Source organism: Rhodococcus sp. NPDC003382 (genome assembly GCF_053589135.1).
In genome coordinates, this window is the sequence record NZ_JBSFRH010000016.1 from 1 (window position 1) to 57,671 (window position 57,671).

At 68.2% G+C, this 57,671-nt stretch carries 51 protein-coding genes (1 of these 51 running past the window's edge); 44 read left to right on the forward strand and 7 right to left on the reverse strand.

What is annotated here, in order from left to right:
- From ACWDUD_RS13025 to ACWDUD_RS13120, 20 genes are all read left to right on the forward strand, one after another.
- Positions 1-759: ATP-binding cassette domain-containing protein (locus tag ACWDUD_RS13025; protein WP_450109604.1), on the forward strand; the 759-nt coding region annotated here is incomplete at its 5' end.
- A gap of 8 nt (positions 760-767) precedes the next feature.
- A complete protein-coding gene (locus ACWDUD_RS13030) occupies positions 768-1,562 on the forward strand; it encodes an MlaE family ABC transporter permease (protein WP_197250540.1) in 795 nt (264 codons plus the stop codon).
- 4 nt (positions 1,563-1,566) lie between these two features.
- Complete coding sequence (locus ACWDUD_RS13035; protein ID WP_450109605.1) at positions 1,567-2,427, forward strand: MlaE family ABC transporter permease; 861 nt, start codon at positions 1,567-1,569, stop codon at positions 2,425-2,427.
- Positions 2,424-3,779: an MCE family protein gene (locus tag ACWDUD_RS13040; RefSeq protein WP_450109606.1), complete on the forward strand. Its 1,356-nt coding sequence runs from the start codon at positions 2,424-2,426 to the stop codon at positions 3,777-3,779. The genes ACWDUD_RS13035 and ACWDUD_RS13040 overlap by 4 nt, the downstream gene beginning before the upstream one ends.
- Positions 3,776-4,855: an MCE family protein gene (locus ACWDUD_RS13045; RefSeq protein ID WP_450109607.1), complete on the forward strand. Its 1,080-nt coding sequence runs from the start codon at positions 3,776-3,778 to the stop codon at positions 4,853-4,855. Before ACWDUD_RS13040 ends, ACWDUD_RS13045 begins: the two co-directional genes overlap by 4 nt.
- Positions 4,852-5,850: an MCE family protein gene (locus ACWDUD_RS13050; RefSeq protein WP_450109608.1), complete on the forward strand. Its 999-nt coding sequence runs from the start codon at positions 4,852-4,854 to the stop codon at positions 5,848-5,850. The genes ACWDUD_RS13045 and ACWDUD_RS13050 overlap by 4 nt, the downstream gene beginning before the upstream one ends.
- Positions 5,850-7,112 carry an MCE family protein gene (locus tag ACWDUD_RS13055; RefSeq protein WP_197250535.1) on the forward strand — a complete coding sequence of 421 codons (1,263 nt, stop codon included), beginning with the start codon at positions 5,850-5,852 and terminating at the stop codon, positions 7,110-7,112. The genes ACWDUD_RS13050 and ACWDUD_RS13055 overlap by 1 nt, the downstream gene beginning before the upstream one ends.
- A 26-nt stretch (positions 7,113-7,138) precedes the next feature.
- The gene (locus ACWDUD_RS13060; protein ID WP_450109609.1) at positions 7,139-8,404 is read left to right on the forward strand and encodes an MCE family protein; all 1,266 of its coding nucleotides are present in this window, start codon (positions 7,139-7,141) and stop codon (positions 8,402-8,404) included.
- The gene (locus ACWDUD_RS13065; protein WP_450109610.1) at positions 8,401-9,648 is read left to right on the forward strand and encodes an MCE family protein; all 1,248 of its coding nucleotides are present in this window, start codon (positions 8,401-8,403) and stop codon (positions 9,646-9,648) included. The genes ACWDUD_RS13060 and ACWDUD_RS13065 overlap by 4 nt, the downstream gene beginning before the upstream one ends.
- A 66-nt stretch (positions 9,649-9,714) precedes the next feature.
- Positions 9,715-10,338 (forward strand): hypothetical protein, encoded by a 624-nt coding sequence (locus tag ACWDUD_RS13070; RefSeq protein WP_248676097.1) that lies wholly within the window; start codon positions 9,715-9,717, stop codon positions 10,336-10,338.
- A gap of 39 nt (positions 10,339-10,377) precedes the next feature.
- The gene (locus ACWDUD_RS13075) at positions 10,378-11,310 is read left to right on the forward strand and encodes a hypothetical protein (RefSeq protein ID WP_248676085.1); all 933 of its coding nucleotides are present in this window, start codon (positions 10,378-10,380) and stop codon (positions 11,308-11,310) included.
- A 363-nt stretch (positions 11,311-11,673) separates the two neighbouring features.
- Positions 11,674-15,180 carry a DNA-directed RNA polymerase subunit beta gene (rpoB, locus tag ACWDUD_RS13080; protein ID WP_197250531.1) on the forward strand — a complete coding sequence of 1,169 codons (3,507 nt, stop codon included), beginning with the start codon at positions 11,674-11,676 and terminating at the stop codon, positions 15,178-15,180.
- 129 nt (positions 15,181-15,309) lie between these two features.
- The gene (locus ACWDUD_RS13085) at positions 15,310-19,281 is read left to right on the forward strand and encodes a DNA-directed RNA polymerase subunit beta' (protein WP_197250530.1); all 3,972 of its coding nucleotides are present in this window, start codon (positions 15,310-15,312) and stop codon (positions 19,279-19,281) included.
- 755 nt (positions 19,282-20,036) lie between these two features.
- Positions 20,037-21,125 carry an NAD(P)/FAD-dependent oxidoreductase gene (locus ACWDUD_RS13090; RefSeq protein ID WP_248676086.1) on the forward strand — a complete coding sequence of 363 codons (1,089 nt, stop codon included), beginning with the start codon at positions 20,037-20,039 and terminating at the stop codon, positions 21,123-21,125.
- Entirely contained in the window at positions 21,122-21,409 is a 288-nt protein-coding gene (locus ACWDUD_RS13095) for an acyl carrier protein (protein ID WP_450109611.1), read from the forward strand. The genes ACWDUD_RS13090 and ACWDUD_RS13095 overlap by 4 nt, the downstream gene beginning before the upstream one ends.
- On the forward strand, positions 21,410-23,098 hold the full coding sequence (locus tag ACWDUD_RS13100; protein ID WP_450109612.1) for an AMP-binding protein: 1,689 nt from the start codon (positions 21,410-21,412) through the stop codon (positions 23,096-23,098). It abuts the gene before it with no gap.
- An 80-nt stretch (positions 23,099-23,178) separates the two neighbouring features.
- On the forward strand, positions 23,179-24,783 hold the full coding sequence (locus tag ACWDUD_RS13105; protein ID WP_248676089.1) for an AMP-binding protein: 1,605 nt from the start codon (positions 23,179-23,181) through the stop codon (positions 24,781-24,783).
- A complete protein-coding gene (locus ACWDUD_RS13110) occupies positions 24,774-25,694 on the forward strand; it encodes a hypothetical protein (RefSeq protein WP_248676090.1) in 921 nt (306 codons plus the stop codon). Before ACWDUD_RS13105 ends, ACWDUD_RS13110 begins: the two co-directional genes overlap by 10 nt.
- Positions 25,695-25,696: 2 nt before the next feature.
- Positions 25,697-26,194: a hypothetical protein gene (locus tag ACWDUD_RS13115; RefSeq protein WP_248676091.1), complete on the forward strand. Its 498-nt coding sequence runs from the start codon at positions 25,697-25,699 to the stop codon at positions 26,192-26,194.
- A gap of 66 nt (positions 26,195-26,260) precedes the next feature.
- Positions 26,261-28,510: an MMPL family transporter gene (locus tag ACWDUD_RS13120; protein ID WP_248676092.1), complete on the forward strand. Its 2,250-nt coding sequence runs from the start codon at positions 26,261-26,263 to the stop codon at positions 28,508-28,510.
- A 22-nt stretch (positions 28,511-28,532) separates the two neighbouring features.
- Here the strand turns inward: ACWDUD_RS13120 and ACWDUD_RS13125 are convergent, their stop codons facing one another.
- Both ACWDUD_RS13125 and ACWDUD_RS13130 read right to left on the reverse strand, forming a co-directional pair.
- Complete coding sequence (locus ACWDUD_RS13125) at positions 28,533-29,024, reverse strand: SixA phosphatase family protein (RefSeq protein ID WP_248676093.1); 492 nt, start codon at positions 29,022-29,024, stop codon at positions 28,533-28,535.
- Positions 29,021-29,887: an acyl-[acyl-carrier-protein] thioesterase gene (locus ACWDUD_RS13130; protein WP_450109613.1), complete on the reverse strand. Its 867-nt coding sequence runs from the start codon at positions 29,885-29,887 to the stop codon at positions 29,021-29,023. Before ACWDUD_RS13130 ends, ACWDUD_RS13125 begins: the two co-directional genes overlap by 4 nt.
- A gap of 167 nt (positions 29,888-30,054) precedes the next feature.
- Here ACWDUD_RS13130 and ACWDUD_RS13135 point away from each other — a divergent pair, with 167 nt between their 5' ends.
- The 6 genes from ACWDUD_RS13135 to ACWDUD_RS13160 all read left to right on the forward strand — a co-directional run bounded on the left by ACWDUD_RS13135 (position 30,055) and on the right by ACWDUD_RS13160 (position 35,346).
- A complete protein-coding gene (locus ACWDUD_RS13135; RefSeq protein ID WP_248676095.1) occupies positions 30,055-31,737 on the forward strand; it encodes an FAD-dependent oxidoreductase in 1,683 nt (560 codons plus the stop codon).
- Positions 31,738-31,950: 213 nt separating this feature from the next.
- Positions 31,951-33,474: a DHA2 family efflux MFS transporter permease subunit gene (locus ACWDUD_RS13140; protein ID WP_248676096.1), complete on the forward strand. Its 1,524-nt coding sequence runs from the start codon at positions 31,951-31,953 to the stop codon at positions 33,472-33,474.
- Between the two features lie 113 nt (positions 33,475-33,587).
- Positions 33,588-34,094, forward strand: a complete 507-nt coding sequence (locus ACWDUD_RS13145; RefSeq protein ID WP_450109614.1) for a QcrA and Rieske domain-containing protein — start codon at positions 33,588-33,590, stop codon at positions 34,092-34,094.
- A 58-nt stretch (positions 34,095-34,152) separates the two neighbouring features.
- The gene (locus tag ACWDUD_RS13150; protein WP_248676199.1) at positions 34,153-34,605 is read left to right on the forward strand and encodes a QcrA and Rieske domain-containing protein; all 453 of its coding nucleotides are present in this window, start codon (positions 34,153-34,155) and stop codon (positions 34,603-34,605) included.
- Between the two features lie 46 nt (positions 34,606-34,651).
- Positions 34,652-35,020: a YidH family protein gene (locus tag ACWDUD_RS13155; protein ID WP_197251443.1), complete on the forward strand. Its 369-nt coding sequence runs from the start codon at positions 34,652-34,654 to the stop codon at positions 35,018-35,020.
- Positions 35,017-35,346 carry a DUF202 domain-containing protein gene (locus tag ACWDUD_RS13160; RefSeq protein WP_197251444.1) on the forward strand — a complete coding sequence of 110 codons (330 nt, stop codon included), beginning with the start codon at positions 35,017-35,019 and terminating at the stop codon, positions 35,344-35,346. Before ACWDUD_RS13155 ends, ACWDUD_RS13160 begins: the two co-directional genes overlap by 4 nt.
- A gap of 8 nt (positions 35,347-35,354) precedes the next feature.
- On the opposite strand, the gene ACWDUD_RS13165 is transcribed toward ACWDUD_RS13160, so the two are convergent.
- A complete protein-coding gene (locus tag ACWDUD_RS13165) occupies positions 35,355-35,807 on the reverse strand; it encodes a PaaI family thioesterase (RefSeq protein WP_248676202.1) in 453 nt (150 codons plus the stop codon).
- Between the two features lie 24 nt (positions 35,808-35,831).
- On the reverse strand, positions 35,832-36,878 hold the full coding sequence (locus ACWDUD_RS13170) for a YeiH family protein (RefSeq protein ID WP_450109615.1): 1,047 nt from the start codon (positions 36,876-36,878) through the stop codon (positions 35,832-35,834).
- Positions 36,879-36,980: 102 nt separating this feature from the next.
- Here ACWDUD_RS13170 and ACWDUD_RS13175 point away from each other — a divergent pair, with 102 nt between their 5' ends.
- Positions 36,981-37,880 carry a LysR family transcriptional regulator gene (locus tag ACWDUD_RS13175; RefSeq protein WP_450109616.1) on the forward strand — a complete coding sequence of 300 codons (900 nt, stop codon included), beginning with the start codon at positions 36,981-36,983 and terminating at the stop codon, positions 37,878-37,880.
- 70 nt (positions 37,881-37,950) lie between these two features.
- On the opposite strand, the gene ACWDUD_RS13180 is transcribed toward ACWDUD_RS13175, so the two are convergent.
- Positions 37,951-38,844 (reverse strand): EamA family transporter, encoded by an 894-nt coding sequence (locus ACWDUD_RS13180; RefSeq protein ID WP_197251447.1) that lies wholly within the window; start codon positions 38,842-38,844, stop codon positions 37,951-37,953.
- Between the two features lie 116 nt (positions 38,845-38,960).
- Between ACWDUD_RS13180 and ACWDUD_RS13185 the strand changes: the two genes are divergently transcribed.
- Genes ACWDUD_RS13185 through ACWDUD_RS13220 form a run of 8 tightly spaced genes read left to right on the forward strand, consistent with a single transcriptional unit; the run spans position 38,961 to position 48,915 of the window.
- Positions 38,961-39,752 (forward strand): TIGR03084 family metal-binding protein, encoded by a 792-nt coding sequence (locus ACWDUD_RS13185; protein WP_248676205.1) that lies wholly within the window; start codon positions 38,961-38,963, stop codon positions 39,750-39,752.
- Positions 39,749-41,464: an acyclic terpene utilization AtuA family protein gene (locus ACWDUD_RS13190; RefSeq protein ID WP_248676206.1), complete on the forward strand. Its 1,716-nt coding sequence runs from the start codon at positions 39,749-39,751 to the stop codon at positions 41,462-41,464. Before ACWDUD_RS13185 ends, ACWDUD_RS13190 begins: the two co-directional genes overlap by 4 nt.
- The gene (locus tag ACWDUD_RS13195) at positions 41,461-42,609 is read left to right on the forward strand and encodes an acyl-CoA dehydrogenase family protein (protein WP_248676207.1); all 1,149 of its coding nucleotides are present in this window, start codon (positions 41,461-41,463) and stop codon (positions 42,607-42,609) included. The genes ACWDUD_RS13190 and ACWDUD_RS13195 overlap by 4 nt, the downstream gene beginning before the upstream one ends.
- On the forward strand, positions 42,606-44,204 hold the full coding sequence (locus ACWDUD_RS13200; protein ID WP_197251451.1) for an acyl-CoA carboxylase subunit beta: 1,599 nt from the start codon (positions 42,606-42,608) through the stop codon (positions 44,202-44,204). Before ACWDUD_RS13195 ends, ACWDUD_RS13200 begins: the two co-directional genes overlap by 4 nt.
- A 7-nt stretch (positions 44,205-44,211) precedes the next feature.
- Positions 44,212-46,236, forward strand: coding sequence for an ATP-binding protein (locus ACWDUD_RS13205; protein WP_450109617.1), 2,025 nt, complete (start codon positions 44,212-44,214; stop codon positions 46,234-46,236).
- Positions 46,233-47,393 carry an acyl-CoA dehydrogenase family protein gene (locus tag ACWDUD_RS13210; protein WP_450109618.1) on the forward strand — a complete coding sequence of 387 codons (1,161 nt, stop codon included), beginning with the start codon at positions 46,233-46,235 and terminating at the stop codon, positions 47,391-47,393. The genes ACWDUD_RS13205 and ACWDUD_RS13210 overlap by 4 nt, the downstream gene beginning before the upstream one ends.
- Before the next feature lie 54 nt (positions 47,394-47,447).
- Positions 47,448-48,233 carry an enoyl-CoA hydratase family protein gene (locus ACWDUD_RS13215; protein WP_450109619.1) on the forward strand — a complete coding sequence of 262 codons (786 nt, stop codon included), beginning with the start codon at positions 47,448-47,450 and terminating at the stop codon, positions 48,231-48,233.
- A gap of 55 nt (positions 48,234-48,288) precedes the next feature.
- Entirely contained in the window at positions 48,289-48,915 is a 627-nt protein-coding gene (locus ACWDUD_RS13220) for a TetR/AcrR family transcriptional regulator (RefSeq protein ID WP_450109620.1), read from the forward strand.
- Between the two features lie 34 nt (positions 48,916-48,949).
- On the opposite strand, the gene ACWDUD_RS13225 is transcribed toward ACWDUD_RS13220, so the two are convergent.
- The gene (locus tag ACWDUD_RS13225) at positions 48,950-49,501 is read right to left on the reverse strand and encodes a TetR/AcrR family transcriptional regulator (RefSeq protein ID WP_450109621.1); all 552 of its coding nucleotides are present in this window, start codon (positions 49,499-49,501) and stop codon (positions 48,950-48,952) included.
- 158 nt (positions 49,502-49,659) lie between these two features.
- On the opposite strand from ACWDUD_RS13225, the gene ACWDUD_RS13230 reads away from it, so the two are divergent.
- The 9 genes from ACWDUD_RS13230 to ACWDUD_RS13270 all read left to right on the forward strand — a co-directional run bounded on the left by ACWDUD_RS13230 (position 49,660) and on the right by ACWDUD_RS13270 (position 57,628).
- Positions 49,660-50,289: a TetR/AcrR family transcriptional regulator gene (locus tag ACWDUD_RS13230; RefSeq protein ID WP_197251456.1), complete on the forward strand. Its 630-nt coding sequence runs from the start codon at positions 49,660-49,662 to the stop codon at positions 50,287-50,289.
- Positions 50,290-50,300: 11 nt separating this feature from the next.
- The gene (locus ACWDUD_RS13235) at positions 50,301-50,843 is read left to right on the forward strand and encodes a DUF3558 domain-containing protein (protein ID WP_450109622.1); all 543 of its coding nucleotides are present in this window, start codon (positions 50,301-50,303) and stop codon (positions 50,841-50,843) included.
- Positions 50,840-51,406, forward strand: coding sequence for a DUF3558 domain-containing protein (locus ACWDUD_RS13240; RefSeq protein ID WP_197251458.1), 567 nt, complete (start codon positions 50,840-50,842; stop codon positions 51,404-51,406). The genes ACWDUD_RS13235 and ACWDUD_RS13240 overlap by 4 nt, the downstream gene beginning before the upstream one ends.
- Positions 51,407-51,728: 322 nt before the next feature.
- Positions 51,729-52,103 (forward strand): 30S ribosomal protein S12, encoded by a 375-nt coding sequence (rpsL, locus tag ACWDUD_RS13245; RefSeq protein WP_197251459.1) that lies wholly within the window; start codon positions 51,729-51,731, stop codon positions 52,101-52,103.
- Positions 52,103-52,573 carry a 30S ribosomal protein S7 gene (gene rpsG, locus ACWDUD_RS13250; protein WP_068159523.1) on the forward strand — a complete coding sequence of 157 codons (471 nt, stop codon included), beginning with the start codon at positions 52,103-52,105 and terminating at the stop codon, positions 52,571-52,573. The genes rpsL and rpsG overlap by 1 nt, the downstream gene beginning before the upstream one ends.
- 146 nt (positions 52,574-52,719) lie before the next feature.
- A complete protein-coding gene (gene fusA, locus ACWDUD_RS13255) occupies positions 52,720-54,822 on the forward strand; it encodes an elongation factor G (RefSeq protein WP_450109623.1) in 2,103 nt (700 codons plus the stop codon).
- A gap of 93 nt (positions 54,823-54,915) precedes the next feature.
- The gene (gene tuf, locus ACWDUD_RS13260) at positions 54,916-56,106 is read left to right on the forward strand and encodes an elongation factor Tu (protein ID WP_197251460.1); all 1,191 of its coding nucleotides are present in this window, start codon (positions 54,916-54,918) and stop codon (positions 56,104-56,106) included.
- Positions 56,107-56,262: 156 nt separating this feature from the next.
- Positions 56,263-56,853, forward strand: a complete 591-nt coding sequence (locus ACWDUD_RS13265; RefSeq protein ID WP_450109624.1) for a TetR/AcrR family transcriptional regulator — start codon at positions 56,263-56,265, stop codon at positions 56,851-56,853.
- Positions 56,854-56,863: 10 nt separating this feature from the next.
- The gene (locus ACWDUD_RS13270; RefSeq protein ID WP_231610255.1) at positions 56,864-57,628 is read left to right on the forward strand and encodes a maleylpyruvate isomerase family mycothiol-dependent enzyme; all 765 of its coding nucleotides are present in this window, start codon (positions 56,864-56,866) and stop codon (positions 57,626-57,628) included.
- A gap of 25 nt (positions 57,629-57,653) precedes the next feature.
- On the opposite strand, the gene ACWDUD_RS13275 is transcribed toward ACWDUD_RS13270, so the two are convergent.
- Positions 57,654-57,671, reverse strand: partial view of an esterase/lipase family protein gene (locus ACWDUD_RS13275; RefSeq protein ID WP_450109625.1) — the final stretch only. 1,002 nt of this gene lie beyond the right edge of the window; 18 of the gene's 1,020 nt are visible here — the last part of the coding sequence; the start codon falls outside the window, past its right edge; the stop codon is at positions 57,654-57,656.

The following is a 57,671-nucleotide window of genomic DNA, read 5'->3' on the forward strand; positions in this document are numbered from 1 at the left end:
AAGTCCGAGTCCGACATCCGCAAGATCGTGATGGACAAGCTCGAGCTGGTCGGTCTGCTCGGGGCCGAGGACAAGCTGCCCGGTGAGATCTCCGGGGGTATGCGCAAGCGTGCCGGCCTGGCCCGGGCGCTGGTGCTCGATCCGCAGATCATCCTGGTCGACGAGCCGGACTCGGGTCTGGATCCGGTGCGCACGACGTACATCTCGCAGACGTTGATCGACATCAACGCCGAGATCGACGCGACGATCCTGATCGTCTCGCACAACATCAATCTGGCGCGCACGGTGCCGGACAACATCGGCATGTTGTTCCGTCGGGAACTGGTGATGTTCGGTCCGCGTGAGGTGCTGCTGACCTCGGACGAGCCGGTGGTCAAGCAGTTCCTCAACGGCACGATGATCGGGCCGATCGGGATGTCGGAGGAGAAGGACGAGGCGCAGATGGCGCACGAGCAGGCGCTCGTCGACGCGGGGCATCATGCCGGTGGTGTCGACGACGTCGAGGGCATCGTGCCGCAGATGCAGGCCACGCCGGGCATGCCCGAACGCAAGGCCGTGGCGCGCCGTCACGAGCGGGTGCGGCAGATCCTGCACACCCTCCCGGAGAGCGCTCAGGCCGCCATCCTCGAGAGCTACGACCAGGAAGAAGCCGCGCACGTCGCGGCAGCGGTACCCGCAGGCTACGACGGCCGTGACGACGACACGCAGGTGATCCCCGTCTATCGCGAGGAATTCGATCAGCAGTACGGCCAGAAGTAGGAAACCAGATGGGGGTCGGCAGTAGTTCGCTCGTGCGTCCGGTACACGGTGCACTCACTCAAGCCGGGAACATCGTCGAACTGTTCGTCGACGTCGTGCGGAACACCTTCCGCCGCCCGTTCCAGTTCCGGGAGTTCATCGAGCAGGCGTGGTTCATCGCGAGCGTCACGATCCTGCCGACCGCCCTGGTCGCCATCCCGTTCGGGGCCGTCGTGTCCCTGCAGACCGGCTCGCTCATCAAGCAGCTCGGTGCCGAATCGTTCACCGGTGCCGCCAGCGTGCTCGCGGTGATCCAGCAGGGCAGTCCGATCGTGACCGCCCTGCTGATCGCCGGCGCGGCCGGATCCGCCGTCACCGCCGACCTCGGGTCGCGCACGATCCGCGAGGAGATCGACGCCATGAGGGTGCTGGGCATCGATCCGGTCCAGCGGCTCGTCGTCCCGCGTGTCCTGGCGATGATCCTGGTGGCGCTGCTGCTCAACGGACTCGTCTCGGTCGTCGGCATCGCCGGCGGCTACTTCTTCAACGTCATCCTGCAGGGCGGCACCCCGGGCGCGTATCTGGCGTCGTTCTCGGCGCTCGCCCAGTTACCCGACCTGTACGTCGCCGAACTCAAGGCGGCGGTCTTCGGTCTCATCGCCGGAGTCGTCGCCGCCTACAAGGGCCTGAATCCCGGGGCCGGCCCGAAGGGCGTCGGTGAAGCCGTGAACCAGACCGTCGTCATCACGTTCCTGCTGCTGTTCTTCGCGAACCTGATCCTGACGATGGTGTACCTGCAGATCGTGCCTGCGAAGGGATCCTGAAGCGATGACGATTGCAAAGGGCCGCGGAGATCTCTTCCTGCTCCGGGGCAGGAGGGTGCTGCGCGCACCGTTGAACGTCCTGGATCGCGCAGGCGACCAGATGTCGTTCTATGCGCGGGCGGTCGCGTGGACTCCGAAGACGATCACGCACTACCGCAAGGAGGTGCTGCGGCTGCTCGCCGAGGTCACCTTCGGCAGCGGTGCGCTCGCCGTCATCGGCGGCACCATCGGCGTCATCGCGATGATGTCCGGCTTCACCGGCGTCGTCGTCGGCCTGCAGGGTTACGCCGCGCTCGAACAGCTCGGATCGTCGGTGCTGACCGGCTTCCTGTCGGCCTACGTCAACACCCGTGAGATCGCGCCGATCGTGGCGGCGCTCGCGCTGTCCGCGACCGTGGGCTGCGGCTTCACCGCGCAGCTGGGCGCCATGCGCATCAGCGAGGAGATCGATGCGCTCGAGGTGATGGCGGTGCCGTCGGTGCCGTTCCTGGTCACCTCCCGCATGATCGCCGGATTCGTCGCCGTCATCCCGCTGTACATCATCGGCCTGCTCGCCGCGTATCTCGCGACCCGCGTGATCAGCACGTTGTTCAACGGTCAGTCCTCCGGCTCGTACGACCACTACTTCTATCTGTTCCTGCCACCGGAGGACGTGCTCTATTCGTTCGCGAAGGTGCTGATCTTCGCGTTCGTGCTGATCCTCATCCACTGCTACTACGGCTTCCACGCCAGCGGTGGCCCGGCGGGTGTGGGCGTCGCGGTGGGCCGGGCGGTCCGCACCGCCATCGTCACCATCGCCGTTCTCGACTTCTTCCTCAGCCTCGCGATCTGGGGCACGACGACGACGGTGAGGGTGGCCGGATGATCGAGACACCCTCGACGCTCCGCCGCCGCGTGCTGGGACTGGTGTTCTTCCTGGTCCTGGCGTTGTTCCTGGCCGGCACCATCGCGATGTACAACAAGGCCTTCAAGAAGGTCGTCGAGGTCGACCTGCTGACCGACAGCGTGGGCAACGCGCTTCCGCACAATGCCGACGTCAAGGTCCGCGGCATGATCGTCGGCGAGGTGCGCTCGACCTCGGTCGAGGACGGTCAGGTCACCGCGCACCTGGCGATCGACCCGGACAAGGCGGAACTGATTCCGGCCAATTCGACGGCCCAGCTGCTGCCGAAGACGCTGTTCGGTGAGCGTTACGTCGCCCTGCTGCTGCCCGAAGACCCGGCCCGTCCGCTCGCCGCCGGCGACGTCCTGGTGCAGGACACCAGCGCGCGGACCGTCGAACTCGGTGAAGTTCTCGACGGGGTCCTCCCGCTCCTGCAGGCCATCCCGCCGGAGGACCTGGCGAGCACGCTCGGTGCGCTCGCGCAGGGCCTCAGCGGTCGCGGCGAGACCCTGGGTCGCACGGTCGGACATCTCGAGCAGATCTTCCGCGAGGTCGGAGTCGAACTGCCGGCCCTGCAGGAGGACCTGCGCGGACTCGCGGACTTCTCGCAGACCTACGCGGAGGCGGCACCGGACCTGGTGAACGCGTTCAACAACCTGCGAACCACCGGAAACACCGTGGTCGAGCAGGAGAACCAGATCGCGGCCCTGCTGGTGTCCGCGACCGGTGCATCGTCCGACACCGCGGGCCTGCTGGAGACCAACGCGGCGTCGATCATCAGCATTTCCGCGGACTCGAAGGAGGCGTTGCAGCTGCTGGCCCGGTACTCGCCGTCGTTCCCGTGCATGCTGAAGGGTTTCGCCGATGCCGCGCCGGCCGCCGCGGGTGTGCTCGCGGTGGACGATCCCTTCCCCGGTGTGCGCGCAAGCGTCCAGTTCACGAATCCGAAGGGCCGCTACCTGCCGAACCAGGACGAACCCCGGCTGCTCGACGACCGGGGACCGGCCTGCTACGACAACGTCACCGCGCCCGGCAGGAAGTTCCCGCAGTACCCGGGCGGCTCGATCAACGACGGCTCCTACCAGGTGCCGTCCCGCAACCCCGGGCCCGAGACGATCCCGTTCTTCCCGGCCCCCGAGGGTTCCGGGGTTCCGGACGACGTCGGCGTGATCATCGGCACCGTTCCGGTGTCCTACACGGGCTCGGCGGCCGAACAGGAAACGCTCGACGTGATCTACGGGGCCGCGACCGGTCTCGAACCCGGTGACGTGCCGCGGTGGACCACCCGGCTCGGCGCGCCGGCGATGCGGGGAACGGAGGTGAGCTTCGAATGAGGGGACTGGCAGCACCTCTGATCAAACTGATCGTCTTCGCGGTCGTCACGGTCGTCGCGACGGGCATCCTCGCCGCGACCATCGCCAGCCTCGGCGGCGGTGGGGGCGAGAAATACCACGCCATCTTCTCCGACGTCACCTCGCTCAACAAGGGTGACGAGATCCGCATCGCGGGCGTACGGGTCGGGCAGGTGGAGGACATCTCGATCGTCGACGAGCGCAACGCCGAAGTGACGTTCACCGTCGAGGACCGCGACTACCTGCCCGCATCCACCACCGCGACGATCCGATACCGCAACCTCGTCGGCCAGCGGTACATCGCGCTCGGGCAGGGCGAGGGTGCACAGGGACAGAAGCTGAATCCGGGCGAGACGATCCCGCTCGAGCGGACCAAGCCCGCGGTGAACCTCACCACGCTGTTCAACGGTTTCCGGCCCCTGTTCCAGACCCTGTCCGCGGAGGACGTCAACAAGCTGTCGTACCAGATCGTCCAGGTGTTCCAGGGCGAATCGGGAACCGTCGACGACCTGGTGCGCAGCACCGCGTCGCTGACCAACACGATCGCCGACAAGGACGCGGTCATCGGCGCGGTCATCGACAACCTCAACACGGTGCTGACCACCGTCAACGAGCGGGACGACGAGCTCGATGCGCTGCTCGTGAACACCCAGGCGCTGGTCAGCGGCCTGGCCGCGGATCGTGAGACGGTCGGATCCGCGGTGCAGTCCCTCGCCGGTCTGACGGACGCGGTCGCCGACGTGCTCGAACCGACCCGCCCGGCGATCACACAGTCGATCACCGCGGTGAACCAGCTCGCCGGCACCCTGAACGCCAACAGCGGCGCCGTCGACCAGGTTCTGGAGACGCTGCCCGTCAAGCTCGAGAAGCTCGGCCGGGTCGCGAGTTACGGCTCGTGGTTCCAGTTCTATCTGTGCGGCATCGACGTCATCGCCGGTCCGGGCTCGGTCCCGTATCTGAATCTGCCCACCGGGCTGCCCACGGTGAACCAGCCGATCTACACCAATGCCGCGAAACGGTGCACGCAGGACGGAATGCAGGAGTTGCAGGGACGATGAGTAGACGTCGCAGTCCGGCAGCGGCCGGTGCCCTGGGCATTCTGGTGGTCCTGCTGGCCACGCTGTCCGCGTTCTTCCTGGACTCGCTGCCGATCATCGGTGCCGGCGCCACCTACAAGGCCGAGTTCAGTGAGGCGGCAGGCCTCAAGCCCACCAACGAGGTGCGCATCGCCGGCGTCAAGGTCGGCCAGGTCACCGCGGTCGAGCTCGAGGGTGACCGGGTCGTCGTCGAGTTCAACGTCAAGGACGCGTGGATCGGCGACGACACGTCGGCCTCGATCCAGATCAAGACGATCCTCGGCCAGAAGTACCTCGCGCTCGATCCGCGCGGAACCGAGGTGCTGAATCCGTCGGACGTGATTCCGCTCGAGCGCACGGTGGCGCCGTACGACGTGATCGAGGCGTTCTCGTCCGCAGCGACCACCCTCGGTGACATCGACTCCGAACAGCTCGCCGCCGGATTCGCTGCCCTGTCCGATGCGTTCTCCGAGACACCCGACGACGTGCGGGCCGCGCTCGACGGGGTGAGCCGGATCTCGGAGACGATCGCGAGCCGCGACCAGGAGCTGAAGAAGCTGCTCGACGCGACCGCGCAGACCTCGCAGATCCTCGCCGACCGCAATGTCGAGTTCAACCGGCTCATCAGCGACGGTGCGCTGCTGGTCGCGGAGCTCAACAACCGCCGGGAGGCGATTTCGCAGCTGCTCGACGGCACGCAGCGGATGTCGACCGAGCTGAGCGGTCTCGTCCGGGAGAACGAGGAGCAGTTCGGTCCCGCACTCGAACAGCTCCGCGGTGTCGTGCAGATCCTGCAGGACAACAACGACAATCTCGATCGTGCCTTCGAGCTGTACGAACCCTTCGTGCGCCTGTACACGAACGTCGTCGGCAACGGCCGCTGGTTCGACCAGGTCGTCGTGAACCTCACCCCGCCGGGGCTGCCGGACATTCCGGGCTACCGCGAACCGGGCCGCACGCTGGAAGGGGGTAACTGATGGCGCACGCCGAGAACGGGGACGACTCCACGCGCGGGAACGGACGCACGGCAGTGCTCGTCGCGCTCGCCGCGGCACTGGTGGCAGCGCTCGTCGCCGGCGGCTGGTACGCCTACCAACGTGTCGGCACGACCGAGATCACCGCGTACTTCGACAAGGCCGTCGGCATCTACGAAGGCTCCGACGTCCGGGTGCTGGGTGTCGAGGTCGGCAAGGTCCTGTCGGTCGAGCCGCAGGGCGATCTCGTGCAGGTCCGTATGCGCGTGAACCGCGGTGTGGACATCCCGGCCGACGCGCGGGCCGCGCAGATCACGCCGTCGGTCGTTGCCGACCGGTACGTGCAGCTCGCTCCCGCCTATACGGGCGGCGAGACGATGCAGAGCGGCGCGGTGATCCCGCGTGAACGCACGGCCACGCCCGTCGAGGTCGACGAGCTCTACGCCACCATCGACGAGCTGTCGCGCGCGCTGGGACCGGAGGGCGCGAACAAGGAAGGCGCGCTGTCGCAGTTCGTCGAGGTCGGCGCGGAGAACCTCGCCGGCAACGGGGAAGCGCTCGGCCGCAGTATCGATCAGCTGTCCGCGGCGACCCGCACCCTGAACTCCTCGCGTGACGACCTGTTCGGCACCGTCGAGAACCTGCAGGTGTTCGTGAGCGCTCTCGCCGCGAACGACGAGCAGGTACGGGTCTTCAACAGCCAGCTCGCCGAGCTGTCCGGATTCCTCGCGGGGGAGCGGGAGGATCTCGGTCAGGCCCTGAACCAGCTGTCGGTGACGCTGGGCGACGTCGCGACGTTCGTGCAGGACAACCAGGCGATCCTGAAGGACAACGTCGACGCGCTCGTGCCGATCACGCAGACGCTCGCGGATCGCCGGGATTCGCTGGTCAACTCGCTGACCCTGCTGCCGCTGGCGGTGAGCAACCTCGTCAACTCGTACGACGCGGAGGCCGGGGCATTGTCGTCGCGACTCGTGCTCACCGACCTCCAGGATCCGAACGCCGCCGTGTGCAAGCTGATCGACCTCGGAAAGCTGGTGCCGGGCGACGAACGCTTCGAACGGCTCGGACGACAGATGCAGCCGCTCATCGACCGATGCGGCGACATCATGGCGCAGGTGACCGCGGACCAGAGGTCGCCGGATCTGATCCTGCCGTTCGGCATCCTGAGCGGCGAGAACATCCAGCGGCAGGTGGTTCCGGGCACGGTGCCCGGCGTCGAATCGCCGCGACTGCAGCTCGGCGGAGAGGGGGGTGATCGGTGAGGCACTCGAAATCGGGGATCCCCTCGGTGGGATCGGGACGTGCGGTCGCCCTCGCCGCGGGGCTGTGTGTCGTGGCGGTGACGGTGTCGGGCTGCGGCGGGGGTTCCGATATTCCGCTGCCCGGTGGCCCCGACGTCGGAAGTGACCCGATGCACCTGACCATCGCGTTCGAGGACGTGCTGGACCTCGTGCCGCAGTCCGCGGTGAAGGTGGACGGGGTGCCGGTCGGTCGCGTCGAATCGATCTCCGTCGCCCCGGACGGCTGGACGGCGGATGTGGACGTCGTGGTCCAGTCCTCGGTGGATCTGCCGGCGAATGCGCTCGCGGAGGTCGAGCAGACCAGCATCCTCGGCGAGAAGTTCGTCCAGCTGAGCTCGCCCCCGACGGACCCGTCGACGCAGAGGCTGGCCGACGGCGATTCGATCCCCGTCGAGCGGACCCGCGCCGCGACCGAGATCGAACCGGTGCTGGGCGCGCTGTCGCTGCTGCTCAACGGCGGCGGTGTGGGACAGCTCGCGCCGGTGGTCAAGGAGCTGTCGACCGCGTTCGACGGGCGCGAGGGAACCACGCGCAGCCTGCTCGAACAGGCGGATCTGCTGATCGCCGGACTCGAACAGCAGAAGAACGACATCACGCGTGCGCTGGACGGCCTGGACACGCTGAGCTCGAACGTGGCCGCGCAGACCGACCGGATCGCCGGGATTCTCGATGAGCTTCCGGTCGCGACGGAGGTCCTCGAGCAGCAACGCCCGCAGCTCGTCGAACTGCTCACGCAGCTCGATCGGCTCGGCACGGTCGGAACCGATGTGCTCGAACAGTCGAAGGACGATCTGATCGCCGACCTGCTGGCATTGCGCCCGACTCTGCAGCAGCTCGCGATCTCCGGAGACGACCTGGTCGAGGCGTTGCCGTTCATCCCGACCGTGCCGTTCCCGGACGGGGTGGAGAAGATCGCGCTCGGCAGCTCGGTGAACCTGTTCCTCATCGTCGATCTGCAGATCGGGGACGCGCTCGCGGCCCTCGGTGTCGGACAGGGCGAGCCGGTCTACCGGGAGCCCAAGTTCGGTAACCCCAAGCCGCTGGTCGATCCGTCCAACCCGTACGTCGACGGCAACGGCCCGCGGCCGGGATGGCCGACGGTGTCGCTGCTGCCGATCCTGCCGACGCCCACCCTGCCCGAGGCGGTGCCGGGTCTCCCTACGGGTCTCGCCGGTCCCGCGGGCGCCGGAGCTCCGCCGGCCAATCCCCTGGAGGGTCTGATGAACCAGCTGGGCATCGGGGGTGGCGAATGAGATCACGCCTGGTCAAGGCGCAGCTCGCGGTGTTCGTGGTGATCGCGGTGCTCGGGGTGCTGTTCGTCGGCGCCCGGTACGTCCGTCTCGACAACCTGCTGGGCTTCGGGCAGTACACGGTGAACGCGCAGTTCGCGACGTCCGGTGGGGTGTTCAAGAACGCGGAGGTCACCTACCGTGGTGTCCCGGTCGGCCGGGTCGGCGAACTGTCGCTCACCGAGGACGGCCTCAACGTCGAGCTGAAGCTCGACAACGGCGGCCCGGACATCCCGGCGTCGGCACGCGCGGTCGTGGCGAACCGTTCCGCGATCGGTGAGCAGTACGTCGACCTGCGGCCCGATACCGCCGAAGGCCCGTTCCTGGTGGATGGGTCGGTCATCGAACAGGACCGGACCGCCGTTCCGATCCCGGTCGAGGACCTGCTGGTGAGCACGAACGACCTGGTGCGTTCGGTCCCGGTGGATGCCTTGCACACCGTCGTCACGGAACTCGGCGACGCGTTCGACGGTCGCGGTGACGATCTGCAGGTGCTCGTCGACTCGCTGGCCGAGCTCAGCGCGGCCGGAGTGGACTATCTGCCGCAGACGGTCACTCTCGTCCGGGACAGCGAGACCGTGCTGAACACGCAGTCGGTGCAGTCGTCGGCGATTCAGCAGTTCAGTTCCGATCTGGACCTGGTCACGGCGCAATTGCGCGAAAGCGACCCGGACATCCGGCGTCTCATCGAGACGGGACAGGCCGCCAGCGAGCAGCTGACCCAGCTGGTCGCGGACAGCGGTCCGGGTCTGACGACCGATCTCACCAACCTGGCACTGCTCGGCGACAAGCTCGCGCCCCAGGCGATCGCGCTGCAGCCGCTCCTGGCGTTCCTGCCCGCGGTGGCCGGCAGCTCCTCGACGGTCGCACCGGGCGACGGCGCGGTCCGGCAGGGCATCGTCCTCGAGACGAACAACCCGCCGTCCTGCACGATCGGATACGAGGGCACCTACGAGATCCTCGACGAGATGCACCGGCAGAACCCGAACTTCGACGACACGCAGCAGGACTTCCCGTTCAACACGAACGCGTCGTGCGAAGTGCCGCAGGGCAGCGTCACCGGCGTGCGCAGCGCCAACCGGATCGTGTTCGCCGACCCGCTGACCCTCCAGCCGTGGGACTTCATCCCGAAGAAGGACCCGGACAAGTTGAACCTGAACCCGATCGCGACGCAGCTGGCACCGCTGCTCGGGGTCACCCCGAAGTGAAGTGAGTAGGTTGTTGGAGTGAGCGAGGAGACCACAACCCGACCGGTAGGCGACAGGTTCCGCACGGTGGGGCTCGCGGTCGTCGGCGTCGTCGCGCTGGTCGCGCTGGCGGCCGCGATCTGGTTCGGTGTCGGCTGGGGGCGGGCGTTGTTCGTCGAGCGGCCCACGGCCGACGCGAGGGACGCGGCGCTGTCCGGTGCGATGCAGGCGGCGATCAATCTGAACAGTGTCGATGCGGACGACGTCGACCGATCGCTCGACAACATGCGGTCGTCGATCACCGGTGATGCGCTGGTGAACGATCTGAACGCCACCGAACAGCAGATCCGCGACCAGGTCGCGGCCACCGGCACCGGGATGGCGGCCGATGTTCTGTTCGGGTCGCTGACGGAGCTGAACACCGACGACGACACCGCGCGTGCGCTCGTGGTGTTGTCGGTGACCACGACGACGCCCACGAACTTCGTGAAGAACAAGGTGTCGGTCGAGGTCGCCGTCCGTAAGGACGGGGACATCTGGAAGGCGGAGACGATCCAGCCGCTCGGTTCGGTGGAGCTCGAGTCCGGTGCGAATCCGGAGGCCGCTCCGGCTCCCGCAGAACCGGCCGCGCCGCCCGCCGGAACGCCCCTGCCCGAAACTCCGCTGCCCGCCGAGCCGACGGCCCCGGCCGGACCGGCGCCCGGGCAGTAGGGGACCGACGGTGACCGAGCAACTCGAGGAGTGTGTGTAGTGCCGCCGCAACGACGCAATCCGGGAACCGGTGGGCCGCGCCGACGTCCGAAGATCGCCGGAACCGGCCGCGCGCAGGGCCCTGCCGGCGCCGCCCGGCCGACGGCTCCGACTGCGCGGCCGGCGGCTCCCGGGCAGGACACGAGCGCGCCGAAGCCCGAGGTCGGGGAATCGGTCGTCGAAGCCGGCACGCCCGAGGGCGCGGCGGTGGAGCTGTCCAAGAAATCCGAGCCGGAGACCGCAGCCGAGGCCGTCGAGACCCCTGAGTCTGCCGAGACCCCTGAGTCTGCCGAGAGCACTGAGTCTGCCGAGGCCACTGAGTCTGCCGAGAGCACTGAGTCTGCCGAGAGCACCGGGACTGCCGAGGCTGCTGCCGTGCCCGCCGAGCCGGAGCCCGGCCGGGAGGTCGCTCCGGAGGATGCCGCCGGGACGGAGCCCACGGCACGGGCCGGCACGCGTCCGCTGCTGCTCCTCGGCGGCGCCGCGGTCGCCCTGGGCGTGTTCGCGGTGGTCGCCGCGTTCCAGCCCGGTGCGAGGGTCGAGAACCGGGCGTGGGTCGACACGGCCGCGACCGCACAGGTCGAGCGCGCCGCCACCGAGGCCATCGAGACGATGCACGGCTACAACTACGAGACGATCGACGACAACTTCGCGGCGATCCGCAAGGTGCTGACGCCGGAGATGCAGGAACAGTTCGACCGGACCGCGGAGGTGACGAAGCAGGCCGCGGTGCAGACGCACACGGTCACGCAGGTCGACGTCACGCACATCGGGGTGTCCATGCTCGACGATTCGCGTGCGGAGGTGGCGGCATACATCAACGTCAGCGCGACGGGCGACGGGATCGCCCAGGGCAGCGCGGCGGCGCCGCTGCGGGTGCGGATGGAGCGGATCGACGGACGCTGGCTGGTCTCGGAACTGACCGACAGGTGACCCCGGTCGGGGGCTGTTTCGCTGCGGTCGGCGCGGTCCCGGCGAAACGATCTCTTGACGCGGAGAGCGGTAGCGGTCACTCTATCGGTACGCCCGCGCGAACTCGCGAGAAAGTCCGAGTTCCGGAGAGGGGCTTGCTTCAGGCACCCCTGTTGGACATCTGCCGTTTTTCGGTGTAGGTTAGGACTTTGCGCTGGCTGCCTCCTGTCCAAACCTCGTTCGCAAAGCCGGAAGTGCCCCCTCGTGGGGTGCCCGCCGCCGGTCTTCGTGATGGGGCTGTCGTTCGGGTTGTGACCAGCCGAAACGCCCCACTGAAGAAGCAGGTACAGCGGCGGTCGCACCGGTTGGAGCGGCCCGCGTGAGGTGCTGGAAGGACGCATCTTGGCAGTCTCTAGCCAGACCAAGGCAGTTGCCGGAATCCCCGGAGCCCCGAAGAGAGTCTCGTTCGCGAAGATTCGCGAGCCGCTCGAGGTCCCCGGGCTCCTCGATCTACAGACAGATTCCTTCGAATGGTTGATCGGCTCCGAGCGCTGGCGCGCGAAGGCTGCCGAACGTGGTGACGGGCCTGTTGTCGGCGGCCTCGAGGAGATCCTCGCAGAGCTCTCGCCGATCGAGGACTTCTCGGGTTCGATGTCCCTGTCCTTCTCCGACCCGCGCTTCGACGAGGTCAAGGCCTCCGTCGAGGAGTGCAAGGACAAGGACATGACGTACGCGGCTCCGCTGTTCGTCACGGCCGAGTTCATCAACAACAACACCGGCGAGATCAAGAGCCAGACGGTCTTCATGGGTGACTTCCCGATGATGACCGACAAGGGCACCTTCATCATCAACGGCACCGAGCGCGTCGTCGTGTCGCAGCTGGTGCGGTCCCCTGGCGTCTACTTCGACCGGAACGTCGACAAGAGCACCGAGAAGGACCTGCACAGCGTCAAGGTGATCCCGGGCCGCGGTGCATGGCTCGAGTTCGACGTCGACAAGCGCGACACCGTCGGCGTCCGCATCGACCGCAAGCGCCGCCAGCCGGTCACCGTGCTGCTCAAGGCCCTGGGCTGGACGAACGAGCAGATCGTCCAGCGCTTCGGTTTCTCCGAGATCATGATGTCCACGCTGGAGAAGGACAACACGGCCGGCACCGACGAGGCGCTGCTCGACATCTACCGCAAGCTGCGTCCGGGCGAGCCGCCGACCAAGGAGTCCGCGCAGACCCTGCTGGAGAACCTCTTCTTCAAGGACAAGCGCTACGACCTGGCGCGCGTGGGACGTTACAAGATCAACAAGAAGCTGGGCCTGAACAGCGGCCAGCCGATCGCGGCGTCCACCCTCACCGAGGAAGACATCGTCGCCACGATCGAGTACCTGGTGCGCCTGCACGCCGGTGAAACCGTGATGACCGCCCCCGACGGCGTCGAGGTCCCGGTCGAGGTCGACGACATCGACCACTTCGGCAACCGTCGTCTGCGCACGGTCGGCGAGCTCATCCAGAACCAGATCCGTGTCGGCCTGTCCCGCATGGAGCGCGTGGTGCGCGAGCGTATGACCACGCAGGACGTCGAGGCGATCACGCCGCAGACGCTGATCAACATCCGTCCCGTCGTGGCCGCGATCAAGGAGTTCTTCGGAACCTCCCAGCTGTCGCAGTTCATGGACCAGAACAACCCGCTCTCGGGCCTGACCCACAAGCGCCGCCTGTCCGCGCTGGGCCCCGGCGGTCTGTCCCGTGAGCGCGCCGGCCTCGAGGTCCGCGACGTCCACTCGTCGCACTACGGCCGCATGTGCCCGATCGAGACCCCGGAAGGCCCGAACATCGGCCTGATCGGCTCGCTGTCGGTGTACGCGCGGGTCAACCCGTTCGGTTTCATCGAGACCCCGTACCGCAAGGTCGAGAACGGCGTCGTCACCGACGAGGTCGTCTACCTGACCGCCGACGAGGAGGACCGCCACGTCGTGGCGCAGGCCAACTCGCCGATCGGTCCCGACGGCCGGTTCACCGAGGATCGCGTTCTCGTCCGTAAGAAGGGCGGCGAGATCGAGTACATCCCAGCCGCCGAAGTCGACTTCATGGACGTTTCGCCGCGTCAGATGGTGTCGGTCGCGACCGCGATGATCCCGTTCCTCGAGCACGACGACGCCAACCGTGCCCTCATGGGTGCGAACATGCAGCGTCAGGCCGTGCCGCTGGTGCGCAGCGAGGCTCCGGTCGTCGGTACCGGCATGGAACTGCGTGCCGCCGTCGACGCCGGCGACGTCATCGTCACCGAGAAGACCGGTGTGGTCGAGGAGGTGTCCGCCGACTTCATCACCGTGATGGCCGACGACGGCACCCGCAAGACCTACCGTCTGCGCAAGTTCGACCGTTCCAACCAGGGCACCTGCTCGAACCAGCGTCCGATCGTGGACGAGGGTCAGCGCGTCGAGGCCGGCCAGGTCCTCGCCGACGGTCCCTGCACCCAGAACGGTGAGATGGCGCTCGGCAAGAACCTGCTCGTGGCGATCATGCCGTGGGAAGGCCACAACTACGAGGACGCGATCATCCTGTCGCAGCGCCTCGTGGAGGAGGACGTGCTCACCTCGATCCACATCGAGGAGCACGAGATCGACGCCCGCGACACCAAGCTCGGTGCCGAGGAGATCACCCGCGACATCCCGAACGTCTCGGACGAGGTCCTCGCCGACCTGGACGAGCGCGGCATCGTCCGCATCGGTGCCGAGGTCCGCGACGGCGACATCCTCGTCGGCAAGGTCACCCCGAAGGGTGAGACCGAGCTGACCCCCGAGGAGCGGCTGCTGCGCGCGATCTTCGGCGAGAAGGCCCGCGAGGTCCGCGACACGTCGCTGAAGGTGCCCCACGGCGAGACCGGCAAGGTCATCGGCGTGCGCGTGTTCTCCCGCGAGGACGACGACGATCTGCCTCCGGGCGTCAACGAGCTCGTCCGCGTGTACGTGGCGCAGAAGCGCAAGATCCAGGACGGCGACAAGCTCGCCGGCCGCCACGGCAACAAGGGCGTCATCGGCAAGATCCTCCCGCAGGAGGACATGCCGTTCCTGCCCGACGGCACCCCGGTCGACATCATCCTCAACACCCACGGTGTTCCGCGTCGTATGAACATCGGCCAGATCCTCGAGACGCATCTCGGCTGGATCGGCAAGGCCGGCTGGAACATTCAGGTCGCGGAGGACGGCAGCCGTCCCGAGTGGGCGCAGAACCTGTCCGACGAGATGCTGTCGGCGGAGCCGAACACCAACATCGCGACCCCGGTGTTCGACGGTGCGCGCGAGGACGAGCTCAGCGGTCTGCTGGCCTCGACCCTGCCGAACCGCGACGGTGAGGTCATGGTCGGTGAGGACGGCAAGGCGACGCTGTTCGACGGTCGTTCCGGCGAGCCGTTCCCGTACCCGGTGTCGGTCGGCTACATGTACATCATCAAGCTGCACCACCTCGTCGACGACAAGATCCACGCTCGGTCGACCGGTCCGTACTCGATGATCACCCAGCAGCCGCTCGGCGGTAAGGCCCAGTTCGGTGGCCAGCGCTTCGGTGAGATGGAGTGCTGGGCCATGCAGGCCTACGGTGCGGCGTACACGCTGCAGGAGCTCCTCACCATCAAGTCGGACGACGTCGTCGGCCGCGTGAAGGTGTACGAGGCGATCGTCAAGGGCGAGAACATCCCGGAGCCGGGTATCCCCGAGTCCTTCAAGGTTCTCCTGAAGGAGCTCCAGTCGCTCTGCCTGAACGTCGAGGTGCTCTCGAGCGACGGCGCGGCCATCGCGATGGCCGACGGCGACGACGAGGACCTGGAGCGGGCAGCGGCCAACCTGGGCATCAACCTTTCCCGCAACGAGTCGGCCACGGTCGACGACCTCGCGAACTAGGAAGCCGACCCCGGAGGAGGCGCGTATGGACGGCAACGACGACGCCGCATCCTTCGCGCCTCCCCGGGGGCCCGGCAGCGATAGCGACAACTAGCAGCAACACAACCCGCACAGGGGAAAGGAAGTTACGTGCTCGACGTCAACTTCTTCGATGAACTCCGCATCGGCCTGGCCACCGCAGAGGACATCCGCAACTGGTCGTACGGCGAGGTCAAGAAGCCGGAGACCATCAACTACCGCACGCTCAAGCCCGAGAAGGACGGACTCTTCTGCGAGAAGATCTTCGGCCCCACCCGGGACTGGGAGTGCTACTGCGGTAAGTACAAGCGCGTCCGCTTCAAGGGCATCATCTGCGAGCGCTGCGGCGTCGAGGTGACCCGCGCGAAGGTCCGCCGTGAGCGGATGGGCCACATCGAACTGGCCGCACCCGTCACCCACATCTGGTACTTCAAGGGCGTGCCGAGCCGCCTCGGCTACCTCCTCGATCTGGCGCCGAAGGATCTCGAGAAGATCATCTACTTCGCCGCCTACGTCATCACCTCGGTCGACGACGAGCTCCGCCACAACGAGCTCTCGACCCTCGAGGCCGAGATGGAGGTCGAGAAGAAGACCGTCGCCGACCAGCGCGACGCCGACCTCGAGGCCCGCGCGCAGAAGCTCGAGGCCGATCTGGCCGAGCTGGAGGCCGAGGGCGCCAAGTCCGACGTCCGCCGCAAGGTCAAGGACGGGGGCGAGCGCGAGATGCGTCAGCTCCGCGACCGCGCCCAGCGCGAGCTGGACCGTCTCGACGAGATCTGGAACACCTTCACCAAGCTGGCTCCGAAGCAGCTCATCGTCGACGAGCTGATCTACCGCGAGCTGCAGGATCGCTACGGTGAGTACTTCACCGGCGCGATGGGTGCCGAGGCCATCCAGAAGCTCATCGAGACCTTCGACATCGACGCAGAGGCCGAGCAGCTGCGCGAGATCATCCGCAGCGGCAAGGGCCAGAAGAAGCTGCGTGCGCTGAAGCGACTGAAGGTCGTCGCGGCGTTCCAGCAGTCCGGCAACTCGCCGATGGGCATGGTTCTCGACGCCGTTCCGGTGATCCCGCCGGAGCTGCGCCCGATGGTTCAGCTCGACGGTGGCCGCTTCGCGACCTCCGACCTGAACGACCTGTACCGCCGTGTCATCAACCGCAACAACCGCCTCAAGCGACTGATCGACCTCGGCGCGCCCGAGATCATCGTCAACAACGAGAAGCGGATGCTGCAGGAGTCCGTCGACGCGCTGTTCGACAACGGTCGTCGCGGCCGGCCGGTGACCGGTCCGGGCAACCGCCCGCTCAAGTCGCTGTCCGATCTGCTCAAGGGCAAGCAGGGTCGTTTCCGTCAGAACCTGCTCGGCAAGCGTGTCGACTACTCGGGCCGTTCGGTCATCGTCGTCGGCCCGCAGCTCAAGCTGCACCAGTGCGGTCTGCCGAAGCTGATGGCGCTCGAGCTGTTCAAGCCGTTCGTGATGAAGCGTCTGGTCGACCTGAACCACGCGCAGAACATCAAGTCCGCCAAGCGCATGGTCGAGCGTCAGCGCCCGCAGGTGTGGGACGTCCTCGAAGAGGTCATCAACGAGCACCCGGTGCTGCTGAACCGTGCACCGACGCTGCACCGCCTCGGCATCCAGGCGTTCGAGCCGCAGCTCGTCGAGGGCAAGGCGATCCAGCTGCACCCGCTCGTGTGTGAGGCCTTCAACGCCGACTTCGACGGTGACCAGATGGCCGTGCACCTGCCGCTGTCCGCGGAGGCGCAGGCCGAGGCCCGCATCCTGATGCTGTCCTCGAACAACATCCTGTCGCCGGCATCGGGTCGTCCGCTCGCCATGCCGCGTCTGGACATGGTCACGGGTCTGTTCCACCTGACCCGTCTCGTCGAGGACGCCGTCGGCGCGTACGCCCCGGCCACCGCCGATCAGCCGGAGCAGGGCGTGTACTCGTCCCCGGCCGAGGCCATCATGGCCGTCGACCGCGGTGCGCTGTCGGTGCAGGCCCCGATCAAGGTGCGTCTGACGCAGCAGCGTCCGCCGCGCGAGATCGAGAACGAGCTGTTCCCCGAGGGCTGGCGGTACGGCGACGCGTGGACCGCGCACACGACCCTCGGTCGCGTGCTGTTCAACGAGCTGCTGCCCGTCAACTACGGCTTCGTCAACGACATCATGCCGAAGAAGCGTCAGGCCGCGATCATCAACGATCTCGCCGAGCGCTACCCGATGATCGTCGTCGCGCAGACCGTCGACAAGCTCAAGGACGCCGGCTTCTACTGGGCGACCCGTTCGGGTGTGACCGTCTCGATGGCGGACGTGCTCGTTCCGCCGGAGAAGAAGGAGATCCTCGAGCGGTACGAGGCGCAGGCCGATCAGCTCGAGCGCAAGTTCGCGCGTGGTGCTCTCTCCAAGGAGGAGCGTCGCGACTCGCTGGTGAAGCTGTGGCAGGAAGCGACCGAAGAGGTCGGTCAGGCCATGGAGGCGCACTACCCGGACGACAACCCGATCCCGACGATCGTCAAGTCCGGTGCTGCGGGCAACATGACCCAGATCCGCTCGCTCGCGGGCATGAAGGGTCTGGTGACGAACCCGAAGGGCGAGTTCATCCCGCGTCCGATCAAGTCCTCGTTCCGTGAGGGCCTGACCGTTCTCGAGTACTTCATCAACACGCACGGTGCCCGTAAGGGTCTGGCCGATACCGCTCTGCGTACCGCCGACTCGGGTTACCTGACCCGTCGTCTGGTGGACGTCTCGCAGGACGTCATCGTTCGCGAGGTCGACTGCGGCACGCCGCGCGGCATCGAGATGACCATCGCGGAGCCGGAGCGCGACGCCGAGGGCAACGAGACCGGCAAGCTGGTCCGCGACGCCCACATCGAGACGAGCACGTACGCCCGTACGCTCGCCTCCGATGCGGTCGACGCGAACGGCAACGTGATCGTCGAGCGCGGTTCCGACCTGGGCGATCCGGCCATCGAGGCGCTGCTCGAGGCCGGTATCCAGAAGGTCCGCGTCCGTTCGGTGCTGACCTGCGACACCGGCACCGGTGTCTGCGCCACCTGCTACGGCCGCTCGATGGCGACCGGCAAGCTCGTCGACATCGGCGAGGCCGTCGGTATCGTCGCCGCGCAGTCGATCGGTGAGCCGGGTACGCAGCTGACGATGCGTACCTTCCACCAGGGTGGCGTCGGTGAGGACATCACCGGCGGTCTGCCGCGAGTCCAGGAGCTGTTCGAGGCCCGCGTCCCGAAGGGCAAGGCCCCGATCGCCGACGTCTCCGGCCGCATCCGGCTCGAGGACGACGACCGCTTCTACAAGATCACGATCGTGCCGGACGACGGTGGCGACGAGGTCGTGTACGACAAGCTGTCGAAGCGTCAGCGCCTGCACGTCATCCGCAAGGCGAACGGCACCGAAGGTGTTCTCGCCGACGGTGACTACGTGGAGGTCGGTCAGCAGCTCCTCGAGGGTGCTGCCGATCCGCACGAGGTGCTGCGTGTGATGGGTCCCCGCCAGGTGCAGATCCACCTCGTCAACGAGGTCCAGGAGGTGTACCGGAGCCAGGGTGTGTCGATCCACGACAAGCACATCGAGGTCATCGTGCGCCAGATGCTGCGCCGCGTGACGATCATCGATTCGGGCGCGACGGAGTTCCTGCCCGGTTCGCTGGTCGAGCGGAGCGAGTTCGAGGCATCGAACCGCCGGGTCGTGGCCGAGGGCGGCGAGCCCGCTGCCGGTCGCCCCGTGCTCATGGGTATCACGAAGGCGTCGCTGGCCACCGATTCGTGGCTGTCGGCGGCGTCGTTCCAGGAGACCACTCGCGTGCTGACCGACGCGGCGATCAACTGCCGCTCGGACAAGCTGATCGGTCTCAAGGAGAACGTGATCATCGGTAAGCTGATCCCGGCCGGCACCGGCATCAACCGGTACCGGAACATCCAGGTCCAGCCGACCGAGGAGGCCCGCGCGGCCGCGTACGCCATCCCGGCCTACGACGACCAGTACTACTCGCCGGAGGGCTTCGGCCAGAACACCGGCGCCGCGGTCCCGCTCGACGACTACGGTTACTCGAGCGACTACCGGTAGGCAACTACCGTAGACACGCAGGTCCCGCCCCTTTCTCTTCGGGGGCGGGACCTTCGTGTATTCGGCGTACGGGACGCCGCACCCCATCCGTGGACGGACTCCTGCACGAAGTCTCCTCGGGCGGGCCGTACCGCGATGACGACGCTTTCGATTCGATTGTGCTGCAACAGATTCCGATCCTGGATCGCAGGCACTGCCTGCGCCGCTCGCAGGCCCCGGCTTCGGGCCCGGCGGCGAGATCCCGGAACGTAAATCCCGAGATGGTCGAAATTTCGATTATCAACCCCGGTGAGTGGGTTCCGGATCGACAACTTCGAGCCCATAGACAGTTTCTTTGACTGGATCCGCATATTTGTAAACGAATACGGCCCCATCGGGTATTAATTGTGCTATGCGGAACGCCCGTGCTAGCCTGTGAAAGTCGATCGGGAGGGGTCGGCGAAATTCGATACACCTTGGGGGCACGGTGACTTATCGCATTCAGCTGCTCGAGCAGCTTTCGGTTTCGACATCAGGCCGGTCCGCGAATTCCCGCGGATCGGTTTCTCGACGTTCGTCGAATTCTCGCTTTTCGTAATTCGAGTTATTTCTGAAGTTTCGATCGACGCGGTATCGGCCGGCTCGCGTGACGTGTGTGGCCGGCGGAAAACGATGCGTCGGCATATCTCGAAACGAACTGCACATTCTCTGTCTGCCGCACTGTAATTGCAGTGCGGTATCGAATCCTGCGCGGATGAAAAATAAGGAGAAGTTGTATGCGTGTCGTCGTCGTGGGCGCCGGATATGCGGGAACGATTGCCGCGAATCGGCTGGCGAAGAAGGTTCCCGATGCCGAGATCACCATTGTGAACGATCGTCCGGAGTTCGTGGAGCGGGTTCGCCTGCACCAGCAGACCGCCGGCACCGGTGGCGCCGCGACGCCACTGTCGTCGATGCTGCGCAAGGGGATTGCGTTCCGTCTCGGAAGCGCCGTGAAGATCGGGGGCAACCAGGTCGTCCTCGCCGACGGCGAGCAGCTGGGATTCGACTACGCCGTCATTGCCACCGGCGGATCGGTCCATCCGATTCCCGGGTCGATTCCTGTCGGGACCTGGGAAGGTGCCCGTATCGCGGAAGCGCGGCTCGCGGGTCTGCAGGACGGCGGCGACGCCGTTGTCGTCGGTGGGGGACTGACGGGCATCGAAACCGCGTCCGAGATCGCACGTTCCCGCAAGGGGCTGAAGGTGCGGCTCGTCGCCGACGAGTTCGCGGCAGGCCTGTCCGAGGGCGCTCGCCGAAAGGTGCGGAAGTCGCTGGAGAAGGCCGGTGTCGAAATCCTGGCGGACCGGATCGTCGGCATCTCCCAGGGGCAGGGGCGTGACGTCGTTCGTCTCGCATCGGGTTCCGCGTTCGAGACGGACGTGACGTTGTGGGCCGTGATCTCCGGTGTGTCGGACTTCGTGGCGCAGAGTGGCCTCGCCGTAGACGAACGGGGCCGGGCGCTGGTCGATCGGTTCCTGCGGAGCGAGGGATCGCCCAACGTCTTCGTCGTGGGGGACTGTGCGGCAGTTCCCGGCGCACGTCCGTCCTGTGCGACGGCATCACCGCAGGGCGCGCACACGGCCGACAATCTGCAGCGGATCTCCCGCGGGAAGGATCTCGCGCCGTACTCGATGGGTTACGTCGGCCAGGCTGTCGGCCTGGGTGGGATGAATGCACTCATGCAGCTGGTGCGATCCGACGACAGCCCACGGAATCTGTATTTCTCCGGATTCTTCGCAGGCGTGACGAAGGAGATCGTCAGCCGGTACGCGAAATTCGGATCACGAACCGCAATCTATGTATGGAGAAAGGGTCGAATTTGAGTGGGGGTCTCATCACTGTCGGCCACCTGGAGGATCGGATAAGGGAGCGTCTGGGGGACGTCGTTCCGGACGAATTCGAGATCACGGCGGAAACGCGACTGGACGACCTGGGTTTGACGAGCCTGCAGTTCGGCGACCTTCTCATGGAATTGGAGGACGAACTCGGCTCGGACTTCGACCTCTATCTGGTCGACGATGTCGTCACGGTCGGCGAACTCGCCGACCTTCTCGAACAGCAGGCACCCCGGTGGTCTGCGACGGAACAGGCAAGGGAAGTCACCTAATTGAATCCGCGAAACGAAGCGCCGGACAATTTCTGGACGCGAATATTTGTCACCGCAACCGATTATCGGACCGGTCTGAATTTCTGGGAGGGGCGCCAATATGCGCCCTATTCGCGCGCGGATCTCGTCGCCGAGGCAAGGAGGGTGGCGGGAGAACTCGCCTCGGACGGGGTTCGGAAGGGCGACGTCGTGGCCATCGTGCTCGACAACTCCGCCGCCGCCGTGAGGTCGCTGCTGGGCTGCTGGTATCTGGGCGCCGCCGTTGCGTCCCTACCCGAACGGGTGGTCGGCACCGACGCCGAAAGCTACTGCACCCAGATCGAATCCATCGTCGATCGGATCCGTCCGCCCCTCCTTCTCTGCAGCGACCGGGCGCTTGCGGACATCCGGCAGTCGGCCGGCGTGGCGTCGGTGGTGCGCAGCTTCGAGGCTCTGGGATCGGAGCAGGTCGCAATCGCATCGGAACCGGACTTTCCCGGTCTCCACGACCCGGCGTTCATCCAGTTCTCGTCCGGGAGCACCGGCAATCCGAAGGGCTGTGTGCTCAGTGCTTCGGCCATCGCACACCAGCTGGACATGATCGCCGAGATGGTCGACTTCGGGCCCGGCACGGTCGGTGTGAACTGGGCGCCGTTCTCGCACGACATGGGGTTCTTCGGCGGTCTGATGAGCGGACTGTGGAACGACGGCGAGGGCTACTACTCGACGACGGCACGATTCCGCTTGTCGCCCCGCACCTGGCTGGAAGATCTCGCCCACTATCGCGCGACGTACACCTCGGCATCGCCGACGGCTCTGCACGTCGCGGCACAGGTCATGCACATCCGGAAGAAGCCGTTGCCGGGCGACCTCGCTTCCCTCAGGTGCCTCATGGTGGGCGCGGAACGGATCAGCTGGGAGGTCGTGGCCGACGTGCAGGAATGCCTGGGTCCGTACGGGCTCCGGGCGGACGCGGTACGGCCCGCGTACGGCCTCGCGGAAGGAACGCTGGTGGTGACCGCGTCCGCGAACGATCGCGAACCCGGATACTGCAGTGTCGACGCGCTCGAGCTGGCGGAGGGACACGTCCGGTTCGTGCCCGAGAGCGACGAGAACTCGTGCCGGATCGTCAGCTGTGGGGTGCCGCTGCCGGGTGTCGAGCTGGACGTGCCGGAAGGGGCCGGCCGATTGGCGTCGATCAGGTTCCGTTCGCCGTCGGCGGCGACGGGTTACTACTCGAACCGGGAAGCCACGGCCGCCCGCTTCGGTGCCGACGGATTCGTCGACACCGGTGATCTGGGTTTCGTGCACGGCGGTGAGCTGTACCCGGTCGGCCGCGCGGACGATCTGATCTGTATCGGCGGGCGCAACGTATACGTGAACGCCATCGAGTCGGAGATCGAGGCCACGATCGAAGGACTGCGCAGCGGAAGCACCGCGCTGATCGACTCGACACCCCACGCCGGCGATCGCACGCTGGTCTACATTGCCGAGGTGGGCGGGACGAACATCGACGGCGCCGGTATCGCGCGCGAGATCGCACACACATGCAGGCGCAGAAGCGCGCTCGTCCTGGACAGGGTTGTCCTGGTTCCGCGGCGCACGTTGCCCCGCACGCCGTCCGGCAAGATTCAGCGGCACAAGTGCCGATCGATCGTCGAGCATTCCGGCGGCGCGCACCAGATCATCGAATCCATCAGCGTTCGCTGATTGCCCGTCCTCTGTTTCACCCGCGCGCGATGGGGCGCGCGGGCATCCTCTGTGATCTAGAGCGAAAGTGGTTGTTACACATGCTCAAGCGACCCAAGAACTTGGGATTGATGTTCGAATGGCATGCGGGCAGGTCGAGGCAGCTGACCGTCCATCTCGATCGTCCACTCGATATCGAAGGTCCGGACGGGCCGCTCTTCTACAACGGCCGGGCGCTCGCCGACCTCGTCGCGGAAGCCTCGGGCTGGCTCCGCGCCGCGGGGGTCGGCCGCGGCGACCACGTGGCGGTCGTGAAACCGAATCATTTCGACATGATCGTGCTGGCAGCGGCCGCGGCCCGGATCGGCGCGGTCGCAGCGCTCGTGTCCGCCGCGGACACGCCGCACCACCATGCCGCACTGCTCGATCGGATTCGGCCGGTCGTCTCGATCATCTCGTCGGACGTCCTCGAACGAGCCGCATCCGCCGGGCTGGACCTGCGAGGACACGGCACGACGATCGTGCTCGGGCGCGACGCGGATCCCGCCCGCGCCGACGAACTGGACCTGAAGTCGCTACGGGGAAAGCCCGTTCCGAAGCCCGACCCCGCCCCCGACGACGCGCCGATGTTCATCACCCACACGTCCGGCACGACCGGGGTGCCGAAGCTGGTCGTCCACTCCGCGACGTCCAACCACTACGCGAGCAGGCTCGAGCTGACGCCGTTCCCCGTGATCGTCAATCGCCGGTCGGACACGACCCTGGTATCGATTTCGTTCGCCCACTCCCGCTCGCTCGCATGGATCGGTGCGCAACTCAAATGGGCTCCGGCGAAGGTCGTCGTGGCGAGCCGGTACGAACCCGAATCCGTGGAGAAGGTGTTCGAGCAGCATCTGCCCACGACCGTCGAGGCCACACCGAACGTCTACCAGCGGTGGAAGGTCCTGGCGGAGAGGCGGCCCGAGCTGTTCGCTCACGTGCGGTTCTACCTCAACACCTTCGACCTGATGCACCCGTCGACCGTCCGGACGTTCCTGAACGCGTCCAGCCGGCGTCTTCCCGTCTGGGCGCAGTCGTGGGGTCAGAGCGAGGTGGGCCCGATCGCAGGTGCGCTGTATACGCGGGCGATGGTCCGCCGGCGGGGTGTCGCCTCGACGAACAACGTCGGGTGGTCGGTGCCCTGGCTCATCCGGACCCGGGTCGTCGACCCGGAAACGGGAGAACCGGTGAGGCGCGGGCGGACCGGAATACTCATGTCGCGCAGTCGATCCCGTTGCATCGACTATCTCGGCGAGACGGACCGGCACGAACTGAAGTCCGCCGGAGAATGGTGGAACACCGGCGATCTCGGATACAAGGATCTGCTGGGCCGGGTCAGGTTCGTGGATCGCGCGGTCGACGAGATTCCCGGGCTGAGCGGCACCGAACTCGAAAGTATCCTGCTCGACCGCATTCCCAACGCGATCGAGGTGATCGTGCTGGGGGTCTCGGGAAGTGCGCCGCTGCCCGTGCTGAGCCTGGACGGGGGTTCGATCAGCGACGCGGAATGGCGGGCGGCGACGAAGGGCCTGCCTGCGATGGCCGATCCGGTGGTGATCGCGTGGGAGGACCTCCCGCGGACCTCGACCTGGAAGGTTCGCCGCGGCGCACTCCGGCGGTCGCTGGTGGGTACCGAGCTCGGTGACGGAGTGAGCACGTGGACCTAGAGGCAACCGCGAGGGACGGCCTCGTCGACGAGGTGTTCGCGGTTTTCGAAGGTGAGCTCCGGGAGGTCCTGCGCACCGTTCCCTACAACAGTGCGGCGCAGTTCGTCGACCTCTTCGGCGACGGGGAACGCAGTCCGCGGCTCGGAGCGGCGTGCGTGTTCCAGACACTGGAGGTCGCGAGGCGGGTCGAGGAACGCACGGGTATTCCTGCTCGTCTGATACCGGACGGTCGGCACCTGGCAGCGATCTTCGAGTACGAGGGCGGACTCGTCCTGCTCGATCCCTACCTGCTGCACACGACTCCGATCCACATCGAGGCACGTACTGTACGCGCGGGGTCGGGGCGGGTGGTCTCGACCGCGGCTCCGGTGCGCACGGACTCCAGGGGAGTGGTCCGGCCGGGACGGCTCACCGCGCGCTACCGGACCTACGGCGACGGCTGGGTCGTTCGCCTGGAGTATTCGAAGTTCAGCCCCACCCGGGGCAGATATCTGCTGTCCAGGCTGTTCACGTTGCGCTCGGAGGACGCATTCGACCGGCCCGACGGCGGGCTTCGGGTCGAGGCGCTGCCGCGGGAGTTCCTGGCGTCGATCCTGACCGATCCCGAGCAGACCAGCCTGTCCATCCGGGCGCTGGACGATTCGCTGGAACACACCTGTGAGGTCATCCTTCCGTTGCACGGCTATGCAGGGCGGATCTTCTCGGCCGGCGACCTCTGGCTGCGGGACAGCGCGGGGGTGTCCTTCCCGCACTCGGATCCGGCCGCAGCGCCGGTGTGGAATGAACTGGCCGCCTCGACGGGGCTCGGTTCCGCCGACATCGTCGATCACCTGCTGTGCGCCGCCGACATCTATCGGAGCGTCGCCGATCCCGACGGCGACGTCCAACCCTATTCGTTCGAGAGTGAGTGACGATGAGCAAGTTTCGGACGGTGTTCGTCGCCGGCACCATGCAGGGCGCGACTCCGGGCTTCGCGATCCGGGATCAGGGCTATCGAGACGAAATCGGTGACATCCTGCGTGCCTACAATCCCGACATCGAGTGCTTCGACCCGCACCAGGCGATGCAGAGTTTCATCGCGTCGATCGGGATGCCGTTGGCCGTCGGCTATCAGAAGCTCGCCGAGACGGAGGTCGTCGACGAGGCGGAGCTCGACAGCGAAGTGGGTCTGCTGCGGGAGAAGTTCCGGGAATTGACGGCCTACGCGGCCGAGTGCGATCTGTTGGTCGCATTCCTGCCTGGGGGTGTACCGAGCATGGGTACCGCGATGGAGATGTATGCCGCGCACTGCGGTGGCAGCGTCGTCGCCAGCATCACCGAGATGCGGCAGAACCTGGCGGTGCTGTCCACCTCCGAGGTGATCGTTCCCGACCTTCCCGCGTTCGAGAGCTGGCTCGCGACGAAGGGCTGAGCCGGTGGGCAATGCAGTGTGGGGCGAAGCGAACGATTCCGTGAGGCAGGGACCCGAGTGATCAAGATGGCAACGCGCACTGCAATCGCCGCGCCGCGGCTGCTCCTGGGCATCTGGATCGCCGTGGTGGCGATGTTGGGTGTGTTCGGCGCCGGGGTGGCCTCGCACCTCGGCGCGGGAGGGTTCGTCGCTCCGACCGCCGAATCCTCCGTTGCTGCACAGCAACTCGAAGAAGTCTTCGACCGCGGCGGGATGACACTGGTCTTTTCGGTGAAGGCCCGGGACGGGGCGGATTCGCCGACGGCCCGCGCTGCCGGTACCCGGATCGCGGAGGATCTCGCCGGTGATCCGAGGGTGACATCGGTCGTGTCGCTCTGGGGCAACCCCGAACTGGCGATCGCGTTGCGCAGTACCGACGGCTCGACGGGATTGGTGGTCGCCGGTGTGCGGGGCGGTGACAACGACGGTGCCGCCAACTCGCGGGCGCTCGCGGACGAGTACGGCGGTTCCACCGGGGACGTGGAGATCGATGTCGCGGGCGAGGGGATGGTCTACGACTGGATGTCCACCCAGTTGGAGAAGGACCTGCTCCTCGCGGAATCGATCGCCGTGCCGATCACGTTCGTCGTGCTGGTGTTCGTGTTCGGCAGTGTGGTGTCGGCGTTGATCCCGGTCGCGGTCGGGGTGGCGACGATCGTCGCCACGGCAGGCATCCTCAGGGCGATCACACTCGTGACCGATGTGTCGATCTTCGCGCTCAACCTCGCCGCATCGTTGAGCCTGGCACTCGCGATCGACTACAGCCTGCTCATCGTCAACCGGTACAGACACGAACGTGCCGCCGGATTCGGCAGTGCCGACGCCTTGGTCCGGACGATGAGCACGGCCGGACGGACGGTGCTGTTCTCGGGTCTGATCGTCGGGCTCAGCCTGTCCGCCATGGCCCTGTTCCCGCTGTACTTCATGCGGTCCTTCGCGTACGCCGGCGTCGCCGTGGTCGCCTTCGCCGTTCTGGTGACGATGACCGTCACCCCGGCGATCGTGTCCGTCCTCGGTGATCGCCTGGAGATGTTCGCGGTGCGGAAGAGCGCACGGCGGGCCGCCGCCGAACGGCCCGTCGAGCGGTCGGGGTGGTACCGGCTCACGCACCGCGTGATGCGGAACTCGGCGGTGGTGGCTGCGTCGCTCGTCGTGTTGCTTCTCGCCGTCGGCGCGCCGATCCTCGGAATCGACCTCGGGTATCCCGACGAACGGGTCCTGTCGGAGGATGCGCCGCCGCGGCGGGCCGCAGAGCAACTGAGCGCGGACTTCGCCCAGAGTGCTCTCGCGCAGACGCAGATCGTTCTGCCCGAAGGGGCGTCCGTGCGGTCGGAGCTGAACACCTATGCCTCAGGCCTGTCCTCGGTCGACGGGGTCGCGGCGGTACTGGCGCCGGAGGGCACCTACGTCGGCGGGGTCAGGGTTGCGAACGGCGATCCCGGTGCCGTCGCGGGCCGGGCGGCGATGCTGACGATCGCCACCTCGTCCGACGCCCGGGACGACCTCGCGACGATGCTGGCCGATCTGCGCGCGGTGCCGGCTCCCGCTGAGACGCTGTTCCACAGCAAGGAGCAGCACGACCGGGATGCGGTCGACGGGATCATGGGCACACTCCCGTGGGCGCTCGGTCTGATCGCGCTGACGACGTTGTGTGTCCTGTTCGTGCTCACCGGGAGCGTCCTGCTTCCGATCAAGGCACTCGTGATGAACCTGCTCTCGCTCTCGGCGGTGTTCGGGTTCCTCGTCTGGGTCTTCCAGGACGGCCACCTGGGCGGTCTGGGTGCCACGGGCACCGGCTTCCTGGTCGCCATCGTCCCCGTCCTGATGTTCTGCGTCGCGTTCGGGTTGTCGATGGACTACGAGGTCTTCCTCCTCGATCGGATCAGGGAGTTCTGGGTGGATTCGGACCGCACCCGCCGATCCAACGAGGAGGCGGTGGCGCGCGGGCTCGCCCACACCGGCCGGGTGGTCACGGCCGCGGCATTGCTCATGGCGATCGTCTTCGCCGCGCTCGGCACGTCGTCGGTGGCGTTGATGCGCATGTTCGGGGTCGGGATGGCGCTCGCGGTCGTCCTGGACGCCACGGTGGTCCGGGTTCTGCTGGTGCCGTCGTTCATGAAGCTGATGGGGCGGCTCAACTGGTGGGCGCCGGCGCCGCTCGCACGGTTCCACGCGAAGATCCAGGGCCGGAGCCGCCCGGAGAGCAACGACCCCGGCACCGGTATGTCGGGGGGCGCGGCGTCGAGTGGTGACGAGGCTGTGGCGAAGGTGCCCTGACGGACGGGTTTCCGGGCGGACGTCAGCGGGGGATGTGGAAGTCCGTGAGCTCGGCGCGGCCGGCCTCGAGTTCGTGCCAGGCTCCGCGGACCGTCAGCACCACGACGGCGGACGTGGGGAACTTCTCGGCGAGCTGGTGGGCGGCCTCGCTCTCGTGATCGGGAGCGAGCAACAGCGCCGTCCGCGACAGCGTCGGCTCGTGGCCGACGACGAGCAGGGTCGCCACGTCGTCGTCGACGGTGCGGACGGCGTCGATGAGGATGTCCGGGGTCGTTTCGTACAGGTCGTCCCGGAAGTCGACCGGCGCTTCGATCGCAGCTTCGGTCAGCGTCCTGCGGGTGCGCACCGCCGTGGAGCACAGCACTGCGTCGATCGGCGGCTGGTGTGCCCGGAGCCACCGGCCGGCGAGCCCGGCTTCACGTCGCCCGCGCGGGGCCAGCGGACGCTCGTGGTCGGCGACGCCTTCCGGGTACGCGGACTTGCCGTGTCGCAGCAGGATGAGGGTGCGCGTCATGCGTCCCACCGTAGGTGTTCCGACCCGTTGCCGGACGGAGTGGCGATGCCGGATTTGCCGGGTGTCGGCACCTTCGTGACCGTCGCCCGCGCGACCCTGGCGACGGCCCGGACCTCGTCGCCGACGGTGAACCACAGGGAGAGCGCGTCGTCCTCGTGGCGGGTGCGGATGGTCAGCTCGTCGCCGGCGACGACGGGGCGCAGGTGCTCGACCACCGCCCGGTACGGGCCGTCCTGCAGGTCGCTGCGCGCGGCGAGGTGTTCCTCGACGCCGTGCCAGTAGGTCGCGTTGTTGACGTGGTCGAACGGGTCGATGTCGGTGACACGCAGCGGAAACGGCGCGGCGTGGTCGGTGCCGTCGGCGTCGGGGGAGAGCCATGCGCGCCACCGGAGCCGCGTGTCGTGGGCGTGCCGCGCCATGCGCTCGAACAGGGGATCGCTGATGCGGGTGGGGGCGCCGCTGGTCGGGCTGATGTCGATCCAGAATCCCGCGGTGTCGATCAGGGCTCCTTCGCCGTCGGGTTCGATCTCGTCCATCCGCACCCGGATGTTGGCCCATCGCGTCGACAGTGCGTCGCACCACCGGCGCAGCCGCAGGTGTTGCGGGTACCGCGCGGGACGGTGCACGTCGATGACGGTGCGCCGGACGATCCAGAGGGGATCGGTGCCGGTCGCGTCGAGGGCGGCGAGGTTGTCGGTGCCGATGTCCTGGAGATAGCGGGCGATGCCGTCGAGCCGTAGCCGCTGGTTGTTGTCGACGTCGCCGGTGCGGACGGTGCGTTCCGTGGTGTAGGGCGACGCGTCCGCGGGTAGATCGCTGAGCGGTTGTGTCGCCGACGGTGTGGCAGTCGTGTCGGTCCCCATCCGCAGCCCCCTTGCGTTCGTGGATCGCCCGATTCTCGCAGGAGCGGACGTCGTGTGCAGTGTGTCTTGCGGTGTTCGTGGCGAGGCGACTACAGTCGCATTTAACTGTTACGCAGTGTCACATGAAATGCGGCGGCCCGGCCGCCCGGCTCCCGAGGACCCAGACCATGGCCTACGTGATCACCCAGACGTGCTGCAACGACGCGAGCTGCGTGGCCGTCTGCCCGGTCAACTGCATCCACCCGACCCCCGAGGAACGGGAATTCGCGACCGCCGAGATGCTGCACATCGACCCGCAGACCTGCATCGACTGCGGTGCCTGCGCCGACGCGTGCCCGGTCGAGGCGATCTTCCCCGAGGACACCCTGACCCCGGAGCGGGCCCGGTTCGCCGAACTGAACGCCGCCTACTACGCCGCGCACCCGACGCCCGACGGCTGGCTTCCGCTCACACCCACCCCGGCGCCGCCGCGCGATCGCGGCACGTTGCGGGTTGCGATCGTCGGTGCGGGGCCCGCCGCCTGCTATGCCGCGCAGGAGCTGCTCGAACGCTCCGACGTCGAGGTCGAGATGTTCGACCGGCTGCCGACTCCTTTCGGTCTCGTCCGCGCCGGCGTCGCACCGGATCATCCCGGCACCAAGACGGTCACCGAGTCGTTCGAGCGGTCGTTCCGGCGTGACGCGTTCGGACTGCACCTCGACGTCGAGATCGGCCGCGACCTCTCCCACGCCGATCTGCTCGCCCACCACCACGCCGTGATCTACGCCGTCGGTGCCTCCGCCGACCGGCACCTCGGCATCCCCGGCGAGGACCTCCCCGGTAGCCACGCCGCCACCGAATTCGTCGGGTGGTACAACGGGCACCCCGACTACGCGGACCGCACCTTCGACCTCAGCGGAACCACCGCGGTGATCGTCGGCAACGGCAACGTGGCGCTCGACGTCGCCCGGATCCTCACGACGGACGTCGACGAGCTGGCCCGCACCGACATCGCCGATCACGCGCTGGAGGCCCTGCGCCGCAGCGCCATCCGGGAGGTCGTGCTCCTCGGCCGGCGGGGTCCGGCCCAGGCGGCCTACAGCAACCCCGAGTTCCTGGCGCTGCGCGATCTGCACGGCGTCGACGTCGTCGTCGACGAGTCGGAGCTGGAACTCGATCCGGTCAGCGCACGGCTCGCCGCCGCCGATCCCGCCGTCGAGCTGCGCATGCGTCTCGCGCGCGAGTACGCGCAGACCCAGCCGATCCCCTGGCGCAAGCGCATCGTCTTCCGGTACCTGACCTCGCCCACCGAACTGCTCGGCGACGACCGCGTCACCGGTGTCCGGCTCGTACGCAACGAGCTGATCGAAGGGGAGAACGGCACGCTCGTGGCCCGGCCCGCCGGCGACCACGAGGATCTGCCTGCGCAGCTGGTGCTGCGGTCGATCGGGTACCGGGGCGTGCCGGTGCCCGGCGTGCCGTTCGACGAGCGTCGCGGCGTCGTCCCGAACACCGGCGGCCGCGTCGAGAACGGCGTGTACGTCACCGGATGGATCAAACGTGGCCCGAGCGGGGTCATCGGCACCAACAAGGCCTGTGCGAAGGAGACGGTCGCGGCACTGCTCGCAGACTTCGACGCCGGCCGGTTGACCGCACCGGCCGCGGGACGTCGCGAGCTGACGCGCCTGCTCGCCTCGCGCCGCCCGAACCGGGTGGATCTGCGGGGCTGGCAAGCGATCGACGAGGCCGAGCGCGCCGCCGGCCGGGCGCAGGGCCGCCCGCGGGTCAAGATCACCGATCGCGCCCGGCTCGTCGAGATCGGCGCCCGTCGCGGACCGGCCCGGCTGTTCCGTCGCCTGGTCCCGATGTGACGTAGGTCGCCCAGGGACCGTTTTGGGGCCGCCTGACCAGCGGATATGCCGAGCCACGAAAATTAAGTCACTTGGGGTGCGTCGGCGGAACTCGTTACGATCGCGGAACATCGGCACCGCGACTTCGCTGATGAGTCATCACGCGCTTCTCCGACGTCGTCCTCGGCGCGGGTGGGCGTGCACTGTGCCACCTGCGACCCAGGAGAAACACCCATGACACCCCCATCCGAGGGTTCCAACGTCGCCGCGTCCGACGGCAAACTCGACGCTGCCGTACTGAAGATCGCCTCCGTGGTGGTCCTCGGTGCCATCATGTCCATCCTCGACGTCACCGTGGTGTCCGTCGCTCTGCCGACGTTCATGCAGGAGTTCCAGGCCAGCTACGCCACCGTGGCCTGGACGATGACCGGTTACACGCTGGCGCTGGCCAGCGTCATCCCGCTGACCGGCTGGGCGGCCGACCGGTTCGGCTCGAAGCGGCTGTACCTGACCGCGCTCGTGCTGTTCGTCGCGGGCTCCGTGCTGTGCAGCATGGCGTGGGACATCACCTCGCTCATCGCGTTCCGCGTGCTGCAGGGCCTCGGCGGCGGCATGCTCATGCCGCTCGGCATGACGATCATGACCCGTGCCGCCGGCCCGCACCGCGTCGGCCGCGTCATGGCAGTGCTCGGTATCCCGATGCTGCTCGGCCCCATCGGCGGCCCCATCCTCGGCGGCTGGCTGATCGAGTCCGCGAGCTGGCACTGGATCTTCCTCATCAACCTGCCGATCGGCATCGTCGCGCTGATCACCGCATTCGTCGTGCTGCCCAAGGACGAGCCCAGCGAATCCGAGTCGTTCGACTTCGTCGGCATGCTGCTGCTGTCGCCGGGTCTGGCGCTGTTCCTGTTCGGCGTCTCGTCGATTCCCGAGGTCGGGACCGTCGCGTCTCCGCGCGTGCTGATCAACGGCATCATCGGTGTGATCCTGATCGCGGCGTTCGTGTTCCACGCGCTGCGTGCGAAGAACCCGCTGGTGGATCTGCGCCTGTTCCGCAACCGTCAGCTCACCTTCGCGGTGCTCACCATGTCGGTGTTCGCCATCGGCTTCTTCGGCGCGGGTCTGCTGTTCCCCAGTTACTTCCTCCAGGTGCGGGGTGAGACCACGCTGTCGGCCGGTCTGCTGCTCGCCCCGCAGGGCATCGGCGCGATGCTCACGATGCCGATCGCCGGTCAGCTCGTGGACCGGATCGGCCCCGGCAAGATCGTCCTGGTCGGTCTGACCCTGATCGGCGTCGGCATGTCGGTGTTCACGCAGGTCGGCGTCGACACCTCGTACGTGTTGCTCCTCGGCGCCCTGTTCGTGATGGGTATGGGCATGGGCTGCACCATGATGCCGACGATGACCGCGGCGCTGCAGACCCTCACCGACCACAGCATCGCGCGGGGATCGACGCTGATGAACATCGTGCAGCAGGTCGCCGGTTCGATCGGTACGGCCACGATGTCGGTGATCCTCACCAACCAGATGGCCGCTCCCGCCGGTGCCCCCGAGGGCGCCGCGACCCCCGACGCCGACATGGTCGCGCAGCTTCCGCCCGAGGTGCAGCAGTCGATCCTGTCCTCGCTCGCCGACGCATTCGGAACCACCTTCCTCGTCGCGACGTGCGTCATGGTGCTCGCACTGATCCCGGCCGCGTTCCTGCCGCGCACGCGTTCGGAGCACGCCGACCAGGCAGCGCCGGTCGTCGTGCACTGACACCGCACATCCACACACCGCCGGGCGCGGGCAGTGACGCAGGTCGCTGCCCGCGCCCGGCGTCGTCGATAGGCTTTCCGGCGCACATCACGGCGATCGGAACGGAAACGCGAATGAAGACCGAACACCGCGACAGTGGTGCCGTCGGAGGAGCATCGGAGACACGAGCCACGACACCGACCACACTGCCGCGTCGAGTCCTGCTCGGCGGTGCCGGGGCCGTCGCGGCGACCGCGGCGCTCACCGCGTGCGGCGCCTCGGCCGGCGCGGGGGCCGAGGCGGGGGCTGCGGGCGGGGAACTCGTCGCGACGACGACCGCGCCCCCCGGGCCGGACGCGGAGGTCGTCGCCGCGGTCTCGGACGTGCCCGTCGGCGGAGCCGTGATGATCGAAGGCAAGCGTCTGGTCGTGTCCCAGCCGGTCGCCGGCGACTTCCGTGCGTTCGTCGCGATCTGCACCCACTCCGGCTGCAACATCAGCGGCGTCGAAGGGGACGAAATCGTGTGTAACTGCCACGGAAGCCGTTTCCGGCTCGACGGCACGGTCGCGCAGGGCCCGGCGAAGAAGCCCCTGAAGACGCGCCCCGTCGAGGCGCGCGGCACCGATCTCGTCGTCGGCTGAGCCGGGACCGTCGTCTCCGGGGCGGGAGTAGATTCCGACGCAGACGATCGGAGCGCCCATGGATCCTGAACGGTTCACCGTCGATCGCCGCACGGTGCTGATCGGCGCCGGGATCGTCGCCGCCGCGGCAACCGCAGCGTGCGGCAGCGCAGGTACCGGCAGCGGCGGCGCCACCACGACGCGAGCCGGTACCCGGACCGAGGCGTCCCGCACGTCCGCCGCACCGGTCGGGCCGCTCGTCGCGGTCGACAGTGTCCCGGTCGGCGGCGGCGTGGTGTTCCCCGTGCCGGAGATCGTGGTCACCAGGCCCACCGACGGTGAGGTCCTCGCGTTCAGCGCGGTGTGCACGCATCAGGGCTGCACGGTCGCCGACGTCAGCGGTGGCACCGTCAACTGCCCGTGTCACGGCAGCAAGTACAACCTCGACGGCACGGTCGCGCACGGGCCCGCAACCCGTTCGCTGCCGGGCAAGACCACCGAGATTCGCGACGGTCAGGTGTACGTCTCGTAGCCGGGAACCGCCTCGCCGTGCCCCGGCGCCGCTAGTGTTCGTATCTGTGACAGCACCCCGACGGGACTGGCGGCCGCGCGCGCTGCGGGAGGGAACCGAACCCGACCCGCGGTTCACCCTCGCCAACGAACGGACCTTCCTGGCGTGGATCCGTACGTCGCTGGGCATCATCGCGGCCGCGGTCGGGCTCGAGACGTTCGGGGGCGACGTGGTGAGCACCGCGGTCCGCACGACCGTGTCGTGCGTGTTGCTGGTGTTCGCCGCTGTTCTGGTCATCGGCGCGCTGATCCGCTGGGTGCGCGTCGAGGAAGCCATGCGCACCGAACGCCCCCTGTCGCCGCCCTGGGCGGCGTTCCTGCTGGCCGGGATGCTGGCCGTCGCCGCCGTGGTGTTGACGGTGGCGATCCTCCGATGAGCCGGTACACCACCCACGACGATCCCGGGCTGCAGCCCGAACGCACCAGCCTCGCGTGGCTGCGCACCGCCGCCGTGCTCGGTGCTGTCGCCCTCGGATTCATGCGCTTCACGCCGGGGCCGGACGTCGCGATCGTCTCGATCGGATTGCTGTGCCTGACCCCCGCGCTGTACCTACTGATTACCGCCGGTCACGGCCACCGTGCGCGGGTCCGGCGATTCGCAGCCGGGACGGTCGCGCATCACTGGTGGCGCAACCTCACCGTCACCGTCGCGGTCGCGGTGCTCGCCCTCGCGTCGGCGGTCCTGATCGCGACGAGCGGATAGAGCCTGCCCTAGCGCGAGAGGTCGATCAACCGCGCGCTGCCCTGCGCCGCCGCGCACACCTTCTCGGTTCCGTCCTCGGCGACCGCGACGATCTCGCACCGGCACAGCGCCTGCCGCTTCGTCGATTCGACGACTGCGGCCTCGGCGCGCAGCAGCACACCTTTCGCCGGCCGCAGATAGTCCACCGTGAAACCGGTTGTGACGATCGACGGGCCCAGGACCGTGCCCGCCGCGAACGTGATCGCGTTGTCCGCCGCGTACGACAACACCCCGCCGTGGACGAAACCGAACTGCTGCAGCAGTTCCGGACGGATCGGAATCTCGAGTACCGCACGCGGCGGCGCGTAGGCGCTCAGGCGCGCACCGACCAGGACACTGAACGGCTGGGCGGCCAGGACGGCGGCAGCGGCGTCGAAAGCAGCGGCGTCGAAAGCAGCGGCGTCGAAATCCTGGGTTTCCATGAACGGCAGTGTGCCCTATCCGAGCTACCCGAGCGGGTGGACCAGCACGACCCCGGCCAGCGCGATCGCCGTGACCCACACCGTCGCGAATCCGGCGAGGGCGACAGGGCGCCAACCGATCCCGCGGAGCATGTCGAGGCGCACGCCCGTGCCGAGCGCGAACATCGCGGCCGCCAGCAGCGCGACCTGCACCGAATGTGCGGTTTGCAGGACGGTCGTGGGCAGCATCCCGGTCGCGCGGAGCGCGGCGCAGGCGAGGAACCCGACGAGGAACAGCGGAACCAGCGGCGGTCTGCGGGTGTCCGCCGGTGTCTCACCGCGGCGCCGGGCCGCGATCCCGACACCCGCGGCGACCGGCGCGAGCAGCGCCACCCGCGCGAGTTTCACGGTCACCGCCACCGTCAGCGCGCCTCCCGCCGCCGTCGTGGTGTCCAGGGCACCTCCCACGGCGACGACCTGCGCGACCTCGTGGACGGCTGCACCGGCCCACATCCCGGCCTGCGTGCCGTCGAGTCCGAGACCACCCGCGAGCGCCGGCAGCAGCGGGATCATGGCGGTGCCGAACACGACGACGAGAGCGACCGTGGTCAGCAGCTCGCGGGTGCGCGCGGAGATCATGCCGTCGACGGCGGCCGCCGCGGCCGCCCCGCAGATCGAGAATCCGCACGCGATGAGCAGGCGCTGGGTCCAGCCGAGTCCGAGCCGCGCGCCGAGCCACAGGGTGCCGGCGATGCCGAGCGCGACCACCGCGACCGCGACGGCGAGAGTGCCCCATCCGAGCGCCAGGACGTCGGGGACCAGCAGTTGTAGTCCGAGCAGCGCGACACCGACGCGCAGCAAGTTCTTGGCGGCGACGGCCGTTCCGGGCGCGAGCATCCGGGTCGCCGTCGCGCCCTCGCGGCGCAGGACGGTGTTGGCCACTGCGACCCCGAGCAGGATCGCGACGAGCAGCGGGGCGACCCCGACCGCGCGGCCGAGACCGAGTGCGACTGCTGCGCCCCCTGCGCACAGCAGCAGGCCCGGGGCGGAGGCGGGCAGACGCAGCGCGGGGGCCGCGGGCACGGTGATCATGCATTCGATGATTTCGTTCGGCGGGCCTCGCGACTAGACCCCGAAACCGCATGACGACATATCGAATCGATATGAGTAGGGGGACGGACATATCATTCGGTCATGACCGACTGGCCCGACCTCACCGCGCTCGAGCTCCTCGTCGGCGTCGACGACCACGGCAGTCTCGGGGCCGCCGCGCGTGCCGCCGACATCGCGCAACCCAACGCGAGCCGGTCCCTGCGACGGCTCGAGCAGCAACTCGGCACCGGGCTGGTGCGGCGGGGACGCGCCGGATCGTCGCTCACCCCAGAGGGAACCGTCGTCGCGCACTGGGCGCGGGAAGCGCTCGACGACGTCCGCAAACTCCTCGACGCCGCCGACGCGCTGCGCGTCGAGCGGCACGCCGAACTGACCGTCGCCGCCAGCATGACCGTCGCCGAACACCTCATCCCGCGATGGCTGGGCCGGTTCCGGGCGGTGCGCGACGACGTGCAGATCCAGCTGCAGGTGCACAACTCCATGCAGGTGTGCGACGCGGTCGCGGACGGTCGCGTCCACGTCGGATTCGTCGAGGGGCCCACCGTGCCGGAGGGGTTGCACAGCGTCGAGGTCGCCCGGGACCGCCTCGTCGTGGTCGTCACCCCGGACCATCCGTGGGTACGGCGCCGGCGCCCCGTGACCGTGGCGGAACTCGCCGCGACCCCGCTCGTGGTGCGGGAACAGGGCTCGGGCACCCGGCGCACCCTGGATCTCGCACTCGAGGAGTACGACCGGCCCGCCCCGCTGCTCGAGCTGGGCAGCGGCGCCGCGGTGCGCACCAGCGTCCTGAGCGGTGTCGGCCCGGCGGTGCTCAGCACCCTCGCCGTTGCCGACCACCTCGCGTCGGGAGAACTGCGGGTCGTCGAGATCGAGGGGCTGGACCTGTCCCGCACGCTGCGCGCGGTGTGGCGTCCGCCGCGCGCGCTGGCCGGCCCGGCGGGGGAGTTGGTGCGCATGATCGTGCGGACGCGGGCGTCGTGATCGCCGGCGAAACAACCGCCGACGGATAAGACAGCAGCGCGGTGCATCACCCGCGCGACCCGCACGGGGTTCATATGCGCGACCCGCGCAGTGCCCCCACCCCGGCCACGATCACCAACGCGATCCCCACCGCCGCCGGGAGGTCGACGAACTGCCCCAGCACCACCGACCCGGCCAGTGCCGCCGCCGCGGGCTCGAGGGCAATGAGAATCGCGAACACCCCCTTCGGCAGATCACGCAGCGCGCGGATCTCCAGCGAGTAGGGGATCACCGAGGACAGCATCGCCACCCCGAAGCCGGCGGCGAGAATGCCGGGGGACAGCAGTTCGGTACCGCCCGCGGCGACGCCGAACGGCAGCACGGCCACCGCCGCGACCGTCGTCGCCCCGGCGAGCGCCGCCGTTCCGGCCAGGTTCGTCGCGACGTGCGAACCCGCGACGATGTACCACGCCCACCCCGAGGCCGCGACCAGCGCGCACGCGACACCGAGCGGGTCGAGCGCCGCAGAGTCGAACCCGTTCCCGCCGACGCCGAGCAACACCACACCGGCGAGCGCGAGCAGCACCCACAGCCCGTCCCGGAGACGACGCGACAGCACGGCCGCGAGCGTCAGCGGCCCGAGGAACTCGATGGTCACGGCGACGGCGAGCGGCAGCCGCGCGATTGCCTCGTAGAAGAACGCGTTCATCACCGCCAGGCTCGCCCCGAGCGCGAGCACCCCGCGCCACTCGGCGCGCGTCCACCGCCGCGCCGCCGCGCGCGTCGTCGACCGCGCCATCGACGCCGGCCGGGCCACCGCGCACAGCACGATTGCGCCGATGACCAGGCGCAGGGTGACCGTGCCGGCCGCACCGACCCGATCGAACAGGGTGCTGGCGAACGCGGCACCGAACTGGATCGACAGCACGGATCCGAGAACCGCGGCGACGGGTACCGCGCGTCGCGCCGGCTCCGGGTATCGCATGTGGCCTCCACTGTCCGACGCTCCCTGCGAACCCTAACCAGCGGTCGCCGGCCACGCGCGACAAAAAACAATCACGAATGCTTGATTTCTGGCGGACGGCGTGTGACTCTTGTCTCATGACGGAGCTGCGCACGCTTCTGGACGACCTGCGCGCCGAGGGCGACGACCTCGATGCCCTGGTCGCGGACCTTCCCGCCGACGAGTGGGCCACACCGACGCCGGCCGAAGGCTGGACCGTCGCTCACCAGATCGGTCACCTGCTGTGGACCGACCGGGCGGCGCTCCTCGCGATCGGCGACCCCGACGCGTTCGTCGCGGCCGCGCAGGACGCTCTCGCCGACCCGACCGGATTCGTGGACAAGGGCGCCACCGAGCTGGCCGCCCGGCCTCCCGCGGAACTGCTCGCCGACTGGCGTGCCGCCCGCCGCGAACTCGCCGACGCCCTCGCCGCGGTCCCGGCGGGTACCAAGATCCTCTGGTACGGCCCGCCGATGGGCGCCGCATCGATGGCGACGGCCCGGCTCATGGAGACCTGGGCGCACGGCGGCGACGTCGCCGACGCACTCGGCGTCACCCGGACTCCCACCGCGCGGCTGCGCCACGTCGCGCACCTCGGCGTCCGCACCCGCGACTTCGCATTCGTCGTGCACGACCGCACCCCGCCCGCCGAGCCGTTCCGGGTGCAACTCGACGCCCCCGACGGCACCGTCTGGGAATGGGGACCGGCGGACGCCGCCCAGTCCGTCACCGGACCGGTCCTCGATTTCTGCCGTCTCGTCACCCAGCGCGTGCACCGCGGCGACACCGCGCTCGTCGCCACCGGACCCGACGCCGACGCCTGGCTCGACCTGGCCCAGGCGTTCGCGGGCCCGCCCGGCGCCGGCCGCGACAGCCGGGCGGCCCGATGAGCGCACCCGTGCGGATCGGCAACTGCTCGGGCTTCTACGGTGACCGGCTCGCGGCGATGCGAGAGATGCTCGAAGGCGGCGACCTCGACTATCTGACCGGCGACTACCTCGCCGAACTGACGATGCTGATCCTCGGCCGCGATCGGATGAAGGATCCGAATCTCGGTTACGCCAAGACATTTCTGCGTCAGGCCGAGGACTGTCTCGGTCTCGCGCTCGACAAGGGCGTCCGGATCGTCACCAACGCCGGCGGCCTGAACCCGTCGGGATTGGCGGCCGCGCTGCGCGAACTGGCCGGGCGACTCGGCGTCGATGCGACCGTCGCGCACGTCGAGGGCGACGACCTCATCGGCCGGGTCGGCGAACTCGGGTTCGCGACCGATCCGCCACCGCTGACCGCCAACGCCTACCTCGGGGCATGGGGAATCGTCCGGTGCCTCGAGGCCGGTGCCGACATCGTCGTCACCGGGCGCGTCACCGACGCCTCCGTCATCGTCGGGCCTGCGGCCGCGCACTTCGGTTGGGCCCGAGACGATTTCGATGCACTCGCCGGAGCCGTCGTCGCCGGGCACGTGATCGAGTGCGGCACCCAGGCCACCGGCGGCAACTACGCGTTCTTCACCGAGATCGACGACCTGGACCGCCCCGGCTTCCCGATCGCCGAGATCGCCGCCGACGGCTCGTCGACCATCACCAAACATCCTGGCACCGGGGGAGCGGTCACCGTCGGTACCGTCACCGCGCAACTGCTCTACGAGGTGACCGGCGGTCGCTACGCCGGACCCGACGTCACCGCGCGGCTCGACACCGCGCAGCTCACCCCGGACGGACCCGACCGGGTCCGCATCAGCGGGGTGCGCGGTGAAGCGCCGCCGCCGACGCTCAAGGTCTGCCTCAACTCGCTCGCCGGGTTCCGCAACGAAGCGGTGTTCGTGCTCACCGGACTCGACATCGAGGCCAAGGCCGCGCTCACCCGGCGGCAGGTCGAGGCGAACCTGACCGTCCGGCCCGCCGAACTCGACTGGACCCTGGCCCGCACCGACCACCCCGACGCCGACACCGAGGAAGCCGCGAGCGCTCTGCTGCGCTGCACCGCCCGCGACCGCGACCCGAACGTGGTGGGACGCGCATTCTCTTCCGTGGCAGTCGAATTCGCGCTCGCGAGCTATCCCGGCTTCTCGCTCACCGCGCCGCCGGGAAACGGCGCGCCCTACGGCGTGTACACCGCCGCCTACGTCGACGCCGGTCTGGTCCCGCACACCGCGGTGCTGCCGGACGGAACCGCGGTCGCGATCGAACCGGTGACGCCCACCTGCCCGCTCGAACCGCTGCCCGAACCGGACCTGCCGCATCCGCTGCCGCCGGGACCCGTCCGCCGCGTCCCGCTCGGCACCGTCGCCGGGGCCCGCAGCGGCGACAAGGGCGGCGACGCCAACATCGGCGTGTGGGTCCGCACCGACGATCAGTGGCGGTGGCTCGTCCACGTCCTCACCGTCGACGCCGTGAAGGAACTGCTGCCCGAGACGTGGCCGCTCACCGTGACCCGGTACGTGCTGCCGCACCTGCGAGCGGTGAACTTCGTCGTCGAAGGCATCCTCGGGCGCGGTGTCGCCTCCGGGGCCCGATTCGATCCGCAGGCCAAGGGCCTCGGCGAATGGCTGCGCGCCCGGTACATCGACATTCCCGAATCCCTGCTGGAGGCCACCGCGTGAGCATCTGGACCACCCCTGAACGCACCGCTCTGCGCGAGACCGTGACCGGCTTCGTGCAACGCGAGATCCTGCCGCACCTCGCGGACTGGGAACGCGACGGTGAACTGCCCCGCGACCTGCACAAGAAGGCCGCCGCGTCGGGGCTGCTCGGCGCCGGCTTCCCCGAATCGGTCGGGGGGTCCGGCGGCGACGCGGCCGACACCCTGACGATCTGCGAGGCGTTCCACGAGGCCGGCGCCTCCGGCGGTGCGTTCGCGTCGCTGTTCACCTGCGGCATCGCGGTGCCGCACCTGATCGCGGCGGGCGATCCCGACCAGATCCGCAGGTGGGTCGCGCCGACGCTCGCAGGAGACTTGATCGGTTCGCTCGCGATCACCGAACCCGGAGGCGGCTCCGACGTCGGGCACCTGACGACCCGGGCCGTCCGCGACGGCGATCACTACATCGTCAACGGTGCCAAGACGTACATCACCTCCGGATGCCGCGCCGACTTCGTCGTCACCGCCGTGCGCACCGGCGGTGACGGAGCGGGTGGGGTGTCCCTGCTCGTGATCGAAAAGGGCACACCGGGATTCACGGTGTCCCGTAAGCTCGACAAGATGGGCTGGCGCGCCTCCGACACCGCCGAACTGTCCTACGTGGACGTGCGGGTCCCCGCCGCGAACCTGGTCGGCCCCGAGAACACCGGATTCGGGCAGATCGCCATGGCCTTCGTCGCCGAACGCATCGCCCTGGCCGCGCAGGCCTATTCCGGTGCCCAGCGCTGCCTCGATCTGACGGTCGCGTGGTGCCGCGACCGTGAAACCTTCGGCCGTCCCCTCATCACCCGCCAGTCCGTGCAACGCACCCTCGCCGAGATGGCCCGCCGCATCGACGTCGCCCGCGTCTACGCGCGGCGCGTCGTCGAACGCTCCCTGGAGGGCGACGGCGACCTCATCGCCGAAGTGTGCTTCGCCAAGAACACCGCCGTCGAGGCGGGCGAATGGGTCGCGAACCAGGCCGTCCAGCTGTTCGGCGGGCTCGGCTACATGGCCGAATCCGAGGTCGAACGCCAGTACCGGGACATGCGCATCCTCGGCATCGGCGGCGGCACCTCCGAGATCCTCACCGAGCTCGCCGCGAAACGATTGGGGTACACCGGATGAGCGTGCTGACCACCCGGATCGACCCGGCATCGGCGGAGTATCGCGCGGCCTCGGAGGCGATGACCGCCAAACTCGCCGAACTCGACGCCGAGCACGCGAAGGCCCTCGCCGGCGGCGGCGAGAAGTACGTCGCGCGGCACCGCGCGCGGGGCAAGCTGCTGCCGCGTGAACGCATCGAAATGCTGATCGACCCCGACTCGCCGTTCCTGGAGCTGTCCCCGCTGGCCGCGTGGGGCACCGAGTTCCCGGTCGGGGGGAGTATCGTCACCGGGATCGGCGTCGTCGAGGGCGTCGAATGCATGATCACCGCCAACGATCCCACCGTCCGCGGCGGCACCAGCAATCCGTGGACTCTGCGTAAGAGTCTGCGCGCCAACGACATCGCTCTGCAGAACCGGCTGCCCGTGATCTCGCTCGTCGAGTCCGGCGGCGCCGACCTGCCCACCCAGAAGGAGGTGTTCATCCCGGGCGGGCGGTTGTTCCGCGACCTCACGCGCCTGTCCGCGGCCGGGATTCCCACCATCGCGTTGGTCTTCGGGAACTCCACCGCCGGTGGCGCCTACATGCCGGGGATGTCCGACCACGTCGTGATGATCGAGAAGCGGTCCAAGGTGTTCCTCGCCGGCCCTCCGCTGGTGAAGATGGCCACCGGTGAGGAGTCCGACGACGAGTCCCTCGGTGGTGCCGAAATGCACGCGCGCACTTCCGGTCTCGCGGATCATCTCGCCGTCGACGAATACGACGCGCTGCGCATCGGGCGCAACATCGTCCGGCGGCTGAACTGGCGCAAGCAGGGTCCGGCTCCGCGCCCCGGCGTCCGCGAACCACGCCACGATCCGGAGGAACTCCTCGGGATCGTGCCGGAGGATCTGCGCAAGCCGTTCGACCCGCGCGAGGTGATCGCTCGCTTCGTCGACGACTCCGACTTCGACGAGTTCAAACCGCTGTACGGCTCGTCGCTGGTGACCGGCTGGGCGCAGGTGCACGGATTCCCGGTCGGGATCCTCGCCAACGCGCGCGGGGTGCTGTTCAACGAGGAATCGCAGAAGGCCGCGCAGTTCATCCAGCTCGCGAACCGTGCGGACACGCCACTGTTGTTCCTGCACAACACCACCGGCTACATGGTGGGCCGGGAATACGAGGAACGCGGCATGATCAAGCACGGCGCGATGATGATCAACGCGGTCTCCAACTCGACGGTCCCGCACATCTCGATCCTGATCGGCGCCTCCTACGGCGCAGGGCACTACGGGATGTGCGGGCGCGCGTACGATCCGCGGTTCCTGTTCGCGTGGCCCAGCGCGAAATCCGCCGTGATGGGCGGGGCGCAGCTCGCCGGTGTCGTCTCGATCGTGGGTCGTGCCGCTGCCGAAGCGCGTGGCCAGGCGTTCGACGAGGCCGCCGACGAGGCGATGCGGGCCGCGATCGAGCAGCAGATCGAAGCCGAATCGCTTCCGATGTTCCTGTCCGGGCGTCTCTACGACGACGGCGTCATCGACCCCCGGGACACCCGAACCGTGGTGGGGATGTGCCTGTCGGCGATCGCCACCGCCCCGATCGAAGGCGCCGACGGTTTCGGCGTCTTCCGGATGTGAGGCCGCGATGACAGTGTCCCGTGTGCTCGTGGCCAACCGCGGCGAGATCGCCCGCCGGGTCTTCGCGACCTGCCGCCGCACCGGCCTCGCGAGCGTCGCGGTGTTCTCGGACGCCGACGCCCGCAGCCCGCACGTCGATGATGCCGACGTCGCCGTACGCCTGCCGGGGCACGCCCCGGCCGACACCTACCTACGCGGCGACCGGATCGTCGAGGCGGCGATCGCCGCCGGCGCCGACGCCGTGCACCCCGGATACGGATTCCTCTCGGAGAACGCCGAATTCGCCCGGAGTGTGCAGGACGCGGGACTCACGTGGGTCGGGCCGCCGCCGGCGTCGATCGAGCAGATGGGATCGAAGGTCGAGGCCAAGAAGCTCATGGCCGCAGCCGGGGTGCCGGTCCTCGCCGAACTCGATCCGGCCGCCGTCACCGCCGCCGACCTGCCCGTGCTCGTCAAGGCATCCGCCGGAGGCGGCGGACGCGGCATGCGGGTGGTGCGCGACCTCGCGGACCTCGACGGTCAGCTGGCCGCGGCCCGTCGCGAGGCTCAGGCCGCGTTCGGCGACCCCACCGTGTTCTGCGAGCGTTATCTCGAGACCGGCCGGCACATCGAGGTGCAGGTCCTCGCCGACCGCTACGGCACCGTGTGGGCGGTCGGCGAGCGCGAATGCTCCATCCAGCGGCGGCACCAGAAGGTCGTCGAGGAAGCGCCCTCGCCGCTCGTCGAGGCCGTGCCCGGGATGCGGGAGCGTCTGTTCGAGGCGGCGCGGCTCGCGGCGACCGCCATCGGCTACGAGGGTGCCGGGACCGTCGAATTCCTCGCCACGGGAACCGGAGCGGACGGGGAGGCGGGCGAGTTCTACTTCCTGGAGATGAACACGCGCCTGCAGGTCGAGCACCCGGTCACCGAATGCACCACCGGCCTCGATCTCGTGGACCTGCAGCTCCACATCGCAGCAGGAGGCCGGCTGGATCCCGAACCGCCTGCGGTCCGAGGTCATTCGATCGAGGTGCGGCTCTATGCGGAGGATCCGGCGCGCGACTGGCAGCCGCAGTCGGGCACGGTGCACCGGCTCGCGTTGCCCACGGCGCCCGCCGAATTCGCGGTGCTGCGCGAGACCGGGGTGCGACTGGACTCCGGCGTCGTCGACGGCACCGAGGTCGGGGTGCACTACGACCCGATGCTGGCCAAGGTCGTATCCCGGGCGCCGACCCGCGCGGTCGCGGCACGGCTGCTCGCCGCCACCCTTGCCTCCGCCGAGGTGCACGGGGTGCGCACCAACCGCGACCTGCTGGTGAACGTGCTGCGGCACCCGGCGTTCCTCGCCGGTGACACCGACACCGCGTTCTTCGACACGCACGGGCTCGACGTGTTGTCGGCTCCGCTGGCGGACCGGCAGGCCGAGGCGGTCTCGGCGCTGGCCGCGGCCCTCGCCGACGCCGCGCACCGCCGCGCCACCGCGTCCGTGAACGCGGGTCTGCCCGGCGGATGGCGGAACCTGCCGTCGCAACCGCAGGTCAAGACGTTCACCGGCGATCTCGGTGAGCACGAGGTGCGCTACCGGCTCGGCCGCACCGGGCTGGACACGGCCGGGTTCGACATCGGGTTCGAGACGGTCGTCCTTCTCGATCTCCGGCCCGACCGGGTGGTACTCGAACTGGACGGGCTGCGCCGCGAGTTCCGGGTCGCGCGCTACGCCGATGCGGTGCACGTCGATTCGGGGCTCGGACCGGTCCGGCTGCGCGAGGTCCCGCGCTTCACCGATCCGTCGACGCAGGTCGCCGCGGGGTCGCTGCTCGCACCCATGCCCGGGGCGGTGATCCGCCTCGGCGCCGAGGTCGGCGACACCGTCACCGCCGGGCAGCCGATCCTGTGGCTCGACGCGATGAAGATGGAACACACGATCACCGCCCCCACCTCGGGGGTCCTCACCGAATTGAACGTCACCGTCGGCGCGCAGGTCGCCGTCGGCGCGCTCCTGGCCGTTGTCACCGAGCCGGACGCGCACACCGTAGAAGGAGAACAGGCATGAGTGTCATCGAAACCGAGGAACAGACGCAGCTGCGGGCCGCGGTCGCCGCGCTCGCCGAACGCTACAACTACGTCGACTACGTGCTGCCGAAGGCCCGCCGCCACGAGCCGCTGACCGAATTGTGGGACGAGGCATCGAAACTCGGCTTTCTCGGTGTGAACCTGCCGGAGGAATACGGCGGCGGTGGCGCCGGGATCTACGAACTGGCGCTCGTGCAGGAGGAACTCGCCGCGAAGGGATGCGGGCTGCTGCTGGTCGTCGTGTCGCCCGCCATCTGCGGCACCATCATCGCCAAGTACGGCACCGACGCGCAGAAGCAGCAGTGGCTACCGGGCATCGCGGACGGTTCGAAGATCATGGCGTTCGGGATCACCGAGGCCGACGCGGGATCGAACTCGCACAGGATCTCCACCGTCGCCAAGCGTGACGGTGAGGACTGGATCCTCCACGGCAGCAAGATCTTCATCTCCGGTGTCGACCAGGCCGACGCGGTGCTCGTCGTCGCCCGGACCGAGGACGCGAAGACCGGCAAGCTGCGCCCGGCCCTGTTCATCGTGCCCACGGACACCCCCGGCTTCGTCAAGACGCCCATGGAAATGGACATCATCGAACCCGACCATCAGTTCACCCTGTTCTTCGACGACGTGCGACTGCCCGCCGACGCCCTGGTCGGTGAACCGGAAGCGGCACTGATGCAGTTGTTCGCCGGGCTCAACCCCGAACGCATCCTCGGTGCGGCGATGGCGGTCGGGCTCGGCCGCTACGCCCTCGACGCGGCCGTGCGCTACGCCGGGGAACGCACCGTGTGGAAGGACCCCATCGGTGCGCACCAGGGCATCGCGCATCCGTTGGCGCAGTGCAAGATCGAACTCGAGCTCGCCAAGCTGATGATGCAGAAGGCCGCCGTCCTGTACGACAGCGGTGACGACTTCGGTGCCGCGGAAGCGGCGAACATGGCGAAGTACGCGGGCGCCGAGGCCAGTATCAAGACGCTCGACCAGGCGATCCAGACCCACGGCGGTGGCGGCCTCACCCAGGAGTACGGCCTCGCGTCGCTGCTCGGTGCCGCCCGCATCGCGCGGGTCGCTCCGGTGAGCCGGGAGATGATCCTCAACTTCGTGTCGCAGCATTCCCTGGGGCTGCCGAAGTCGTACTGAAGCCGCAGCGGGGGACCGCCGGAACAGGGAGACTTCAGTGAGGAGGTAGTGGTGGTGGCCGATCCGGAACGATCCGAGCCGTACGTGCGGTACAAGACGTCGCGCGGCTTCGCGAGACTGACGCTCGACTCACCGCACAACCGCAACGCACTGTCGGCGCGCATGCTCGACGAATTGCGTCGCGGCCTGGACACGGCCGCGTCCGATCCCGGCGTCCGCGCCGTCGTCCTCACCCACACCGGCGGAACATTCTGTGCCGGAGCCGACCTCGGCGAGGTGTCGGACAACCCCGCCGAGGCGGCCGCGGAACGTACCCGGGAGATGACGGCGCTGCTGCGGGCGTTCCTGGAACTGCCGAAACCGGTCGTCGGGGTGATCGACGGTCACGTGCGGGCCGGGGGGATGGGGCTGGTCGGCGCGTGCGACATCGTCGTCGCGGGACCGCGCTCGACCTTCGCGCTGACCGAGGTCAGACTCGGGCTCGCGGCGTCGATCATCTCCCTGACCGTGCTGCCCCGCCTGTCCCAGCGGGCCGCGGGCCGGTACTTCCTCACCGGCGAACGGTTCGGCCCGGAGGAAGCGGTCGCGATCGGCCTGGTGACGATGGAGACGGACGATCCCCACGGGACCGTGCACGAACTGCTGGCCGAACTGTCCGAGTGCTCGCCGCAGGGCCTGGCCGAGTCGAAGCGGTTGACCACGATGCGGATGCTCGCGGACTTCGACCGATACGGCGACGAGCTGGCCGCGCAGTCCGCGCGTCTGTTCGGTTCCGAGGAGGCGGTCGAAGGGGTGACGGCGTTCCTGCAGCGCCGGCGCCCGTCGTGGACGCGGATGTGAAGCGGTCGGCGCGGTGCTTTTGATCGAGCGGGCTTCCGTGAGGAACAGTGCAGGCATGAGCACAGGGCAGGGCGACGACAGCCGACGACGCGCGGAGCAGGAACGCAGCCGCGCCACCCGTACGACGATTCTCGATGCCGCTGTCGAAGTCCTGGTCGCGCACGGATATTCGCGTGCGACCACCGTACGGATCCAGCAGGCCGCCGGGGTGTCCCGCGGGCGGCTGCTGCACCACTATCCCAATCGGGACTCGCTGCTCGTCGCGGCCGTCCATCACCTGGCCGCGCGCGGGGTGCGCGACGTGGGCCGGGACCGGCAGTGGCCGGCGGAACCGGTCGAGCGGATCGCGGTGGCCGTGGACCTGATGTGGCAGCACTTCCGCCAGCCGTACTTCTGGGCGTCGATGGAACTGTGGCTGGCCGCGCGGTCGCACGAGGATCTGCGCACCGAACTGCTGCCGCTGGAACGGGCGCTCGGCGGCATGATCAAGAAACAGACGGACGGGTTCTTCGGACCGGACCTGACCGCGAATCCGCGCTACGCCGAGATCCGCGACCTCGTGTACACGAGTATGCGCGGGGTCGCGCTCGGCTACGCGATCGATCCGCGGGACGCCGAGAGCGATCCGTACCTGCGGGAATGGCGCCGGCAGTTCGAACAGGTGTTGCTCGATCGTGCCTGACGACCGGTGCTTCCGCGGCGGGCGCCGAGTACCGCTACGCCGATGCGCGCACGGCCAGCGCGTCCGCGAACGTCTTCTTCAGCGACCACCGCAGGTGCTCGAGGTCCGGCTGCGGCGTCGACTGCTGGTATCCGTACAGGATGAACAGTCCCATCCGGGCGAAGTTCTCGGCGTCGGCGCCGGATCCGAGGAGACCGGTCGTCGCTTCCAGTACGACGTCGAATCGTTGCCGGTCGACCGTGTTCTGCACGGCCCGGACCTCGGCGTCGCTGTGTGCCCACGCCCGGATCGCGGATTCGGCACGGTGCGGCAGCCCGCATGCGAACTCGATGAGCAGTTCGAGGCGCTGATCGGACTCGGCGACGAGCCGGGCCGCGTCCACGAGTCGCAGGGTCTGCTTGTCGAGCCAGTGCTGCAGGAACTCGGTCTTGAACTGACCCCAGCTCTGGAAATAGTTGTAGAACGAACCCGTCGTGACGGACAGGCGCCGGCAGAGAGGTGCCTGCTTGAGGCCACCGTGATCGTCCGTAGACAGAATCTCGATGGCAGCGTCGAAATAGTCTTCCCGCCTGACGAGTGTCGCCACGACGTGACCTCCCCTCTCTGGCCGTGTCGTTCCCGAGTGTACGAAAGGGCGTGCCGTATCCCCGGCGACCTGCCGCGCGGTGCCATCATGGGTCTGCTGCCGGCTCTGGGGAAGAGTGCCGAGGAACCGCACAGCACGACACACACCGGAGGGCAGCAGTGAAGCGGGAGCCCAAGCAGGACCGCAGCCGCGCCACACGCCGGCGGTTGCTCGAAGCGACGATCGACTGCCTCGCCGAACTCGGCTGGGGTGCCACCACGGTCGGTGTCGTCGCCGAACGTGCCGGTGTGTCGCGGGGCGCGACCCAGCATCATTTCCCGACCCGCGAGGACCTGATCACCGCGGCGCTCGAGTTCATGTTCGACAGCCGCATGGATCTGGTGCGCCGCGAGAGCATCGATCTGCCGTACGGTCCGGCCCGCACCGAGGCGGTGGTGGCGCGGCTCGTCGAGCAGTACACCGGCAGCCTGTTCCGGGCCGCGCTGCAGGTGTGGACCGCCGCGGCCGCCGATCCGGAACTGCGGGCGCGCATCGTGCCGCTGGAGGAACACTTCGGGCGCGTCGCGCACCGCGTGGCTCTCGAGGAACTCGACGCGGACGGCTCCGATCCGGTCGTGCACCGCATGGTGCAGGCCACGCTCGACCTCGCCCGCGGTCTCGGTCTCGCGGACGTGCTCACCGACGATTCGCGGCGACGTGCCGAGATCGTGCGGAACTGGGCCGCCCAGCTCGACACCGTCATCGACGCGGCGCGGCGCCGCCGGGCGACCGAGCACTCGGCTGGGTAAGGTCAGTGTCCATGCTTGCCAAGCCGGCCACGATGCTGGCCGCGGTCGCGGCCCTCGGGTTCGCCGCCACCGGGTGCGGTTCCGGCGACGACGCGCCTCCGGCCGCCGACGTGTCTCCTGCCCAGCAGGTCACCGAGCCGGGTCCGTTCTTCGGGGAGTGCAGCTCGGTCACCGACGACGAGGTGGCCGCCGCGTTCGGTCTGGGCGCGTTCGCGACGGTCACCCGCAATTCGGTCGGGTGCGAATGGGAGACGGTGGTCGGCGGGCCGAGCGTCACGTTCTCCTGGTACCGGGGCAGTCCCATCGGGCGCGAGCGCGCCGGCTCCGATCTGATAGGACGCCCGGCCGAGGACGTCGAGATCGGCGGTCACGAGGGATTCATGGGCTCGGCGCAGAACGAGCTGGGGCAGACCGTGTTGTGCGAGATCGGCCTTCAATACGGTGGCGACTTCGTCCACTGGTCCGTCACGTACGCGGACTTCACGCCCGCCGCTGACGCGTGTGTGGTCGCGCGCCGGCTCGCGGAACTGTCCGCGGAGAGGGCGGTGGAATGAGCACGCGCCGAATCACCGCGAACCGGCTGCGACGGACCGCCGCGGCGGTGCTGGCCGCCGTGGTCGCCGGGGGAGCGCTCGCCGGGTGCAGCCGCACGATCGAGGGACGCGCCGTACAGGAAGGTGCCGGCGGGGGTGGAGCCTCGGCCGAATTCACCAAGCTGCTCACCGAGTGCGACGCCGTCACCGACGAGCAGATCGCGGAGAGCGTCGGATCCGACTACGTGCTGCGCGGGTTCTTCGGCGCGATCTGCCGCTGGGACGGCGACGGGCCGAGCGGGCCGGTCAAGGTCACCTTCAACTGGTTCGAGACGGGTGCCCTCGACACCGAACGCGAGGCCGGCGAACGGCTCGGCTACGCGGTGGAGAACACCACCGTCGAGGGCCGGCGGGCGCTCCTGATGCGACGGCCCGCCGATCCGCATTCGTGCGGTGTCTCCGCGAACGCGTCGACCGTGGGGATCTTCGGCTGGTGGGTGCAGTACGTGCCCGGATCGGCGCATCCGGACCCGTGCGAAGCGGCCGCAACACTGGCCCGGCTCACTCTCAACCTGAGCAGTTGAGGCCGCGGTGCGAGGTCGGTGGGGGAGCGGTAGCTCACTTTGACCTCGTGGCTCGCCGCCGGGTATCGTTGTGGGTCGTGTCCGGCATGCCCGGGCCGATCTGTGTGCCTATGCGAGGTAGTGCCGTGCGCGCGGTCTGTAGACAACTGCAGTTTGCGAGCCCCCGGCTGCCTGTGTGGGGGTACGCGACACGCCCGACCTCGTGTGCACACGGGGGGCGGGTGCGGGGCAGCAGCTTCCTTGTCCCAACCGATGGATCCCTAATTTCAGAACAGCCGAGGCTGCTCGTGTGAGCAGCTCCAGACAACGAGAAAGCCTGTAGATGCCAACCATCAATCAGCTGGTCCGCAAGGGCCGCCGCGACAAGACCGCCAAGGTCAAGACCGCGGCCCTCAAGGGCAGCCCGCAGCGCCGTGGCGTGTGCACCCGCGTGTACACCACCACCCCGAAGAAGCCGAACTCGGCTCTCCGTAAGGTCGCGCGTGTCCGCCTGACCAGCGCTGTCGAGGTCACCGCGTACATCCCCGGTGAGGGTCACAACCTCCAGGAGCACTCGATGGTGCTCGTTCGTGGCGGTCGTGTGAAGGACCTCCCGGGTGTCCGCTACAAGATCATCCGCGGCTCGCTCGACACCCAGGGTGTCAAGAACCGCAAGCAGGCTCGCAGCCGCTACGGAGCGAAGAAGGAGAAGGGCTGATGCCACGTAAGGGTCCCGCTCCCAAGCGCCCGCTGATCGCCGATCCGGTCTACGGTTCGCCGCTGGTCACCCAGCTGGTCAACAAGATCCTCCTGGACGGCAAGAAGTCCACCGCCGAGCGCATCGTCTACGAGGCACTCGAGCAGGCTCGCGAGAAGACCGGCACCGATCCGGTCGTCACCCTCAAGCGCGCGCTCGACAACGTCAAGCCCGCCCTCGAGGTCCGCAGCCGCCGCGTCGGTGGCGCCACCTACCAGGTTCCGGTCGAGGTTCGCCCGGGCCGTTCCACCACGCTGGCCCTGCGCTGGCTGGTCACCTTCGCGCGTCAGCGCCGTGAGAAGACCATGGTGGAGCGTCTGGCCAACGAGCTTCTCGACGCGAGCAACGGTCTCGGCGCGTCCGTGAAGCGCCGCGAGGACACCCACAAGATGGCTGAAGCCAACAAGGCGTTCGCGCACTACCGCTGGTGAGTCGTTGCCGGCCGGGAGGATCGGTTACCACCACCTCCCGGTCGGCTGCTCGCACATCTGTGTCGGTCCTGTGACGGCCGGCTGACAACACAAGAACACGTGGTCCGCACCCAAGGACCGACACGAGCTACGAGCGGGGTTTACCTGTGGCACAGGAAGTGCTGACCGACCTGAACAAGGTCCGCAACATCGGCATCATGGCGCACATCGATGCCGGCAAGACCACCACGACCGAGCGCATCCTCTTCTACACCGGTGTGAACTACAAGATCGGTGAGACCCACGACGGTGCTTCGACCACCGACTGGATGGAGCAGGAGAAGGAGCGTGGTATCACCATCACCTCCGCCGCTGTGACCTGCTTCTGGAACAAGAACCAGATCAACATCATCGACACCCCCGGCCACGTCGACTTCACGGTCGAGGTCGAGCGGTCCCTGCGCGTCCTCGACGGCGCGGTCGCCGTGTTCGACGGCAAGGAGGGCGTCGAGCCCCAGTCCGAGCAGGTCTGGCGCCAGGCTGCCAAGTACGACGTTCCGCGCATCTGCTTCGTCAACAAGATGGACAAGATGGGCGCGGACTTCTACTTCACCGTGCAGACGATCATCGATCGTCTCGGTGCGAAGCCGCTGGTCCTCCAGCTTCCGATCGGTGCCGAGGATGCCTTCGACGGCGTCGTCGACCTCGTCGAGATGAAGGCCATCACCTGGCGCGGCACCGTCGAGATCGGCGCCGAGCCGACGATCGAGGAGATCCCCGCCGAGCTCGCCGACAAGGCTGCCGAGTACCGCGAGAAGCTGCTCGAGACCGTCGCCGAGTCCGACGAAGAGCTCATGGAGAAGTACTTCGGCGGCGAGGAACTCACCGTCGCGGAGATCAAGGCTGCCATCCGCAAGATGACCGTCAATTCCGAGCTGTACCCGGTGCTGTGTGGCTCCGCGTTCAAGAACAAGGGTGTTCAGCCCATGCTCGACGCGGTCATCGACTACCTGCCGAACCCGCTGGACATCGGCGAGGTTCAGGGCACCAAGCTCGGTGACGAGGAGGAGACCCTCACCCGCAAGCCGAGCAAGGAAGAGCCGTTCTCGGCTCTCGCCTTCAAGATCGCTGCGCACCCGTTCTTCGGCAAGCTGACCTTCGTCCGCGTGTACTCCGGCCGGGTCGAGCCCGGTGCCCAGGTGCTCAACGCCACCAAGGGCAAGAAGGAGCGCATCGGCAAGCTGTTCCAGATGCACGCCAACAAGGAGAACCCGGTCGACGAGGCCGTCGCGGGCCACATCTACGCGATGATCGGCCTGAAGGACACCACGACCGGTGACACCCTGTGCGCGCAGGACGCCCCGATCGTCCTCGAGTCGATGACCTTCCCGGACCCGGTCATCCAGGTCTCCATCGAGCCCAAGACCAAGTCCGACCAGGAGAAGCTGGGCACCGCGATCCAGAAGCTCGCCGAAGAGGACCCGACGTTCTCCGTCGAGCTCGACGAGGAGACCGGCCAGACCGTCATCGGCGGCATGGGCGAGCTCCACCTCGACATCCTCGTCGACCGCATGCGTCGCGAGTTCAAGGTCGAGGCCAACGTCGGCAAGCCGCAGGTCGCGTACCGCGAGACCATCACCAAGCCGGTCGAGAAGCTCGAGTTCACGCACAAGAAGCAGACCGGTGGTTCCGGCCAGTTCGCGAAGGTCATCATCGCCCTGGAGCCCTTCAAGGGCGAGGACGGCGCGACCTACGAGTTCGAGAACAAGGTCACCGGTGGCCGCGTGCCGCGCGAGTACATCCCGTCCGTCGACGCCGGTGCGCAGGACGCGATGCAGTACGGCGTGCTCGCCGGCTACCCGCTGGTGAACGTCAAGGTCACGCTCCTCGACGGTGCGTACCACGACGTCGACTCGTCGGAAATGGCGTTCAAGATCGCCGGTTCGCAGGCCCTGAAGGAAGCTGCCCGCAAGGCTGCTCCGGTCATCCTCGAGCCGCTCATGGCTGTCGAGGTCACCACCCCCGAGGACTACATGGGTGAAGTGATCGGCGACCTCAACTCCCGCCGTGGCCAGATCCAGGCCATGGAGGAACGCAGTGGTGCCCGTGTCGTGAAGGCGCTGGTTCCGCTCTCGGAGATGTTCGGTTACATCGGTGACCTGCGGTCGAAGACCCAGGGCCGGGCGAACTTCTCCATGGTGTTCGATTCCTACGCAGAGGTTCCGTCGAACGTCTCGAAGGAAATCATCGCCAAGGCGACCGGCGAGTAACCTTCGGGTTATCCCCTCGGTCACCTGCACGACCAAGTAATAAAACCGCACTGCTGCATACTGCAAGCAACAACAGTCCAGGAGGACATTCCAGTGGCGAAGGCGAAGTTCGAGCGGACCAAGCCGCACGTGAACATCGGCACCATCGGTCACGTCGACCATGGCAAGACCACCACCACGGCTGCGATCACCAAGGTGCTGGCCGACAAGTACCCGGATCTCAACGAGAGCTTCGCGTTCGACCAGATCGACAAGGCTCCCGAGGAGAAGGCTCGTGGTATCACGATCAACATCTCCCACGTCGAGTACCAGACGGAGAAGCGCCACTACGCGCACGTCGACGCTCCGGGTCACGCCGACTACATCAAGAACATGATCACCGGTGCTGCCCAGATGGACGGCGCGATCCTGGTCGTGGCCGCCACCGACGGCCCGATGCCGCAGACGCGTGAGCACGTGCTGCTCGCCCGCCAGGTCGGCGTGCCCTACATCCTCGTCGCCCTGAACAAGGCCGACATGGTCGACGACGAGGAAATCCTCGAGCTCGTCGAGATGGAGGTCCGCGAGCTGCTGGCCGCCCAGGAGTTCGACGAGGAAGCTCCGGTCGTCCCGATCTCGGCTCTCAAGGCGCTCGAGGGTGACCCGAAGTGGGTCAAGTCCATCGAGGACCTGATGGACGCTGTCGACGAGTCGATCCCGGACCCGGTCCGTGAGACCGACAAGCCGTTCCTGATGCCCGTCGAGGACGTCTTCACGATCACCGGTCGTGGCACCGTCGTCACCGGCCGCATCGAGCGCGGTGTCATCAACGTGAACGAGGAAGTCGAGATCGTCGGTATCCGCCCGACCTCGACCAAGACCACGGTCACCGGCATCGAGATGTTCCGCAAGCTGCTCGACCAGGGCCAGGCCGGCGACAACGTCGGTCTGCTGGTTCGCGGCATCAAGCGCGAGGACGTCGAGCGCGGCCAGGTCGTCGTCAAGCCGGGCACCACGACTCCGCACACGGAGTTCGAGGGCCAGGCCTACATCCTCAACAAGGAAGAGGGCGGCCGCCACACGCCGTTCTTCAACAACTACCGTCCGCAGTTCTACTTCCGTACCACGGACGTGACGGGCGTTGTGACCCTTCCCGAGGGCACCGAGATGGTCATGCCGGGCGACAACACCGAGATGTCGGTCGTCCTGATCCAGCCGGTCGCTATGGACGAGGGCCTGCGCTTCGCGATCCGCGAGGGTGGCCGCACCGTCGGCGCCGGTCGCGTCACGAAGATCATCAAGTGAGCTAGTTCTCGCTGACGCCGATGGCGCTCACTCCTTCGGGAGTGGGCGCCATTTGCGCTTTCAGCGCCCGTGTCTCCTTGTGGCGGTTGGGACCGCCACAAGGAGACACGAGCACGATCCTTGACATCCGCGGCCGACGCGAGGATCGTCCTAAGTGTGTTAGGCAAACCGAATCGCGATAGGGTTGCCGAACGCCGTTCGGCAACTCGGTCCGAGATTCTCACCGCGGCCTGGGATACCGCCCGCGAGCGCGGGCTCGCGAACCTGACCCTCCGCGAGGTCGCCGACCGCGTGGGAATGCGGCCCCCCTCGCTCTACAGCCACTTCGATTCGAAGAACGCGCTCTACGACGCGATGTTCGGACAGGCGTGGAGCGAGTACCTGGCGGTCATGACGGAATGCGTCCGGAACCTGCCCGACACACCGCGCGGTGTGCTGCGATCCCTCGCGGCCACCTTCTTCGATTTCTGCGTCGAAGATCTCGCCCGATTCCAGCTGATGAACCAGCGGATCGTCATCGACTTCGAGCCGAGCGACGAAGCGTATGCGCCGGCCGTGCAGACCCTCGATCTGTTCCGTAACACGTTGGCAGAGTTGGGGATTCGTGACCAGCAGGATGTGGATCTGTGCGTCGCGCTCACGGGTGGTCTCATCGACGCCCAGCTCGCCAACGATCCCGGTGGCGACCGGTGGCGTCGGCTCCTCGATCGGGCCGTGAACATGTTCGCCGAGAATGTAGGACTGTAAGGAGCGTCCGATGGCTGCAACGACTGCAACCGAGTCCACCACGCGGCCACGACGACCGGAGATGCAACGCGACCTCGCGATGCGCCTGGCCGCCACCGAGTACGAGCGGTTCGCCGATCTGCTGGACCGGCTGACGCCCGACGAGTGGAGACAACCGACCGAATGCCCCGGCTGGGACGTGCGCGCGATGGCCGGTCACGCCTACGGGATGACGCGGATGTCCGCGTCCCTCCTGGAGATGCGTCGCCAGCTCGCCGTCGCGAAACGGTCGCCCGGCGTCTTCATCGACGCGCTGACCGCGCATCAGGTCGAGAAATACGCGAGTCTCGACACCGCGACATTGGCGTCGGCCTACCGGGCGACGGGGGCCAAGGCGGCCCGGGCACGCGCCCGCACGCCGTCCCTCGTGCGGAAGCTGACCCTGAAACCGGCGCAGACGGTCGGTGGCGTCGAGGAATGGTGGACCGTCGGATATCTGGTCGACGTCATCGTCACACGTGACCCCTGGATGCACCGCGTGGACATCTGCCGCGCGACCGGCGAGACGATGGTCCTGACCCCCGAACACGACGGGGCGCTCGTCGCCGACGTCGTCGCCGAATGGGCAGGACGGCACGGCCGGCCGATCGATCTCACCCTGACCGGTCCGGCCGGAGGTCGCTGGCGCACCGGGTCCGGTGCACAACCAGTCGAGATGGACGCGGTCGAGTTCTGTCGCGTCCTGTCCGGTCGCGCGCCGGGAACGGGCCTTCTCGCAGTGCAGGTTCCGTTCTGATCGCTGCGCGCCCGGCCGTCGGCCGTCAGTAGCCGGCCCGCGC

Excerpts from the sequence above, each read along its gene's own strand:
- ACWDUD_RS13030 (WP_197250540.1), top strand. The coding sequence starts at position 768 with ATGGGGGTCGGCAGTAGTTCGCTCGTGCGTCCGGTACACGGTGCACTC.
- ACWDUD_RS13035 (WP_450109605.1), top strand. The coding sequence starts at position 1,567 with ATGACGATTGCAAAGGGCCGCGGAGATCTCTTCCTGCTCCGGGGCAGG.
- ACWDUD_RS13040 (WP_450109606.1), top strand. The coding sequence starts at position 2,424 with ATGATCGAGACACCCTCGACGCTCCGCCGCCGCGTGCTGGGACTGGTG.
- ACWDUD_RS13045 (WP_450109607.1), top strand. The coding sequence starts at position 3,776 with ATGAGGGGACTGGCAGCACCTCTGATCAAACTGATCGTCTTCGCGGTC.
- ACWDUD_RS13050 (WP_450109608.1), top strand. The coding sequence starts at position 4,852 with ATGAGTAGACGTCGCAGTCCGGCAGCGGCCGGTGCCCTGGGCATTCTG.
- ACWDUD_RS13055 (WP_197250535.1), top strand. The coding sequence starts at position 5,850 with ATGGCGCACGCCGAGAACGGGGACGACTCCACGCGCGGGAACGGACGC.
- ACWDUD_RS13065 (WP_450109610.1), top strand. The coding sequence starts at position 8,401 with ATGAGATCACGCCTGGTCAAGGCGCAGCTCGCGGTGTTCGTGGTGATC.
- ACWDUD_RS13090 (WP_248676086.1), top strand. The coding sequence starts at position 20,037 with ATGCGTGTCGTCGTCGTGGGCGCCGGATATGCGGGAACGATTGCCGCG.
- ACWDUD_RS13105 (WP_248676089.1), top strand. The coding sequence starts at position 23,179 with ATGCTCAAGCGACCCAAGAACTTGGGATTGATGTTCGAATGGCATGCG.
- ACWDUD_RS13115 (WP_248676091.1), top strand. The coding sequence starts at position 25,697 with ATGAGCAAGTTTCGGACGGTGTTCGTCGCCGGCACCATGCAGGGCGCG.
- ACWDUD_RS13120 (WP_248676092.1), top strand. The coding sequence starts at position 26,261 with ATGGCAACGCGCACTGCAATCGCCGCGCCGCGGCTGCTCCTGGGCATC.
- ACWDUD_RS13125 (WP_248676093.1), bottom strand. The coding sequence starts at position 29,024 with ATGACGCGCACCCTCATCCTGCTGCGACACGGCAAGTCCGCGTACCCG.
- ACWDUD_RS13130 (WP_450109613.1), bottom strand. The coding sequence starts at position 29,887 with ATGGGGACCGACACGACTGCCACACCGTCGGCGACACAACCGCTCAGC.
- ACWDUD_RS13135 (WP_248676095.1), top strand. The coding sequence starts at position 30,055 with ATGGCCTACGTGATCACCCAGACGTGCTGCAACGACGCGAGCTGCGTG.
- ACWDUD_RS13140 (WP_248676096.1), top strand. The coding sequence starts at position 31,951 with ATGACACCCCCATCCGAGGGTTCCAACGTCGCCGCGTCCGACGGCAAA.
- ACWDUD_RS13145 (WP_450109614.1), top strand. The coding sequence starts at position 33,588 with ATGAAGACCGAACACCGCGACAGTGGTGCCGTCGGAGGAGCATCGGAG.
- ACWDUD_RS13150 (WP_248676199.1), top strand. The coding sequence starts at position 34,153 with ATGGATCCTGAACGGTTCACCGTCGATCGCCGCACGGTGCTGATCGGC.
- ACWDUD_RS13160 (WP_197251444.1), top strand. The coding sequence starts at position 35,017 with ATGAGCCGGTACACCACCCACGACGATCCCGGGCTGCAGCCCGAACGC.
- ACWDUD_RS13165 (WP_248676202.1), bottom strand. The coding sequence starts at position 35,807 with ATGGAAACCCAGGATTTCGACGCCGCTGCTTTCGACGCCGCTGCTTTC.
- ACWDUD_RS13170 (WP_450109615.1), bottom strand. The coding sequence starts at position 36,878 with ATGATCACCGTGCCCGCGGCCCCCGCGCTGCGTCTGCCCGCCTCCGCC.
- ACWDUD_RS13175 (WP_450109616.1), top strand. The coding sequence starts at position 36,981 with ATGACCGACTGGCCCGACCTCACCGCGCTCGAGCTCCTCGTCGGCGTC.
- ACWDUD_RS13180 (WP_197251447.1), bottom strand. The coding sequence starts at position 38,844 with ATGCGATACCCGGAGCCGGCGCGACGCGCGGTACCCGTCGCCGCGGTT.
- ACWDUD_RS13185 (WP_248676205.1), top strand. The coding sequence starts at position 38,961 with ATGACGGAGCTGCGCACGCTTCTGGACGACCTGCGCGCCGAGGGCGAC.
- ACWDUD_RS13190 (WP_248676206.1), top strand. The coding sequence starts at position 39,749 with ATGAGCGCACCCGTGCGGATCGGCAACTGCTCGGGCTTCTACGGTGAC.
- ACWDUD_RS13200 (WP_197251451.1), top strand. The coding sequence starts at position 42,606 with ATGAGCGTGCTGACCACCCGGATCGACCCGGCATCGGCGGAGTATCGC.
- ACWDUD_RS13205 (WP_450109617.1), top strand. The coding sequence starts at position 44,212 with ATGACAGTGTCCCGTGTGCTCGTGGCCAACCGCGGCGAGATCGCCCGC.
- ACWDUD_RS13210 (WP_450109618.1), top strand. The coding sequence starts at position 46,233 with ATGAGTGTCATCGAAACCGAGGAACAGACGCAGCTGCGGGCCGCGGTC.
- ACWDUD_RS13220 (WP_450109620.1), top strand. The coding sequence starts at position 48,289 with ATGAGCACAGGGCAGGGCGACGACAGCCGACGACGCGCGGAGCAGGAA.
- ACWDUD_RS13235 (WP_450109622.1), top strand. The coding sequence starts at position 50,301 with ATGCTTGCCAAGCCGGCCACGATGCTGGCCGCGGTCGCGGCCCTCGGG.
- ACWDUD_RS13240 (WP_197251458.1), top strand. The coding sequence starts at position 50,840 with ATGAGCACGCGCCGAATCACCGCGAACCGGCTGCGACGGACCGCCGCG.
- rpsL (WP_197251459.1), top strand. The coding sequence starts at position 51,729 with ATGCCAACCATCAATCAGCTGGTCCGCAAGGGCCGCCGCGACAAGACC.
- rpsG (WP_068159523.1), top strand. The coding sequence starts at position 52,103 with ATGCCACGTAAGGGTCCCGCTCCCAAGCGCCCGCTGATCGCCGATCCG.
- ACWDUD_RS13270 (WP_231610255.1), top strand. The coding sequence starts at position 56,864 with ATGGCTGCAACGACTGCAACCGAGTCCACCACGCGGCCACGACGACCG.